50 protein-coding genes and 2 tRNA genes (2 of these 52 only partly in view) are annotated in these 57,671 nt (G+C 33.9%); 19 read left to right on the top strand and 33 right to left on the bottom strand.

Translation table 11 applies throughout. The annotated features are described in order from the left end of the window. The 10 genes from BWZ20_RS14620 to BWZ20_RS14665 form a co-directional block, all read right to left on the bottom strand. Nucleotides 1-98 carry the 5' end (the start) of a hypothetical protein gene (locus tag BWZ20_RS14620; protein ID WP_157358423.1) on the bottom strand. The gene continues 484 nt to the left of window position 1, outside the view, so only the first 98 of its 582 coding nucleotides appear in the window; its start codon is at nt 96-98; its stop codon lies off the left edge, out of view. 56 nt (nt 99-154) lie between these two features. Next, nucleotides 155-1,237 carry a magnesium/cobalt transporter CorA gene (corA, locus tag BWZ20_RS14625; RefSeq protein ID WP_076621048.1) on the bottom strand — a complete coding sequence of 361 codons (1,083 nt, stop codon included), beginning with the start codon at nt 1,235-1,237 and terminating at the stop codon, nt 155-157. A gap of 3 nt (nt 1,238-1,240) precedes the next feature. Further along, complete coding sequence (locus BWZ20_RS14630; protein ID WP_076621050.1) at nt 1,241-1,774, bottom strand: mechanosensitive ion channel domain-containing protein; 534 nt, start codon at nt 1,772-1,774, stop codon at nt 1,241-1,243. Between the two features lie 40 nt (nt 1,775-1,814). After that, nucleotides 1,815-2,738, bottom strand: a complete 924-nt coding sequence (locus BWZ20_RS14635) for a septum formation inhibitor Maf (protein WP_076621052.1) — start codon at nt 2,736-2,738, stop codon at nt 1,815-1,817. 115 nt (nt 2,739-2,853) lie between these two features. After that, nucleotides 2,854-3,444, bottom strand: a complete 591-nt coding sequence (locus BWZ20_RS14640) for a Maf-like protein (RefSeq protein WP_076621055.1) — start codon at nt 3,442-3,444, stop codon at nt 2,854-2,856. 1 nt (nt 3,445) lies between these two features. After that, the gene (locus BWZ20_RS14645; protein WP_076621057.1) at nt 3,446-4,372 is read right to left on the bottom strand and encodes a geranylgeranylglycerol-phosphate geranylgeranyltransferase; all 927 of its coding nucleotides are present in this window, start codon (nt 4,370-4,372) and stop codon (nt 3,446-3,448) included. Between the two features lie 9 nt (nt 4,373-4,381). Continuing rightward, nucleotides 4,382-4,696 (bottom strand): hypothetical protein, encoded by a 315-nt coding sequence (locus BWZ20_RS14650; protein WP_076621059.1) that lies wholly within the window; start codon nt 4,694-4,696, stop codon nt 4,382-4,384. 1 nt (nt 4,697) lies between these two features. Further along, on the bottom strand, nt 4,698-5,210 hold the full coding sequence (locus BWZ20_RS14655; RefSeq protein WP_076621061.1) for a hypothetical protein: 513 nt from the start codon (nt 5,208-5,210) through the stop codon (nt 4,698-4,700). 50 nt (nt 5,211-5,260) lie between these two features. Continuing rightward, nucleotides 5,261-5,794, bottom strand: a complete 534-nt coding sequence (locus tag BWZ20_RS14660) for a KdsC family phosphatase (RefSeq protein WP_076621063.1) — start codon at nt 5,792-5,794, stop codon at nt 5,261-5,263. Beyond that, nucleotides 5,781-6,542 (bottom strand): Rossmann-like and DUF2520 domain-containing protein, encoded by a 762-nt coding sequence (locus BWZ20_RS14665; RefSeq protein ID WP_076621065.1) that lies wholly within the window; start codon nt 6,540-6,542, stop codon nt 5,781-5,783. The genes BWZ20_RS14660 and BWZ20_RS14665 overlap by 14 nt, the downstream gene beginning before the upstream one ends. Before the next feature lie 46 nt (nt 6,543-6,588). Between BWZ20_RS14665 and BWZ20_RS14670 the strand changes: the two genes are divergently transcribed. The 5 genes from BWZ20_RS14670 (at nt 6,589) to BWZ20_RS14690 (ending at nt 12,713) form a co-directional block, all read left to right on the top strand. Further along, nucleotides 6,589-6,978 carry a group III truncated hemoglobin gene (locus tag BWZ20_RS14670; protein WP_076621067.1) on the top strand — a complete coding sequence of 130 codons (390 nt, stop codon included), beginning with the start codon at nt 6,589-6,591 and terminating at the stop codon, nt 6,976-6,978. Nucleotides 6,979-7,033: 55 nt separating this feature from the next. Continuing rightward, the gene (gene mscL / locus BWZ20_RS14675; protein ID WP_076621069.1) at nt 7,034-7,483 is read left to right on the top strand and encodes a large conductance mechanosensitive channel protein MscL; all 450 of its coding nucleotides are present in this window, start codon (nt 7,034-7,036) and stop codon (nt 7,481-7,483) included. A gap of 104 nt (nt 7,484-7,587) precedes the next feature. After that, nucleotides 7,588-10,782, top strand: coding sequence for a cytochrome c biogenesis protein CcsA (gene ccsA, locus BWZ20_RS14680; RefSeq protein ID WP_076621071.1), 3,195 nt, complete (start codon nt 7,588-7,590; stop codon nt 10,780-10,782). A gap of 77 nt (nt 10,783-10,859) precedes the next feature. Beyond that, nucleotides 10,860-11,048 carry a hypothetical protein gene (locus tag BWZ20_RS14685; RefSeq protein ID WP_076621073.1) on the top strand — a complete coding sequence of 63 codons (189 nt, stop codon included), beginning with the start codon at nt 10,860-10,862 and terminating at the stop codon, nt 11,046-11,048. A 258-nt stretch (nt 11,049-11,306) separates the two neighbouring features. After that, nucleotides 11,307-12,713 (top strand): MATE family efflux transporter, encoded by a 1,407-nt coding sequence (locus BWZ20_RS14690; RefSeq protein ID WP_076621076.1) that lies wholly within the window; start codon nt 11,307-11,309, stop codon nt 12,711-12,713. A 76-nt stretch (nt 12,714-12,789) separates the two neighbouring features. On the opposite strand, the gene BWZ20_RS14695 is transcribed toward BWZ20_RS14690, so the two are convergent. Beyond that, on the bottom strand, nt 12,790-13,539 hold the full coding sequence (locus BWZ20_RS14695; RefSeq protein WP_076621078.1) for a bacteriorhodopsin-like: 750 nt from the start codon (nt 13,537-13,539) through the stop codon (nt 12,790-12,792). A gap of 105 nt (nt 13,540-13,644) precedes the next feature. Here BWZ20_RS14695 and BWZ20_RS14700 point away from each other — a divergent pair, with 105 nt between their 5' ends. Both BWZ20_RS14700 and BWZ20_RS14705 read left to right on the top strand, forming a co-directional pair. Then, entirely contained in the window at nt 13,645-14,514 is an 870-nt protein-coding gene (locus BWZ20_RS14700; protein WP_076621384.1) for a Brp/Blh family beta-carotene 15,15'-dioxygenase, read from the top strand. Nucleotides 14,515-14,558: 44 nt separating this feature from the next. Beyond that, nucleotides 14,559-15,704, top strand: coding sequence for a trans-sulfuration enzyme family protein (locus BWZ20_RS14705; RefSeq protein ID WP_076621080.1), 1,146 nt, complete (start codon nt 14,559-14,561; stop codon nt 15,702-15,704). Here BWZ20_RS14705 and BWZ20_RS14710 read toward each other — a convergent pair. The 3 genes from BWZ20_RS14710 to BWZ20_RS14720 all read right to left on the bottom strand — a co-directional run bounded on the left by BWZ20_RS14710 (nt 15,685) and on the right by BWZ20_RS14720 (nt 20,009). Continuing rightward, nucleotides 15,685-16,377, bottom strand: a complete 693-nt coding sequence (locus BWZ20_RS14710; RefSeq protein WP_076621082.1) for a DUF2490 domain-containing protein — start codon at nt 16,375-16,377, stop codon at nt 15,685-15,687. The genes BWZ20_RS14705 and BWZ20_RS14710 overlap by 20 nt on opposite strands. Before the next feature lie 92 nt (nt 16,378-16,469). Then, nucleotides 16,470-18,107, bottom strand: coding sequence for a phosphoenolpyruvate carboxykinase (ATP) (gene pckA, locus BWZ20_RS14715; RefSeq protein ID WP_076621085.1), 1,638 nt, complete (start codon nt 18,105-18,107; stop codon nt 16,470-16,472). A 12-nt stretch (nt 18,108-18,119) separates the two neighbouring features. Next, entirely contained in the window at nt 18,120-20,009 is a 1,890-nt protein-coding gene (locus tag BWZ20_RS14720; protein WP_232217119.1) for an SLC13 family permease, read from the bottom strand. 170 nt (nt 20,010-20,179) lie between these two features. Here BWZ20_RS14720 and bshB1 point away from each other — a divergent pair, with 170 nt between their 5' ends. Beyond that, nucleotides 20,180-20,902, top strand: a complete 723-nt coding sequence (gene bshB1, locus BWZ20_RS14725) for a bacillithiol biosynthesis deacetylase BshB1 (protein ID WP_076621089.1) — start codon at nt 20,180-20,182, stop codon at nt 20,900-20,902. Nucleotides 20,903-20,962: 60 nt separating this feature from the next. After that, nucleotides 20,963-21,038 (top strand) — tRNA-His (locus BWZ20_RS14730). Nucleotides 21,039-21,217: 179 nt separating this feature from the next. On the opposite strand, the gene BWZ20_RS14735 is transcribed toward BWZ20_RS14730, so the two are convergent. The 5 genes from BWZ20_RS14735 to BWZ20_RS14755 form a co-directional block, all read right to left on the bottom strand. Next, entirely contained in the window at nt 21,218-22,849 is a 1,632-nt protein-coding gene (locus BWZ20_RS14735; protein WP_157358425.1) for a S41 family peptidase, read from the bottom strand. Nucleotides 22,850-22,874: 25 nt separating this feature from the next. Then, nucleotides 22,875-24,452 carry a M28 family metallopeptidase gene (locus tag BWZ20_RS14740; RefSeq protein ID WP_076621093.1) on the bottom strand — a complete coding sequence of 526 codons (1,578 nt, stop codon included), beginning with the start codon at nt 24,450-24,452 and terminating at the stop codon, nt 22,875-22,877. 94 nt (nt 24,453-24,546) lie between these two features. Then, nucleotides 24,547-25,578, bottom strand: coding sequence for a M28 family metallopeptidase (locus tag BWZ20_RS14745; protein ID WP_076621095.1), 1,032 nt, complete (start codon nt 25,576-25,578; stop codon nt 24,547-24,549). A 156-nt stretch (nt 25,579-25,734) separates the two neighbouring features. Then, nucleotides 25,735-26,073: an FUSC family protein gene (locus BWZ20_RS14750; protein WP_076621097.1), complete on the bottom strand. Its 339-nt coding sequence runs from the start codon at nt 26,071-26,073 to the stop codon at nt 25,735-25,737. A gap of 5 nt (nt 26,074-26,078) precedes the next feature. Next, entirely contained in the window at nt 26,079-26,858 is a 780-nt protein-coding gene (locus BWZ20_RS14755) for a DUF3108 domain-containing protein (protein ID WP_076621099.1), read from the bottom strand. 171 nt (nt 26,859-27,029) lie between these two features. On the opposite strand from BWZ20_RS14755, the gene BWZ20_RS14760 reads away from it, so the two are divergent. The 4 genes from BWZ20_RS14760 (at nt 27,030) to BWZ20_RS14775 (ending at nt 30,697) form a co-directional block, all read left to right on the top strand. Next, nucleotides 27,030-27,114 (top strand) — tRNA-Ser (locus tag BWZ20_RS14760). A gap of 67 nt (nt 27,115-27,181) precedes the next feature. Next, nucleotides 27,182-27,811, top strand: a complete 630-nt coding sequence (locus tag BWZ20_RS14765; protein WP_076621100.1) for an NAD(P)H-dependent oxidoreductase — start codon at nt 27,182-27,184, stop codon at nt 27,809-27,811. A 57-nt stretch (nt 27,812-27,868) separates the two neighbouring features. Continuing rightward, a complete protein-coding gene (locus tag BWZ20_RS14770; RefSeq protein WP_076621102.1) occupies nt 27,869-29,059 on the top strand; it encodes a DegT/DnrJ/EryC1/StrS family aminotransferase in 1,191 nt (396 codons plus the stop codon). 81 nt (nt 29,060-29,140) lie between these two features. Further along, the gene (locus BWZ20_RS14775) at nt 29,141-30,697 is read left to right on the top strand and encodes a family 16 glycosylhydrolase (protein ID WP_076621103.1); all 1,557 of its coding nucleotides are present in this window, start codon (nt 29,141-29,143) and stop codon (nt 30,695-30,697) included. On the opposite strand, the gene ribB is transcribed toward BWZ20_RS14775, so the two are convergent. The 8 genes from ribB to pheT all read right to left on the bottom strand — a co-directional run bounded on the left by ribB (nt 30,694) and on the right by pheT (nt 41,305). Then, a complete protein-coding gene (gene ribB, locus BWZ20_RS14780) occupies nt 30,694-31,839 on the bottom strand; it encodes a 3,4-dihydroxy-2-butanone-4-phosphate synthase (RefSeq protein WP_076621105.1) in 1,146 nt (381 codons plus the stop codon). The two genes, BWZ20_RS14775 and ribB, sit on opposite strands and share 4 nt — an antisense overlap. A 30-nt stretch (nt 31,840-31,869) precedes the next feature. Then, nucleotides 31,870-33,780, bottom strand: coding sequence for an LptF/LptG family permease (locus BWZ20_RS14785; RefSeq protein WP_232217120.1), 1,911 nt, complete (start codon nt 33,778-33,780; stop codon nt 31,870-31,872). Nucleotides 33,781-33,869: 89 nt separating this feature from the next. Continuing rightward, entirely contained in the window at nt 33,870-34,514 is a 645-nt protein-coding gene (locus BWZ20_RS14790; RefSeq protein WP_076621107.1) for a LolA family protein, read from the bottom strand. A 17-nt stretch (nt 34,515-34,531) separates the two neighbouring features. Then, nucleotides 34,532-36,949, bottom strand: coding sequence for an FtsK/SpoIIIE family DNA translocase (locus tag BWZ20_RS14795; protein WP_076621109.1), 2,418 nt, complete (start codon nt 36,947-36,949; stop codon nt 34,532-34,534). A 38-nt stretch (nt 36,950-36,987) separates the two neighbouring features. Then, the gene (locus BWZ20_RS14800; protein WP_076621111.1) at nt 36,988-37,833 is read right to left on the bottom strand and encodes a M15 family metallopeptidase; all 846 of its coding nucleotides are present in this window, start codon (nt 37,831-37,833) and stop codon (nt 36,988-36,990) included. Nucleotides 37,834-37,861: 28 nt separating this feature from the next. Next, entirely contained in the window at nt 37,862-38,233 is a 372-nt protein-coding gene (locus BWZ20_RS14805; RefSeq protein WP_076621113.1) for a diacylglycerol kinase family protein, read from the bottom strand. Nucleotides 38,234-38,241: 8 nt separating this feature from the next. Further along, a complete protein-coding gene (gene tpx, locus BWZ20_RS14810; RefSeq protein ID WP_076621115.1) occupies nt 38,242-38,742 on the bottom strand; it encodes a thiol peroxidase in 501 nt (166 codons plus the stop codon). A gap of 136 nt (nt 38,743-38,878) precedes the next feature. After that, nucleotides 38,879-41,305: a phenylalanine--tRNA ligase subunit beta gene (gene pheT / locus BWZ20_RS14815; protein WP_076621117.1), complete on the bottom strand. Its 2,427-nt coding sequence runs from the start codon at nt 41,303-41,305 to the stop codon at nt 38,879-38,881. Nucleotides 41,306-41,420: 115 nt separating this feature from the next. Between pheT and BWZ20_RS14820 the strand changes: the two genes are divergently transcribed. Both BWZ20_RS14820 and BWZ20_RS14825 read left to right on the top strand, forming a co-directional pair. Continuing rightward, nucleotides 41,421-42,653 (top strand): peroxiredoxin family protein, encoded by a 1,233-nt coding sequence (locus BWZ20_RS14820; protein WP_076621119.1) that lies wholly within the window; start codon nt 41,421-41,423, stop codon nt 42,651-42,653. 274 nt (nt 42,654-42,927) lie between these two features. Then, a complete protein-coding gene (locus tag BWZ20_RS14825) occupies nt 42,928-43,698 on the top strand; it encodes a DUF481 domain-containing protein (RefSeq protein ID WP_076621121.1) in 771 nt (256 codons plus the stop codon). A 200-nt stretch (nt 43,699-43,898) separates the two neighbouring features. Here BWZ20_RS14825 and BWZ20_RS14830 read toward each other — a convergent pair whose 3' ends face one another. The 3 genes from BWZ20_RS14830 to BWZ20_RS14840 all read right to left on the bottom strand — a co-directional run bounded on the left by BWZ20_RS14830 (nt 43,899) and on the right by BWZ20_RS14840 (nt 47,068). Beyond that, the gene (locus BWZ20_RS14830) at nt 43,899-44,318 is read right to left on the bottom strand and encodes a hypothetical protein (protein WP_076621123.1); all 420 of its coding nucleotides are present in this window, start codon (nt 44,316-44,318) and stop codon (nt 43,899-43,901) included. A 325-nt stretch (nt 44,319-44,643) separates the two neighbouring features. Then, nucleotides 44,644-45,486, bottom strand: a complete 843-nt coding sequence (locus BWZ20_RS14835; protein WP_076621125.1) for a metallophosphoesterase — start codon at nt 45,484-45,486, stop codon at nt 44,644-44,646. A 187-nt stretch (nt 45,487-45,673) separates the two neighbouring features. After that, complete coding sequence (locus tag BWZ20_RS14840) at nt 45,674-47,068, bottom strand: short-chain fatty acid transporter (RefSeq protein WP_076621127.1); 1,395 nt, start codon at nt 47,066-47,068, stop codon at nt 45,674-45,676. 260 nt (nt 47,069-47,328) lie between these two features. Between BWZ20_RS14840 and BWZ20_RS14845 the strand changes: the two genes are divergently transcribed. Continuing rightward, on the top strand, nt 47,329-47,964 hold the full coding sequence (locus BWZ20_RS14845; protein WP_076621129.1) for an SDR family oxidoreductase: 636 nt from the start codon (nt 47,329-47,331) through the stop codon (nt 47,962-47,964). 431 nt (nt 47,965-48,395) lie between these two features. Here BWZ20_RS14845 and BWZ20_RS14850 read toward each other — a convergent pair whose 3' ends face one another. After that, complete coding sequence (locus BWZ20_RS14850; RefSeq protein WP_076621131.1) at nt 48,396-50,933, bottom strand: DUF559 domain-containing protein; 2,538 nt, start codon at nt 50,931-50,933, stop codon at nt 48,396-48,398. Nucleotides 50,934-51,089: 156 nt separating this feature from the next. Here BWZ20_RS14850 and BWZ20_RS14855 point away from each other — a divergent pair, with 156 nt between their 5' ends. Together BWZ20_RS14855 and BWZ20_RS14860 are read left to right on the top strand one after the other, a co-directional pair. Beyond that, the gene (locus tag BWZ20_RS14855; protein WP_076621133.1) at nt 51,090-53,045 is read left to right on the top strand and encodes a M1 family metallopeptidase; all 1,956 of its coding nucleotides are present in this window, start codon (nt 51,090-51,092) and stop codon (nt 53,043-53,045) included. Then, the gene (locus BWZ20_RS14860) at nt 53,045-53,935 is read left to right on the top strand and encodes a patatin family protein (protein ID WP_076621136.1); all 891 of its coding nucleotides are present in this window, start codon (nt 53,045-53,047) and stop codon (nt 53,933-53,935) included. The genes BWZ20_RS14855 and BWZ20_RS14860 overlap by 1 nt, the downstream gene beginning before the upstream one ends. A gap of 80 nt (nt 53,936-54,015) precedes the next feature. Here BWZ20_RS14860 and BWZ20_RS14865 read toward each other — a convergent pair whose 3' ends face one another. Next, complete coding sequence (locus BWZ20_RS14865) at nt 54,016-54,534, bottom strand: hypothetical protein (protein WP_076621138.1); 519 nt, start codon at nt 54,532-54,534, stop codon at nt 54,016-54,018. A gap of 5 nt (nt 54,535-54,539) precedes the next feature. Beyond that, a complete protein-coding gene (locus BWZ20_RS14870) occupies nt 54,540-56,102 on the bottom strand; it encodes an FMN-binding glutamate synthase family protein (RefSeq protein WP_076621140.1) in 1,563 nt (520 codons plus the stop codon). 138 nt (nt 56,103-56,240) lie between these two features. Between BWZ20_RS14870 and BWZ20_RS14875 the strand changes: the two genes are divergently transcribed. Then, nucleotides 56,241-57,671, top strand: the 5' portion of a protein-coding gene (locus tag BWZ20_RS14875; protein WP_076621142.1) for an ATP-dependent helicase. The gene runs 897 nt beyond the window's last position; the window shows 1,431 of its 2,328 coding nt (coding positions 1-1,431); it begins with the start codon at nt 56,241-56,243; the stop codon falls past the right edge of the window.

Genomic DNA, 57,671 nt, shown 5'->3' on the forward strand with positions numbered 1-57,671 from the left:
TCATTAATACATTTCTGGTATTCAGATTCTAATTCATTCCGATTGTCATTGCACGATGAAAAAGTAAGAATCACTAATAATGAGATAAATAATTTCAAATTCCAGAGTTAATTTTTGGGTTTGTTGCTAACGTTTGGTTTTTAGTAAACAGTATCTACAACCACTTCTTTCTTTTAAAGTAAATGAGCAGCCCAACAAAAATAGTAAACATGACACCAAGAAGCACAAAATAACCATTGCGGTATTCGAGTTCTGGTATGTATTTAAAGTTCATACCATAGAGGCCAGCTAAAAACGATAATGGAATGAATATAGAAGACATAATGGTAAGCACTTTCATTACTTCGTTCATTCGGTTACTTATTGTGGTCATGTACATATCCATTAAACTCCATATCATTTCACGGTAAATATCTATGTTTTCTGATACTTGAATTAAATGGTCGTAAACATCTCTGTAAAAAGTGATTGTGCGTTTGTAGATAAATGGGTGATCCCCTTTTTCAATACGGTTTATAATTTCGCGAAGTGGAAAAATTGCCCTGCGTACTTTTAGAATTTCGCGTTTGAGTTGTTGTATGTCTATATTAACATTTTCTCTTGCGTTCCCTGAAAAGAGTTCGGTTTCTAAGTCTTCGATTTTATTGCCAAGGGTTTCAATGAGACTAAAGTAATTATCTACGATAGCATCAATTAATGCATACATTAGATAATCGGATTTTAATCCTCGTATTCTACCATTAGATAATCGCAAACGTTCTCTAATGGAACCAAAAACATCTCCTTCAGATTCTTGAAATGTTAACACATGATTTTTACCTAATACAATACTAACTTGCTCTATAACAATATTTTCGTCGTCATCGTAATACAGCATTTTTAGCACAACAAACAAATAATCTTCATACTCATCAATTTTAGGGCGTTGCGAAGTATTTACAATATCTTCTAAAACCAGCGGATGCAGATCGTATTGTTTACCAATATCTTCAATTTTGTCTGTATGTTTAAGTCCGTCGACATTTATCCAGGTTACCGAGTCTGTTTCTTTATAGTTAATAGCATCTTCAATATTGAGTAATATAGACTCTTCAATATAGTCTTTTGTATAATCGAAGCATTCTACATGAAAATCTTTATCAGACTTTTTTCCTGTATAGATTAGCGTACCAGGAACCTGACCAATATGTTTTTTAGATTCTTGGGTGCGCTTTTTTTTAGTTCGTCTTTTAATCATAATTTAAAGAATACTGCTATCGTCTAAAGCATCTTTCTTCATTAAAGTTACAGCTTTTTGAAGAATTAAGTTGTTAGGGTAAGTGACCAAATCGCCATTGTCTTCTCTAAGTATAAGTTGAAATGCTCTAATGTCTTCTATAATGGCTTCTACAGGGTAATCTTTATCGTGTATTTTTATTTTGTCACCAACTTTATATGGAAATGAAAAGAACATAATGACGCCTGAAGTAATATTGCTTAAAATGGACCAGATAGCAAATAATGCAATACCAATAACAGCAAAAACAGAAGAAAATACTAAGGTAATATCACTGGTTTTGGCACCGAGTATAAAAGCTTCTATCAACAATGCCAAAAGTACCAGGGTTACAGTAGCATAACGACCAATTAGTGCAGCTCTCGCTTCTGTTGTTCCACTTTTTTTGCCAATTTTGTTTACCGTGACAACAATTATTGCTCTTATAATGAGCAAAACTATGAGTACAATCGCAGAGTATATAATTTCGGATCGGTAAGTTTCAAAGAAATTAGACATAGCGTTTAATGGTTAATTACAAACAAAGGTAGCTAATAATCTATTGTAACTTTAATGTAGTTCTTAAACTTTCGTCTGCATTACTGTTTTTGTTCCAATAGGCTGATTTAATCGTTTCTAGTTTAGTAGCTTTGGTTGTTAAAGTCTTTGCTGATGCACCAAAACCGTTTGTTGATGTTTCTTCCCAACTTAAAATTTCGAAAGGGAATACTGTGTTAAAATTAATTTTCAAGCTTCGGTTTAACTTAGGGTAATTTAAGGTGTATGTGCCATCGTTTAAATTTGCAAAAGCTTTATAGGAAGTAATAGTTTTATGTTTTAATCTAGTAAACTCTAATGAAGGAATAATACTGATTTCACCAACTGGTAATGAATTTGGATTTATTCTCAGTTTGGTCCAAATCTCATTTTCTGTCCAGGTTTTTTCTAGTTTGAAATTTTGATCGGCTTCACCTTGAAAATAGGAATGTGAAGAAACTTCAAACTCATTACGATTATTAAGTTGTGTATATACATGTCCACACCATTCTTGTATAGAAGCTGAAACTTTTAATGCGTGTTGATTATTAGCTACAGGAAAAAATGTGCTCTGCATGATACTGTATGGATAAATACCTGTATTGAATTTTTTAGAGGCGTTAAGCTTTAATACTGGGATGTTGCTCTCGTTATAATTATCTGCTTTTACTTGTGTGTCTGGTAAAAAATCTTCAGTAACAAAAACTAAAACGGCTTTACCGTCTCTTATTTCTCCATAACGTACTTGTTCTAGTTTGTAAGATGTAATTTCGGCTTCGCCTGAATACCAATAGTCTTTAAATACTTGTGATAATTCTTCTTTAGGTTGTTTTTCTTCAATCTCTGGACGTAAATTTTCTGAGATTTCCGAAGTAGTTTCAACTGTTTCTTTACAACTTTGAAATGCAACTACTAAAACTGTGAGTATAAAAAGTAACTTTTTCATGTGCTAATATTTATTATTTTCAATAACCTGATAGTCAATAATAAGGATAGGGAAGGAAACTGTCTACTGACTGCCTAGTGCCTATTTTGGGCTTTCTTACAAAGTTACAATCTGCTTAAGTGTTGGCAATGGTATTTAACGTTTCATAAAGTAAATGTGTGGGTAAGCCAACGACGTTGTTATAAGACCCTTCAATTTTAGTTATTGCAATGGCACCAATCCATTCTTGTATGCCATAAGCACCAGCTTTGTCTAATGGTTCGTAGGTGTTTACATAGTACCAGATTTCGTCATCTGTTAATGCCTTAAACGTAACTTTGGTTATTGTGTTTACCAGCTTTTGTTGGTTGGTTTGTGTAAAGCAAATTGAGGTCATTACCTCATGGGATTTATTACTAAGCGATGTAATCATCCTAAAGGCATCGTCCTTATCTTTTGGTTTTTCAATAGGTTTGTTATTTAACCAAACAATAGTATCGCTGGTAATTAAAATATCGTTTTCTTTGAGTTCCGTTTTAAAGGCTTCAGCTTTTAATTTTGCCAAATAATCAGTGATTTCAATGCCTTTTAAAGTGTCAGGATATACTTCATCTACAGGATGAAGACGCACTTCAAAATCTATATTCATAGACTTCAAAAAGGCATGGCGTCTTGGTGATGCCGAAGCTAAGATGATATTATAATCCTTTAGATTGTCGTTTAGCATATTACTTCAAAATAAAAGGGTAAAGACTCATAGAAAGCATGCCTGTGAGCATAACTAGTTTTAACATAAAACTAATATGTTTGTAATGCGATTGCTGTTCTGCACTAAAAATCTTTATGGCAACATAAATTAATGGAGCAACAACAAATATTAAAAAGTAACCGACTAAAATTTGTTGTGTGTATAAACTTGTGATAATGTAATAAACTACAGCGAAAATAGGAATTAAAGATAGCGCAAATGCAATTTTAGTAGCTCTATCTCTTCCTAAAACTATGGGCATGGTTTGCATACCGACCTTATGATCTCCGTTAATATCTTCAATATCTTTTATAACTTCTCTAACAAGATTTATTAAAAAGGCGAAAATAGCATAGTCTCTTATAATTTCTAAAAAAGGCATATTGGCCACATTGTTGAAAGACATCATGGAAGGGATTAATTCAAAAATACCAACCACCAAAATACTTAGTGCCACAACAATAGAAACCACAATATTCCCTATTAAAAACATCTGTTTTAAGGCAGTAGAATAGATGTATAACAATGCAGAACTAATAAAAAAGACTACGAAAAGAGACGAATAATTAATGAGGTGCGAAAGGTAAAAACCCAATCCAACACCAATGACATTTAGAAGCATAAAGTAGGTGTAGCCATCCTTTTCTGAAATGTTTTTATTGATAATGACTTTGCTTGGTTTATTAACCGTATCTGTGTCAATATCATAAATATCGTTAATTATATAACCTCCAGCCGCTATACACAGAGTGGCTACTACCAAAATAGCAAAGGCAAAAGTACTGAGCGTCGTTGTAACACCTTGACTTTCATTAAAAGGAAGCAACAAAGCATATTTAATTAATATTTGCACAACAGCAATCATAATTAGGTTTTTCCAACGGATTAGATTAAGAAAATGAATCATTATTAGAGATTAATGAGAAAGAATTTGATTGATTAAATAATAGATAAGATATATCATAAAACAAAAAATAATGAGGCTTATAATTACAGTTCTCCAGAATAGTTTACGTTCTTGTTTGCGGATTTTATTTTTAATTTTTTCTTTATCAGCTTTACTAAGATCTTTATGCATAAACTCCATTTTGTAATGAAGATGTGCCTCTAAATCTAGTTTTTCTTTGTAAACAGAAAAGGGAGTACTTGTTTTTTGGTTAAACGTAGATTGGTTGTTACCAAATCCTATATAACCAAAGCCAGTACAATGTCTTCTGCTTCTACGAGCCATGTTATTTGTTAAATAAAAATTGAATGAGTAAAAATATCAAATATACAGTTACCCAAATTAATATGTGTTTTAAAGAAATAGATTTCTCATTCTTTTTTGTGACAGTTGTAAATTCAAAAGCATCATCAAAAAAAGTTTTTCCTTCAATTGCATCAGAATAGTTTTGTTTCAATTTTTCAGCAGTTTGTTCTAAATAATTTTGATTAACATTTTGGTTTATCAAAATGATATTAAACAGCAATTTTTCGCTCATCACACTATTTTGAATTTGACTAGTATCAAAAATAGTTAATTGAAATCCATAATCTTTTGGATGAAAAGAATTAGAAATTTTAATGATTCTATTTCTTTTTTCATTTGTGTAAATTAAAGTATCAACGATAATTGAGCCAGATTTAGTCCTATCACTTTCATGTTTTAATTTATAATTAAATTCTTCTATTAGATAATTAAAATAGGCTCTGGCTTTATCTCTAAAATTTTTACTTATTAATCGATATTCATTATCATCCATTATAATTTACTGAATACTGAATACTGAATACTGAATACTCATAACTATAATCAGTCGTATTTAGCATCAAAATTACCATTCCATTTGTTATGCACTTTAAGCACTTGTTCAATAACGTCTCTGGCAGCACCTTTTCCGCCATTTTTATGCGAAATATATTTTGAAATGACTTTAATTTCTGGCGCAGCATCTTGCGGACAACATGGTAAACCTACGAGCTTCATAACAGGGAAATCTGGAATGTCATCTCCCATATATAAAACTTCAGAGGCTTTTACATTTCGCTTTTCTAAATAATCGTTGAGTTGCTCAATTTTATTGTGTGCGCCTAGATAAATGTCTTTTACACCTAAGCCTTGTAAACGTTTACGAACACCTTCGTTAGAACCACCAGAAATTATACAAACATTAAAACCAGCATCAACAGCAGTTTTTAAGGCAAATCCATCCTTAATACTCATTCTGCGCAGCATTTCGCCAGATGTGGTAATGGTAACAGTACCATCGGTAAGTACACCATCTACGTCAAAAATAAAGGTGTTTATATTTATAAGGTATTCTTTATAGCTTTTATCGTTGTCCATGTGTTTTTTTTATTGAAGCCGTTAATAATTCATAAATGGCTTTATGCTCTTCGTTTTCTAACTGTTTTAAATGACGCTTTATGGTTTTTTTATCGTTGCGTTTTGCTGGTCCTGTTTGTGCCATGTAAGGAGACATATCCTGAACCTTTCTGGCTGTTTCCAAAATTAATGGCTTAAGAATATCAAAGTTAATGCTTTTGGCATCACTGATTTCGTGTGCTATTCTGTATAATTGATTGGTGAAATTATTAATAAAAACAGCAGATAAATGTAAAGTCTGTCTTTGTTCTGTATTGATTTTATAAGATTTACAACCCAAGGCTTCAGCCAAATCTTTCATAAACTGAAGATTTGTTTTTTCAGTCACTTCAATACAAATAGGAATTTCATTAAAATCTAATTCCGCATCCTTAGAAAAAGTTTGTAGAGGGTAAAATACAGCACGCTGATTTTTTTTATCTAAATCGTGGATAGAAACACTACCAGACGTATGTGCTACCAATCTGTTTTCAAAAGGTAGCGCTCTAGAAAGGGATGCAATACTATCATCGCTAACAGCCATAATGTAAATGTCAGCAACTTTAAGTTTAGACAAATCATCTGTAGTGTCAACTTCATTCGCGTAAGACGATATCTCGCTGTATGTACGGTTATACCATTGTTTAACAGTAATATCTTCAGCACTTATAAAAGCTTTATATAAATGAGATGCCACATTTCCTGCACCTAAAATTGTAACAGTTATCATGCTGTAAAAATAGTAAGATTTAGATTATAAAGCATAACTTTGAAGTATGAGTAAACCTGACATCAAAACCAGAGAGGATATATACCGCTTAGTCTCAAAATTTTATGCAAAAGTAAGAGAGGATAAAGATTTGGGCCCATTCTTTAACGAAACTATTAAAGATTGGGATGCGCATCTGGAACATCTTACCACGTTTTGGGAGTCGAGTTTGTTTTTAAAAACTAGATATTACGGTAATCCCTTAGAGGCTCATGTTAAGGTAGATGAAGCGCACAATAATAGCATTACAGATCTACATTTTGGACTTTGGTTAAATCTATGGTTTCAAACTATAGATGAATTATTTGAAGGCGACTTTGCGGAAAATGCTAAACGACGCGCTCGTAAAATGGGAACTTTTCTATACTTAAAAATTTTTGAAGCCAGAAATAAATAACCTTTTCTTCTTATTAAATTTGTGGGTTATAATTACAATAAAAATTTAATAAAGAATGAAATTAATAAAAGAGTTTAAAGAATTTGCCGTAAAAGGTAATATGATAGATATGGCCATAGGTATTATAATTGGTGCGGCTTTTAATAAAGTAATAGACGTCCTTGCAAAACAAGTGCTATTACCACCATTATCGTTATTATCGGATGGTACAAATTTTGAAGACAAGAGATTAGTCTTAAGAGATGCCATAAAAGACAACACTGGTGTAATAACAACAAGCGAAGTAGCTGTAGAATACGGCAAACTCTTCGAAGTCTTTTTAGATTTTTTAATTATTGGTTTTACAGTATTTATTGTTGTAAAAGCCATGAATAAATTAAGAAATAGGGCTCAAGACACAAAAGATAAAACCGTGGCAACACCAAAAGATATTGAGTTGTTGTCAGATCTAAAAGTTCTGATGGAAGAACAAAATAGACTTTTAAAAGCCAATGTTTCAAAATAATTGAAACTAAATTAGCTAAATTTAACGCTTTTTGCGTATCTAAAATCAAACCCAAAACAGTAAAAAGCACTATCTTTGCACGAGCTTAAAAAGCCCTTAAGATTATGCAAAAGAAAATCGCAAACTTCCTTTTTTCAACCAAACTTACTGCTGTTTTATTTATTGTATTTGCCGTAGCTATGGCTGTTGGTACCATTTTAGACCGTAACATGGATACTTCACCAACGCCCTACACCAGAACTTTGATTTATAATGCGTGGTGGTTTGAGACGATTATGGTCTTTTTTGTCATCAATTTTGTTGGTAATATTTCGCGCTACAAACTCCTTAGAAAAGAAAAATGGTCCATACTTGTTTTGCACATATCATGGATACTAATTATTGTTGGTGCTGCAGTAACGAGATATATTGGTTATGAAGGTATGATGGCAATTAGAGAGGGTGAGACAGAAAGCCAATTTAGATCTCAAAAAACATACATTAGCGGAAGAGTTGTTGGTGATTACAAAATTAACGGACAGTTACAACAGCGCAACATTATGGAGGAGGTAGATTTTTCGCCTCGTTTAGATAATGACTTTGAGAAAACTTACAAATATGGAAACCACGAGATTACTTTTAAACTCCAAAAATTCATTAAAGGTGCTGAAAAGGACATTATACCTAACGACACTGGCGAAAGCTACTTAAAAGTTGTTGAAGCTGGTGATGGTAGCCCTCACAATCACTTTTTGCAAGATGGGAAGGTGTCTAATTTGCACAATGTTCTAATATCTTTAAACAAAGAACAAGAAGGTGCCATTAATATTTACAACACAGATAAGGGCTTATTTATTAAATCACCTTACGAAGGTGAATATATGACTATGGCCACAGGGCAAACAGGTCAATTGGTAAAAGATAGCTTGCAACCATTAGCATTACGGTCGCGATATATTATTGGAAATATGCAATTGGTATTTCCAAAACCAGTGGTAAAAGGTGTTTTTGGGATTGTAAAAAAACCTACGATTTTAAAGGGTGATGATGATGGAGTAGTACTAGATGTTACAGCCAACGGAGAGACTAAAAGTATTAATCTATTGGGTGGCCAAGGAATTTATAATAGACTTGAAGAAATTAACGTTGGTGGCTTAGATATTGCCTTGCGTTATGGCTCGCGTTTAGAACAGCTGCCTTTTGAAGTAAAGTTAAATGATTTCATAGCTGAAAAATATCCTGGCACGGAGAAAGCGTACTCATCTTACGAAAGTAAAGTAACTATATTAGATAAAGAGAAAGGAGATTTTGATTATCATATTTACATGAATCATATTTTAGACCACAGAGGCTATCGTTTTTTTCAGGCAAGTTTCGATCCTGATGAAAAAGGTACCATACTTTCTGTAAACCACGATCGCTGGGGGACCTACATAACCTATGCTGGTTACATGTTATTATACTTTGGGCTGATGGCCATTTTGTTTGCAAAAAACACAAGGTTTGATGATATAAGAAAACGTCTCGATAAATTGAGTAAAAAGAAAGCAAAACTAATGACAATGATAGCTTTGCTATTGAGTTTGTGCGGTTTTGCCCAAGGACATGCTGAAGGTGACAACCATAATCATTCAAAAGATATACCCACTAAAGCAAGTTTAGATTCTATTTTAAAGGCTAATGTTGCACCTATAAAACATACTGACAAGTTTTCTGAAATGGTGATTCAAGATTATGACGGACGTATGAAGCCAATTCATACTTATGCTTCAGAAATGCTCAGAAAGTTAAGTAAACATGATACTTATGAAGGGCTAAACGCAACACAAGTGTTTTTATCCATACAAGAAAGTCCTGTATTGTGGTACAACATTCCAGTAATTTATTTAACACCAAGAAAGGCTGATTCTATTAGAACTATAATAGGCGTAGATAAAGATCAGAAATACGTAAGTCTATTAGATTTTTTTACTGAAGATGGACGAAATAAATTAGGCCCATACATAGAAGAGGCTTTTAAGGCTCAGGTTCCAAACGGATTTCAGAAAGAGGTAAAAAATACATACGGAAGATTAACGCTTCTATCTGATGCTATTGAGGGCAGGAACATAAGAATATTCCCCTTGCCAGAAGATGAAAATAACAAATGGATATCTTCATTTGACTTTAAGCAAGGTGGTTACGATGAGGTTATAGAAGATGAATCATACAAAGCATTTATAAAAAATGGCTTTAGCTATTATTTAATGACGCTCAATAATGCCAAGCAGTCAGGTAATTTTGAAAATGCAGACAAGCTATTAGGAGATTTTAAAAAGACACAGCAAAAATTTGGAAGTGAAGTCATGTTGTCTGATGATAAAATTAAAGCCGAAATATTATACAATAAATATGATATTTTTAAGAAACTATTTAGTTGGTATCTCTATGCAGCTACATTGCTTTTTATTTTTATTATTGTTCATATTTTCGATTATAAGAGTACGTGGTTAAAAACAGTGATAAAGCTACTTATAGCTAGTATTATATTGCTTTTTGTACTACATACTGGCGGTTTGATTTGGCGATGGTATCTCTCTGGTCATGCACCTTGGAGCGATGCCTATGAGTCTCTTATTTATGTAGCCTGGTCGGTATCACTTTTTGGATTACTTTTAGGTAGAAAAAGCAATCTTACTATAGCTGCCTCTGCCTTTGTAAGTGCTATAATTTTAATGGTAGCACATTGGGCTTGGATGGATCCGGCAATAGCAAATCTTCAGCCTGTATTACAAGGATATTGGTTAATGATTCATGTATCGGTTATTGTAGCAAGTTATGGTCCTTTTGCCATTGGGATGATACTGGGTGCTATAGCACTATTACTTATGATATTAACAAATAAAGAAAACAAAGATCGTATTGACATTAATATTAAAGAGATTACTATAATAAACGAAATGGCCCTAACAGTTGGTCTAATAATGCTAACTATAGGTAATTTCTTAGGAGGTATGTGGGCAAACGAAAGTTGGGGACGATATTGGGGCTGGGATCCAAAAGAAACATGGGCTTTAATTAGTATTATGATTTACGCCTTTGTTATTCATATGCGTTTAGTGCCAGGCTTACGTGGTCGTTGGATTTACAATTTGATGTCTATTTTAGCTTTTGGAAGTATTCTAATGACCTATTTCGGTGTTAACTTTTATTTGTCTGGTCTTCATGCCTATGCTAGTGGTGATCAGATATTAAGCTTTAAGTTTATTGCCATTACCTTAGTAATTATTGCAGTTTTAGCTTATTTGGCACATAGAAAAAATAAGATTTACTATAAGTAAGTTAAATTTTATTTTTCATTAAAAATCTTTTCATAGTTATTTTTCTTAAATTGAGGTATTAAAACTAACCCTCAAAAATGGACTACTTCAAAAAATTGGGAACAGCAAATGTACTAATGTTAATTCTGTGCGCTGTTATAATCCTTGTTGCCGAATATTTGTTTTTAACTGGAGATCAGATGCATGGCTTATTTATAGGCCTTTGGGCACCTACCTTGTTAGGTGTTATGATTTATTTAAAACTTGTTGATAATGGTAGCAAATGATATCGTTTTATGGTTTTCAGTTGTAGTTATTGCTTTGGTAGCCTTATGGGCTATTCTTATGATTAGGGCTTATAATAGAGCAAGTAAAAACGATTGATTTTATTCATCCTTAGTTGTTTTTTAAAAATTAACATGACTATTTGTACCATTATGATTGCTTAATTTACCCAATAGGAAAAAATCGTTACTATTTCTTGTAATGTAAAATGTTAAACATCTCAGTATGTTTAGCCATTACTAATCGAATATTTTTTAGATATGCAATCAAGTAAGTTCTCTATACGTCAATTTCTTAAGTATTTAAAAATTGCAATTTCTGGAAAGGAACAAGAGTTTACTTCAGGTAGTATTCGTAAAGCTGTTTTTATGCTATCGGTTCCCATGATTTTAGAAATGCTAATGGAATCTATCTTCGCAATTGTCGATATTTTTTATGTTTCTCAAGTCAGTGTAAATGCCGTTGCAACAATAGGCCTAACCGAGTCTGTTATTACATTAGTATATGCTGTTGCTATAGGTTTAAGTATGGCCGCAACCGCAGTTGTTGCCAGACGAATTGGAGAAAAGGATAGGGAAGGAGCTTCACAGGCAGCTGTGCAAGTCATAGGCTTAGGTATTATAGTAGCTGCTGTAATAAGTGTTATAGGTATACTTTTTCCAAAGGAAATTTTGCAATTAATGGGAGGCGAACCCGATTTAATTGCTGAGGGTTATGGATACACGCAAGTGCTATTGGGAGGAAATATTACCATAATGCTTTTGTTTTTAATCAATGCTATTTTTAGAGGAGCAGGCGATGCATCTATTGCTATGTGGGCATTAGTGCTATCTAATGGTTTAAATATTATTCTAGACCCAATTTTTATTTTCGGTTTCGGTGCAATACCAGCATTTGGTGTTGAAGGGGCTGCAATTGCTACAACAATTGGTAGAGGTACAGCGGTCATTTTTCAACTCTTAGTATTGTTTTATGGCTGGAGTAAAATCAAAGTTGGTTTTAAAGACTTAGTGCTCAGAGTAGCAGTTATGCTTAACTTAATTAAAGTGTCGCTAGGTGGTATAGGTCAGTTTTTAATAGGTACATCTTCGTGGGTATTTTTAATGCGCATTATGAGTGAGTTTGGTAGCGAGGTATTAGCCGGATATACAATAGCTATACGCGTTATGATGTTTACGCTTATGCCTGCTTGGGGAATGAGTAATGCTGCTGCAACACTAGTTGGTCAGAATTTAGGTGCTCAAAAACCTAATAGAGCAGAGGCTTCTGTTTGGAAAACAGGAAAGTATAGTGCAATTTTTATGGGATTTGTTTCTATTGTTTATCTCATTTTTGCACCACAAATTATATCTTGGTTTACTCAAGAACCAGAGGTAATTAAAAATGGTGCACTTTGCCTAAGGATTATAGCCGCTGGTTATGTATTCTATGGCTATGGTATGGTAATCATAAATGCATTTAATGGTGCTGGAGATACCAAGACACCAACTTGGATTAATTTCATTTGTTTTTGGTTGTTTCAATTACCCTTCGCGTATCTTATGGCATTAACATTTAATTTTGGGCCTATTGGTGTATTTGCTGCAATAACTTCAGCAGAAGTGTTAATAACAATTATAGGGATTGTCTGGTTTAAAAAAGGTTATTGGAAATCTGTGAATATTTAAAAAATTGAAATAAAAAACGTCCTTAGCAGTTTGTAGCTAAGGACGTTTAACCTAACTAATAAATATATTTAGAGTATTAAGAATTTTCAGGTGCAGTTTTTAATGCTGATGAAGCTACCGCTAAACTGTATATAACAAGACCGAATCCTATTTTATTAACGGCATCACCGATGTTATAAATTACATCCATATTAAGACCTAATCCTGCTAATCCATCATACCATCCTGGTGTACCTGCCATGTATCCTAGAGGGTAAATAGCCCAGCCAACAAGCACAAACCAACATAAAGCTTTATGAGCGCTTAATACTGCTCCACCTGCTTGTTCTGCCAGCTTTTTTGCCTCGCCAAGCCAAATCATATAAACAATTACAAAATAAGCAACACCAGATACTAAGCCCCAAAACCATGCTTGGTCTCTGTAAACAGCCTCACCAAAATAACCTGTGACAAGCATTATTACAGAAAGCCCAATTAATTTCCACATCAATGCTTTTTTGGCACCAGCAACTTTAAGGATAAGATAAAATTCAACGCACATTAATGGTACTGTTAATACCCAATCTACATACCTGAAAAAGGTTGGTGATTCTGCGTAAGTTCCCCAATAATCTCGCATATACCAATAATGCACAGCAGCAATAAAGGTAATAAGACCAGAAACGAGGATAGAAGTTCGCCATTTTTTATCAAAACTATTCATTGATAAAAAGAAAAAGGCCGAAGCGGCCATCATTGCCATACATCCTACAAAGAATGTAAAGCCTACGTAGTCATCTGTTGCAATTTTTTGCACTCCATCGATGAGAATGGTTAGTAATGTCATAACAATTTATTTTATGTTTAATCAAATTTAAATAATGTTAAACAAAAAATGTTTAAAATTTTCATAAAAAAATTAAACAAAATAAAATATTACTACCTTTATGTTATGAAATTTCCAGTATTTAACTTAATTATTACGGTTTTTTTATTTTGGTTAACTATACAGGTAGATAGTCAATTTGAGAAGTATCTATCGTATATTTTGGTCTGTTCTGTTGGTATTTTACATGGTGCAAACGACATTTCTATATTGAGCATTCTTGTAAAAGGCTATAAAGGAAATAAGTTTTTTTTAGCGTTGTATATAATTCTTATACTCTCAAATATCTTTATTTTCTTTACTTCGCCTTTATTCGCATTAATCGTATTTATTGCAATTAGTTGTTATCATTTTGGCGAACAGCATTACAGTCATTTTATTAAACAACGTGGTTTAAAGTCATCACTTTTCTTTTTTAGTTATGGGTTTCTAATTTTTGGACTACTGTTTTATACTAATTTAAATGAAACCAATAAAATTGTTTTTGAATTAGCAGGTGTGTCAATTCGTAAAGATATATTTCTATATTTTTTATGGTTTGGCATTATTTCAACTATACTGTCAACTATCATAAATTCTAAGAACTTTACCGCTGAGTTTAATTATTTGCAAGAATTGTTTCTAATCCTATTATTTGCACTTTTATTTAATCTAGCAACTTTACTGTGGGCTTTTGCCATATATTTTGTCGTATGGCATTCTGTACCAAGTCTCATAGATCAAATAAAAGTTTTGTATGGCGATACAAATAAAATCCATTGGATTAATTATATAAAAACATCATTCATATATTGGTTAATATCTATTGTTGGTTTAGTTCTGCTTTACTTTGGAAGTATTTATTTACAATTTAATTTCATCACTTCATTTTTCGCTTTTTTAGCAGCTATTACTGTTCCTCACGTTATTGTTATGTACTTTTTTAATAAGAATTAAAAATTTATTAGTCTTAAAAAATTGCTTTTCTTTATTTTTAGTGAATGAAAACATTAGGACTAAATACCATTTGCACGCACGTTGGCGAGGTTGAAGACAAACAGTTTAAAGGTGCTGTATCTCCCATATATTTAAGCTCATCATACGAATTTTTAGATGTTGATGTAAAGCGCTATCCACGCTATTTTAACACTCCAAACCAAGAATATTTAGCGAAGAAGATTGCTGCTTTAGAGCATACCGAAGCAGCTCTGATTTTTGGATCTGGTATGGCAGCAATTAGCCATATGTTTTTAGCCTTCTTACAGAAAGGCGATCATTTGGTGGTGCAAAATACATTGTATGGTGGAACGGTTAATTTTATAAAAGAAGAATTTCCAAAATATGGTATTGAATATACCTTCACTAAAGGTTATAAAGTTGAAGATTTTGAAGCGGCTATTCAACCTAATACTAAGTTGATTCATATTGAAACTCCTTCAAATCCATTATTAACTATTACAGATATTAAGGCTATCGCCAAACTTGGTAAAGCCAAAAATATAATAACATCTATTGATAACACGTTTGCTTCACCAGTAAATCAAAATCCGATTGATTTTGGCATTGATATGGTGATGCATTCCGCTACAAAATATTTTGGTGGTCATAGTGATATTTGTGCAGGTGCAGTAGCAAGTTCTCAAGATTATATTGATAGAATTTGGAATGTAAGCAAGAATTTAGGTGGAAGCCTTAGCGACATGACGGTTTGGATGTTAGAGCGCAGTATGAAAACTTTGGGCTTACGCGTAAAAGCACAAACCAAGAATGCTATGAAAATGGCGAAATGGCTAAGCAAACACCCAAAAATTGCCAAAGTCTATTATCCTGGTTTAAAATCGCATCCTGAGCACAAATTAGCAAAATCTCAAATGAAAGGATTTGGTGCTATGCTATCTTTTGAATTAATAGATGGTCTAGATGCCTATCACTTTCAGAAATCATTAAAACTCATTAAATCTTCTATGAGTTTAGCAGGTGTAGAAAGTACAGTAATTTCTCCACACCTAACATCACATGCACTTCTAACACAAGACGAGCGAGATAAAGTTGGGATAAGCGACCAACTAATTAGATTTTCAGTAGGTATTGAAGATGTAAAAGATTTAAAACGTGATATCGAAAAGGCTATAGCTGCACTAAAGTAGTGCTAGGTTTGCGTCTGTCAGTTTTAAAGCTAATACCAATTTGTATTCTGTTGAGATTGTGTTTTCGAATATGCTGTTTTAAATAGCCTATTTGTAATTGCGAATGTTTGGTGACTTTAAAACCAAAACCTGTGTAAAAACGGTTTTCATGAAATGCCTGATCTTGAAAGTTTACAAAAGGTTCTTCTAAAACGTTTATGAAAATAGTATTACTTAAATTATATTTTAAACTTAATCGATATCTAAATCGATTTTGAAGTTCATTTCTGTTTGAAAAGTCTAAAAAGCGTTGTTCAAATCTAGCTCTGTGTTGAATGTTTAATTTTGATATATTATGATTGATGGCATATTGTTCGTATACGCGATGCTCATGTACGTTTGGTTGATGGTCAAACTCAAAAACAGTATCGATATCTAAGTAAGCATAACCCAAACCAATGGTTTCATTATTACTTATGTGATAGTTGCCACGTATAGAAACAAATGCTAGGTTATAATTTGAAGATGTTTCATAAAATCGTAACTCAGCGCAGGGATTTATGCTAAAACGCTCACTTAATCTATGATGACTACCATAAGTATACCAAGTACCTAAATGACTTTCTGATGGATTTTGGGCTATGAGATTGGTTGTAACTAAAACTAAAAATACAACGGTTAGTAGAATTCTCATATAATTTACAATCTATGAGCTTTAGAATTAATATTCAGTTAAAATAAAGAAAAAGAGGAGCTCCATGAGAGCTCCTCCTTGTCATGGAATTATTAAACATGGTCTGTTAAATGATGGTGTTCATCAATTAATGGACCTCCTTCTATAATTTGATCAGAAGCTTCACTTGCAAATTTTTCAAAGTTTAAGTGGAAAGAGTGCGCTAACTGAATAGCTTTACTAATGTAAGCTCCTTTTTGTAACCACGTATTCATTGGGTCTAACATTTCTGTAGGAACGTTAGGAATATATTTTGGCATATTTAATCCAAAAATTGGATGTTGTTCATAGTCAACATTATCTAACTCTCCATTGAGAATTGCAGTAATCATAGCTCTTGTATATTTTAATTTAATACGCGAACCAACTCCGTAAGGTCCGCCACTCCAGCCAGTATTAAGTAACCAAACATTAACACCAGCTTCTTGCATTTTGCTACTTAGCATTTCGGCATACTTAGTTGGGTGTAATGGCATAAATGGCTCACCAAAACAGGCAGAGAATGAAGGTACAGGCTCTGTAATACCAGCTTCTGTACCAGCTACTTTTGCTGTATAACCAGAGATAAAGTGGTATGCGGCTTGTCCTGGAGTTAACTTAGATACAGGAGGTAGTACACCAAATGCATCACAAGTTAAAAAGAATATATTCTTAGGATTATCTGCGTATGAAGGTTGCTGAATATTATCTATATGGTCAATAGGGTAACTCACGCGTGTATTTTGTGTAATACTGCTATCCATATAATCTACTTCGCCATTATCTTTAAAGATTACATTTTCTAAAATAGCACCAGGCTTAATAGCTCTATAGATGTCTGGTTCTTTTTCTTCCGTTAAATCAATCACTTTAGCGTAGCAGCCACCTTCAAAATTAAATATTCTGTTGTCAGCTGTCCAGCCATGCTCATCATCACCAATTAATTTTCTGTTAGGATCAGCAGATAGTGTGGTTTTACCAGTACCAGATAAACCAAAAAAGATAGCGGTTTCTCCATCTTCGCCAACATTGGCAGAGCAGTGCATTGGTAACACGTTTTTGTCTACAGGTAGTATCATGTTTAGAGCAGAGAAAATTCCTTTTTTCATTTCACCTGTATAGGCAGAACCACCTACTAATGCTATTTTTTTAGTGAAATTAAGAATTGAGAAGTTGCCTTGTCTTAAACCATGTTTTTTAGGTTCTGTACATTCGTAGCCAGGTGCACAAAGCACTAACCAGTCTTCTTCAAAATTTTCTAATTCTTCTGCAGTTGGTCTTAAAAACATATTGTATATAAACATGTTAGACCATGGATATTCTGTTACAGTTCTAACTCCCATTCTATATTTTGGGTCTGAGCATACAAAACCATCACGAACATAAATTTCTTTTCCACTTAAATACTTTTCTATTTCACCTTGTAGATAATCGAAATTTTCTGGTGATATGGCTTTGTTTGTTTTTCCCCACCAAACTCTATCTTTAGTATAATCGTCTTTAACTAAAAATCTATCTTGAGGTGAGCGTCCTGTAAATTTTCCGGTATTAATGGCTAAGGTGCCATTAGTAGTTTCTTTGCCCATTCCTTTTTTAATGGTAATGGCCTGTAGTTTTTCTGGCGCAAGATTCCAGTGTGCTTTGGTGTCTTTTAGTCCATACTTTGTAAGGTCTCTAGTTTTCATAATCGGATCTTTTAATACTATTTCCATGAGTTAAAAATTTTAAAATGGCCAAATCAATGGCACTAAGGTTAATGTTGTTATTAAGAAGAGTAGAAGCAGTGGTGCACCTACTTTTATATAATCAATAAATTTATATCCACCTGCCGTCATTACCATGGCATTTGTGGTGGTGCCTACAGGAGTTAAAAATGCTGTTGATGCACTTATGGCAACTGCAATCATAAATGGCGCAGCAGAGAGATTTAGAGTATTAGCAGCAATAATTACAATAGGTGCCATTAAAACTGCTGTTGCAGAGTTGTTAATTACCTGACTAAACATTGTGGTTAGTAAAAATACCCCTGCTAGTAACACTACAGGATGCATATTGCCCAATGTATTTACTAAACCATCGGCAATAAGTTTAGCGGTACCTGTCTTTTGAAGTGCTAATCCCATAGGAATCATGGCGGCAATCATAACGACACTTACCCAACTTATTCCTTTGTATGCTTTTGGGATTGGCACACATCCTGTTAGTAATATAATACCTGCAGATATCAGTGCGGCAATTGCTCCTGGTACAATGTTAAATACCAATAATCCAATCATTAACACTAATGCAAAAAGTGCTATATAAGATTTGTAGGTAATATTAGTAACCGTTTTTGCTATACCTTCTGGACTACCAATAATGACTAAGTTTTCGTGATATGTTTTAAGTTGTTCTATATCGTTCCAAATACCTCTAATTAAGAAGGCATCACCAGCTTTAACCACAATTTCTCTATCTGTAAAAGGGGTATTGTTTCTAGAAGCAGCCATAAGTTGAATACCAAACCGTTTAAAGTAGCTGCCAATTTTTAAGCGTTTGCCAACCAATGTTGAATTGGGAGTTACAATAATTTCGGTCATACCTACCTCTTGGTTAATTAAATTATTGCGGAGCTCCTCTGCTATGGGTTCCAACGGAAGTAAGCCTAATCTAAATTTTATCATTAAAGCATTTATCGCTTCGGTAGTACCCTTAACAGTTATAATGTCATGATATTTAAATTCAGTTTCATTTGAAGGAAATTCAATAAAAGCCTCATTTCCCTTAAGAAGATTTGGGTGACGACGCTTAATTCTTAGTACTGAAACTTGGTGATTATTTTCAAAATTCCATTCACCAATATGAGTGCCAAGCAGAGGCGATACAGATCGAACTCTTAAACGGTAATAATCGCCTTCAACTTTATAAGCTTCAATCCACTTATGCAGTGTGGTACTAATATTAACAGGTTTGTTGTTAGTTTTATTACTAGGTAATAATTTGTAGCCAATATATCTAAAGTATAGCAGTGCAATCAATAAAAGCGGAAGACCAATTAATCCGAATTCAAAAAAAGAAAATCCTTCTAGACCACTTTCTAACATGGTATTATTTACAATAATGTTTGGTGGTGTACCAGTTAAGGTTAACAAACCACCAGTGTTAGACCCAAAAGCTACTGGCATTAATAATTTAGATGGTAAAGTGCCAATGCTCCAAGCAGAAGAAATAGTTACTGGTAATAAGGTTGCAACAGTACCTGTATTACTTACAACACCAGATAGTAGACCAGAACCAAGGGTTGTAATTAATAAGAGTTTTGTAATGCTCTTGCCAGCCATTTTAATAAACTTTTGCCCAGCCAAAGCCGTCCAACCAGTTTGAGATAAGCCTTCGCCTATGATAAATAGCGCAGCAATCATAATCACTGTTGGGTTGCTAAAGCCGCTCAGAGTTTCTTTAAGATCTAAAATTCCAAAAACAAATAGGCTAAGCATAGAAAGTAGCGCAATAATATCTGGTGTAAATTTTCCCCAAATGAAAAGCACAATTGTTATAATTAAGATTACCAGCATTAAATTCATATTAATATGTGCTTTAAAAACTACCGTAAAGTTAAAGGCAATGCAAGCCAATATTTATGATTAAAGTCATGCTTTAAAGGATTTATGAATTATTCAATTATCGGTAGAATATATAGTGACAAATGAAAGAAAGCTTAAGCGAAACCGTTTGCGAAATAGAAATAAGATGAATTTCTATATCCTTTTTAATATTTTTGACATTAAAGAAAAAAAAAAAACACATGAAATTAGATATTTTAGCTATTGGCGCTCATCCCGACGATGTAGAATTAGGTTGCGGTGCTACAATTGCCAAAGAGGTAGCAAATGGCAAAAAAGTAGGTATTATAGATTTAACAAGAGGAGAACTTGGAACTAGAGGGACTGCAGACACTAGAGACGTAGAAGCTTTTAACGCAGCAAAAATTCTAAATGTAGCCATGCGAACCAATATGGAATTTGCCGATGGCTTTTTTGTTAATGATAAGGCGCACCAAATAGAACTTATAAAAGAAATACGAAAGTACAGGCCAGAAATAATTTTGTGTAACGCTATTGAAGACAGGCATATAGACCATGCTAAAGGTAGCAAGCTTGTTAGTGATGCTTGTTTTTTGAGCGGACTAAGAAAAATTAACACAAAACATGTAGATGAAGATGATTGGCAAGCCCCTTGGAGACCTAAAGCTGTATATCATTACATGCAATGGAAAGACTTAGAACCAGATATTGTGGTTGATATTACAGGTTTTATTGAAAAAAAGATGGAAGCCGTTTTAGCCTACAAAACGCAGTTTTATGATCCTGATAGTAAGGAGCCCGAAACTCCTATTTCTAGTAAAAACTTTACTGATAGTATTATTTATAGGGCAAGAAACGCTGGGAGACTCGTTGGTATTGAATACGGTGAAGGGTTTAATGTAGAACGCTATCCTGCGGTTGATTCTTTATTTGATTTAAAATAAGTAAAGAAAACGTTTTGTAGAAATAGGTAAATAATTTACATTTGCAATCCAATTTTAAATGGTGGTTGTAGCTCAGTTGGTTAGAGCGCCTGATTGTGGTTCAGGAGGTCGTCGGTTCGAGACCGATCTTCCACCCAAAAAGACAAAGCCTTTCAGTAATGAAAGGCTTTTTTTGTATATCGGGTAAAGTTTATGATTTCGTTGCGTGTTTCAGCAACTAATTTAGCAAATACAGACCAAATATAAAATCCGCGAGGACTTTCGTGATTAGGCTATTATTAGCAATGAATTATACACAGTGTTTACAACAGTATTTTATTGATTCCCAATCTCAATTGCTTTTTCCAAAATTTCATCACGTCCTTGCCTCAATCCGTTTATTGTTGGTTTTATTTCAACGTCGATTTTAACTCCTTTTCTTTGGGATTCAGTTCCGTCAGGATACATTATCCCATAACCTGAGAATCTCGTTGTATAACCGCCTAAATATTCAATAGCAATATTCCTACCATCAGCACCAGCAGTTTGATTTCCAATTGTGATGATATTGTCTGCTGTCTGAAAAGCCATAGCCGTAAATTCTGATAAGCTTAAAGAATTGTTATCCACAAGAAGAATGAATTTTCCTTTGAAAGCTTTCCGGCTGCTGCCTGTTTTTATGCTTTTATCAAAGACAAATCTTCCAGGATAAGAAATATCAGGATTGTATTTCAAAGCAAAAACCTTATCTTTTGTATTAAAATATCGAGTAAACATTTTATACTTTAACTCTGGATATGCTCGAAGGTCAATAATAATTGACTTTTTTGTACTAAACATTTCAAATATTTCTTCAAACTCTTTTAGTGTAAACTTAGAGGCCATATTAATATAGCCTATAGATTTAGTAATAGATTTTGATTTTAAACTGCTTTTACTTTTTAAATATCCAAAATCATTAAAGTTGTACAGTTTCGTAGAAATATTTCGGATTTCACCATCTCGCATTATAGTTAGAAGCATAGTATCTGATGTATCTCTAAAAATTGTTTGATAAGACCTGTTAATTTTGAAGTTCAGATTTGAACCTGAAACATATTTCAATGTATTTTTCAATTCCGATTCAATGTTGCTATCGTTAATTTTTACAACAATATCACCTCTTTTTAAGTCATTAATTTTTGCAAGAGAATCATTAAAGATTTCAGAGACTACAGCTTGGTTTTCTACATTAGATATATTTACTGGAAGAAATCTATATTTTGTTGTATCGTTAAAACTTATCCAAGCGTGGGAATCGTCTAACTTTGCAACAAGTTCTCTAATAGAATTTTGATATTCATATTTAGTTGATACATCCCGAACTTTTGAAATCATTTCTATTAAAACATCATCCCAATCTTGGTCGGTAAGATATTTATATGGATAAAAATATTCTATTATGTTCCAATATTTAAAAAGTCCCAATAATCGATATTTTTCATTTGGGAATTCTAAATCTTTGTAAGCAGGTTCGTTTGTTATTTTTATATTTCCTATTTGTTCGGTTGTGACATAAAAATTTTCTTTTTGATTTCTGTTTTTCTCAATAAATTTAAGTTTTAATGAAAGTTCATTGCTAAAAAGCGTTGTGTTTTGTGTCCAAGACAAATCAAAATTTTTATCAAAATATTCTTCATCAGAATCACATTTTTTACATTTTTCAATTTTTCCCAGACTCTCAATCCAATTGATATAAACTTGTGATAGCGATTCTTTATCTGTTGCCTTTAAAACTGCTGGAAGTATCTTAATAAACTCATTATCCCAATCAAATTTTCCTTTTCCAACTTCCGGATGATAATATTTTAAAAAACCATAGATTTTCCCAAGTGAAGTTAATTTTTCAGTTTCAGAAATAACTTGTTGAGCAGTCAGAAAATTAAAACTGAAGAAGATTAAAATTATAATTAGGAATGTTTTTTTCATATTGTTGCCAACTATTTTAAAGTTGTTATTCTGTAGCTTTATCAACAACTGGTTTGTTCGCTCTGTTTGCAATTTCCCATGCAGTGTAAAACACCAATCGAGCTCTGTTTTCTAATAAATCGTATTCAATCTTATCTGGTGTATCAGTCGGTTGATGATAATCATCATGTGTACCATTAAAATAAAAGATTACTGGAATATTGTTTTTAGCAAAGTTATAATGATCAGATCTGTAATAAAAACGATTTGGGTCATTATCATCATTAAAGGTATAATCTAATTCTATGTTACAGTATTTTTTATTTACCGCTTCTGAAATGTTATGTAGATCTGTACTTAATTTATCACTACCTATAAGGTAGATATAGTTTCTATCGCCTTCTTTACGGTTAGGGTCTGTTCTACCAATCATATCTATGTTTAGATTTGCAACCGTATTTTCTAGCGGAAAAATAGGGTCGTTGTCAGTGTAGTGCCTAGAGCCTAGAAGTCCCTTTTCTTCACCTGTAACATGAAGAAACAAAATAGAACGCTTTGGTCCATGTCCTGCTATTTCTGCATTTTTAAAGGCTTCTGCTATTTCTAATATTGCTACGGTACCAGAGCCATCGTCATCAGCGCCATTATAAATTTTACCGTTTTTAATACCTTCGTGATCTAAGTGTGCAGAAATTACGAGAATTTCATCTGGTTTTGTAGAGCCTTTAATGTAGGCAACAACATTCTCAGAAGATATCTCTTCAGATTTATTTTCTATTGTTAAGGTTAAATTTGTTTTAATAACTTTTGGTTTTTCGTCTTCTAAAATTGTTGGGTGTATTGCCTTGGCAAGAGTTTCATTTATCATTAACATCAACTCAGATTCATTACTCTTTAGAGATAGACGACCAGAGGATCCGTTTTCTGCCTGTCTTTTATAATAAGGTGCATATCTGGTAAACATATACGAATCTAACAGAATTAAACCTTTAGCACCATTTATTAAAGCAGCCTCTCTTTTACTAGATAAAGATTGGCGGCCATTGGTCCATTTAGTGTCTTCTACATTTCCTGTAGTTATGTAATTACCGTTGGCATCCTTTGGCTCTCCGGCTTTAGCCAAAACAATTTTGTCTTTAACATCTATGTCTTTATAATCGGAGTAGTTTTCAGAATGAATTCCGTAACCAACATAAACAATATCTTGTGTGGTAATCGCAGTATTGCCAGAAGCTCTTAGTACAATGTGGTCTTCAAAACTCTTAAATTCCTTACCATTTACTGATATTTTTGCTTCTGATACACTTTGTTTTTCTAAAGGTACTTTTTGAAAGTAATTATCACCTCCTAATGGTGAAGGGATTTCTAAAGATTGGTATTGCGTTTTTAGGTATTCAACAGCTAATTTTTGCCCTTTTTCACCTGTTTCTCTACCTTCAAATGCATCTGATGCATATTTGTATAGCATGTCTTTAAGTTCTTCTTTAGTGATTGTAGAAGCATATTGCGAAGGATCTACAACTTTGGCTTCATTTATTTGTATGGAAGAAATATTATCTTTTGAGGTTGTTGCACAATTAGTTGTTAAAAGTACTCCAATAAGCGGTAATATTATTTTTTTCATTTTTATTGTTTATTTGAAATAATCGCTACTAAAAGTACAAAAAATGATAGCGTCTATTTATTTTCGCCGTTTTTCTTTAGGTAAAAAAACAGCATTAGATAATTTCTGGTTTTAAGCGCCTAGGTGAGTTAGCTAAATACCATGCGGTGGCAAAGATAAGTTTTGTGCGTTTTGCGAGTAAAGGGTAATTTATTTTATCTGCTGTATCTGTCGGTTTTGTATAGTCTTCATGTTCGCCATTAAAGAAGAAAACTACAGGAATACCCTTTAGTGCAAAGTTGTAATGGTCTGATCTAAAGTAGTAGCGGTTATGGTCGTTTTTTTTGTTATATTCATAATCTAAATCTAGGTTTACAAAACTGTAATTAGCTTCTTGTATAATAAAATTAAGCTCTGTACTCACACGGTCTGCACCAATAACATATATGTAATCTTGGTTATTTTTATGTTTATTGTCTACACGCCCTATCATGTCTATATTTAGCGTGCTAATGGTGTTTTCTATCGGAAATATAGGGTTGTTAGTGTAGTACCTAGAGCCATATAGGCCTATTTCTTCACCAGTAACATGTAAAAACACAATGCTCCGTTTAGGGCGGTAGCCATCTTGTGCAGCTTTTTTAAAAGCTTCGGCCATTTCAAATACAGCAGCTGTGCCAGAACCATTATCATCTGCGCCAGGATATATTTCACCTTCTATAATACCTTCGTGGTCAGAATGTGCAGTTATGTATATGTACTCGTCCGGAAATTCTGATCCTTCGATATATGCAATAACGTTTTGTGATTCGTTTATATTTTCGGGTAAGACTTCTTTAGGAACTTTTTGATAATAGTCTGGGTGGGTTATAGGTGGTTTTATACCTAACGAATCGTAATAATTTCTTATATAGTTGCAGACTTTATTGTGACCTTCTTCCCCAGTAAGACGTCCATTATATTTTTTAGAAGATACTTCTGTTACATAAGTTTTTAGTTCATCAGTAGTAATTGTATTTAAGTATTTTTCTACAACAGTTTTATCGTCATAAGAGATGCTGTCTTTGAGTTGTTTAATTTTTTCACTGTGTCTCAATGTAGCGCAAGAACCCACAAGAATGAGTGCTGAGGCAACTAATACTTTCATTTAATTAATGCTTGATATGAAACTTAAATTTTAGTTCTCGATCTTTTCTATTCTTTTTTTTTAAGAAAGGATGAAAATTAATTAATTTGTAACTAATTGATCTTGTCAAAAATAAGTTAAAAGTCTGAAATAATTTCCTACATAGAGCACGAAATTTTACAAATCTTCATCAATATCAATGTCTTCTAATAATTCTTTTGAATCTTCAAGATTTTCTTCATCGCGCTGTTCTAATTGCTCAATGTCACCGACTTCTGATGTATAATAAACACTTTTGTAAATAGTTAGGGCTAAAGCAATGATAACCATTAAAAAAATATATTGGATGGATTTTGTTTTGGTTTTATCTTTCTTAGACATAAAAACAATTAATAAACCGCACACAAAGGCTACTATAATTGGTATTACAGCAAGATTTGAGAGTGGTGTAACGGCTAAAACGACTGCCAAAACAGCAGCTGTAAATCCTAAAATTATAAAAAGTTTCTTTCCCATAAGATTTAGTGTTTAAGTCCTGTTGCAGATTGTATTTTTAATTCTCCGTTGCCCACAGGAATTTTAAATTTTGCATAGACAGGTATTTTATTTTTATCAGCTGTTAGCCATAGCAAGTTAGAATTTGTTCCTTTAAGAACATCGCTACCTTTTACCGATATTGCTAATTTGTAACATTCTTTATTTCCAATATTGGTTGAAATAGTTTCTTTACTAACATACTTTAGGGTAATTGTAGTTTCTTTATTATCAAATAATACTTTAAAATCTTGTTGGTCACCAGGATTGGCTTTGTTAATATCTAAACTTCTTATATAATATAATGTGCTTACAATATCTTTTGTAGAAGGGTTAATTTTTACATTTTTATTTTCATCCCAAGTAGAGCCGTCCTTTCTCTTCTTACGCTTAAGGCTTTTTACTAATTTGGTCTTATGATTGTATTTATACTGCATAAATTTGTAATAACCACCTTCACTAATATCTCTCTTATACAAATAAGGTGTTAATGTTTTTGGATTTACATAGCTTTCATATAAGTCTCTTATTTTAAAGAAGTTGTCCCATTTTTTGTAAGTTGCGGCAGTACACTTTAAACGCATAAGTGTACTTTTTGATGTTGTTACTTCACTGGTTTCCATTTTAACTTCGGCAATATCTGTTAATATACCAGACATATTATATGATGCTGAAAAGACCAATTTTTCACCGAAAGCAATTGAATTGTTTTGGGCTGTTATAGACAATACACATAAAAGCGTAAGAACAAAAAAGTATTTTTTCATAAAGATTGATTTGTGATAATAACGATATATGTAGCATATATTGTGCCGAAAATACAATGCATTATTCAATGTTGCTAATTTTATTTAAATATCACTGACAAACATTTTTAAAAAAACTAGATAAAAATCTTTGGCTACATCAAAAAGGGTTTTATATTTGCATCCGCAATTGGAGAAATGGCAGAGTGGTCGAATGCACTGGTCTTGAAAACCAGCGAGGGTCACACCTCCGGGGGTTCGAATCCCTCTTTCTCCGCTAAAGAGTTCCTAGAAATAGGAGCTCTTTTTTTTGTTTATAGCGTATCTTTGCAATAAAAAAGAATATGTCTATACTCAAAAAATTGCAATGGCGTTACGCAACAAAAAAGTTTAATACTACAAAAACACTATCTAAAAATCAGATTAATACTTTAAAAGAAGCATTTAATCTTACCGCATTATCTTATGGTTTACAAACTCTAAAATTGGTCATTGTTGAGGATAAAATTTTGAGGGAGCAGCTGGTGAAACATTCTTATGGTCAACGTCAAGTAGTTGATGCATCACATTTGTTAGTGATTTGTATTCAAAATGAAATTAACGAAGATGACGTTGATACTCATTTTGATACTATAAAAAATATTAGACAAACACCAGAGGAAATTTTAAATCCATTTAAAGATAGTCTTAAATCTACTATACAAAATATGACTGTTGACAAAAAAAACGATTGGGCTACTAGACAAGCTTATATTACATTGGGTAATTTAATGACAGTTTGTGCGGTAGAGCAAATAGATAGCTGTCCTATGGAAGGTTTTATTCCAGAGAAGATTGATAATATTTTAGGGCTAGATAAATATGGACTTACTTCAGTGCTTTTATTTCCGGTTGGATACAGAGCAGATGATGATATGTTTGCTAGTCTCAAAAAAGTGCGATTACCATTGTCAAAAACCATTATTGAGTTATAATTACGCTTTTTAAAGTGCTTCAAAAGTTTATATTTGTTTAAATTAAAATCAAAATTTATGCCTGGATTTGAGTTATTTGGTAACTTAGAACGTAAAGAAGTTAATGATGTTTTAGATAATGGAGTCTTAATGCGCTATGGATTTGACGGTATGCGAAATGGTCATTGGAAAGCCAAAGAACTTGAGCAAGAGCTTGCCAAAACCTTTGATTCTAATTATGTTCAGTTGGTATCGAGTGGAACAGCAGCTGTTTCGGTAGCCTTGGCTTCTGCTGGAGTAGGTGCTGGTGATGAAGTGATTATGCCAACGTTTACCTTTGTGGCAAGTTTTGAAGCGATAATGATGCTCGGTGCAATTCCTGTATTAGTAGATATTGACGATACCTTAACTCTTGACCCAAAAGCAGTAGAAGATGCTATTACTCCTAAAACAAAAGCAGTTATGCTGGTGCAAATGTGTGGAAGTATGGGTAATATGGATGCACTGAAAGTAATTTGTAACAAGCATAATCTAATATTTGTAGAAGATGCGTGTCAAGCCATTGGCGGAAGTTATAAAGGTAAGCCACTTGGAAGTGTAGCTGATTTAGGCTGTTTCTCGTTCGATTTTGTAAAAACTATTACATGTGGTGAAGGTGGAGCTGTAGTAACTAATAATAAAGACTATTACACTAATGCAGATCATTATTCAGATCATGGTCATGACCATGTAGGAAATGATAGAGGTGCAGAAACACATCCTTTTTTAGGCTATAATTTTAGAATATCAGAACTAAATGCAGCTGTTGGCCTAGCACAAGTAAGACGATTACCAGAGTTTATTGCTATTCAAAAACGAAACTATTCGATAATAAGAGAAGTATTATCTCATATTCCAGAAGTTACCTTTAGAACAGTCCCTGAAGGAGGTGAGGAGAGCTATGCCTTTTTAAATTTCTTTTTACCAGATTTAGAATCTGCACGAAAAGTGTCTCAAGGTTTCAAAGAGAATGGTATAGATGCTTGTTTTCATTATTACGATAACAATTGGCATTATATTAGAAAATGGGATCATCTTAAGGAACTTAAATCATTATATCCAATTTCAAAGGAAGTTAAAGACGGACTTCAGTATTTAAAAACTAAGACTTTTGAGCAGTCTGATGCTTACATTGCAAGAAACATCTCTTGTTTAATAAAACTGTCTTGGACAGCGGAAGAGGTTAGACAACGCGCCGAAAAGATGATGCAAATTATTAAAACCATTTAATTTATTGCTTGTATAGTTAGTGTATAGGTAGATTTTAAAGTTAGCTGTAAACTGTTTCATATTTTTAGAAAAATTAAAAGTATGAAGAAGTTTTATATTATAACACTATTTATATTAATTGGTTCTAAGCAATCGTTTTCTCAACAAACACCTATTGATTTTTCTCAACAGGTTCATCAGTTTACTGCTTTTGCAAATAGTGGCTTTGCATTTAATGTAGACCCAACAAATCCTAGCAATGATGTTGGTCAATTTTTTAATGATGGCTCACAGGATTGGCAAGGTTTTTATTTGGACTTGTCGAATCCAATGGACTTGGCTTCAGAACAGGTCATAACCTTGTCCTTTTATCAGTTCGATCCTAATATGCATACCATTATGGTGAAATTAGAGAATGGTACAGAGCCAGATGTAGAAGTGGTTCAAACTAATTCAGGATCTGGTTGGTCTTACGATTTATCTTTCGATTTTTCAAATGCTATCTTAAGCGGCAATGGATCTTCTATAAATGCTATGGGAACATACTCTAGACTTGTAATTTTTATTGATGGTGGAACTATGACACCAGGCACATATCTTATAGATGATATAAATAATGGTTCAGAGGCTACAGATCCTCATGAGTTAGATGTCATTTATGAAGATTTAGTATGGGCTGATGAGTTTGACAACAATGGAGCAGTAGACACTAGCAAATGGTTTCATCAAACACAGTTACCAGCTGGTGGTAGTTGGTTTAATGGTGAGCAACAACATTACACCAACCGTATTGAGAATTCGTATGTAGAAAATGGATTTTTAAATATTGTGGCTATAAAAGAAAACTTTACAGACCAAGGTGAAACTAAGCAATATACATCAGCACGTTTAAATTCTAAATTCGCATTTACTTATGGTAGAGTAGATGTAAGGGCTAAGTTGCCAGAGGGTAATGGTACATGGCCAGCAATTTGGACTTTGGGCAAAAATATTAATGAAGCAGGTGCATATTGGCAAACCCAAGGTTTTGGTACGACAGCCTGGCCAGCTTGTGGCGAAATAGACATTATGGAACATGGATTAGGACCAGTAAACCATGTAAGTAGTGCCATACATACACCATCTAGCTTTGGAAGTACTATTAATTACCAGTCCTTTATTTTAAATGATGTTGCCAACGATTTTCATGTATATTCCATGAACTGGTCACCAAATCAGATTACGTTTTTAATTGATGGAGTAGGTTTTTATACGTACAATCCTGCTCTTAAAGATGCAAGCACATGGCCTTTTGATGAAGATCAGTATCTACTTCTTAATATAGCAATGGGTGGAGCAGCAGGTAGTATAGATCCATCATTTTTACAAAGCGAAATGGTAATAGATTATGTAAGGGTCTATCAGAATACATCTCTTGGTCTAGAAGAAATTGCTCAAGAGGAATTTTCTGTTTATCCAAACCCTGTTTCGAGTACAGTTAACATTGGTAGCAATGTTGAAATAAGTAGTATAGCACTTTATAATACCTATGGTCAATGCATTGTTGAGAAAAAATCAAATACTGATGTATTAGATGTAAGTCAATTAAACCATGGAATTTACATTCTTAAGATAACATCTGGCAATCGTATAGTTACAAAGCGAATAATGGTTAATTAGTAGTTAACGTAGTCTACTATCTCCAGTCCATAACCAATCATACCAACACGCTTGGTCTGTAAGCTGTTAGATAAAAGATTTATTTTGCTAATTTTTAAATCGTGAAGAATTTGAGCTCCAATACCAAAGTCTTTGGAGTCCATAGAAATTCTAGGTGCTTTTACCAATTGACCTTCTTGTTGATTCTCTTTTAATATTGATAATCGAGATAATAAATTCATAGATTCGGCTTGCTGATTAATAAATATTATAGCACCCTTTCCTTCTTTATTGATGGCGTTAAACATATCATCTAACTTTTGGTCTGCATTATTTGTTAGCGTACCAAGAATGTCATTATTAACAAGAGTAGAGTTAACACGCGTTAATACTGTTTCGTCAGATTTCCAAGTGCCTTTAGTTAATGCAATATGAACCTGATTGTTGGTTGTTTGTAGATATGCTCTCAGCCTAAATTTACCAAAACGTGTCTCTATATTAAAGTCTTCTCTCTTTTCTATTAAAGAATCATACTCCATGCGGTAAGCAACTAAATCTTCAATAGATACAATTTTTAGGTCAAATTTTTTAGCGACTTCCATGAGCTGAGGTAATCTTGCCATGGTGCCATCTTCATTCATTATTTCTACAATAACACCAGCAGGATTAAAACCAGCTAAACGTGCAAAATCTATGGCAGCTTCAGTATGTCCTGTACGTCTTAAAACACCACCTTCTTTAGCAACTAAAGGGAATATATGACCAGGTCTAGCTAGCTCAAAAGGCTTTGTGTCCTTGTTTACCAAGGCCTTAATGGTCTTTGCTCTATCACTTGCAGAGATGCCAGTGCTAACACCATTGCCTCTTAGATCTACAGAAACTGTAAAAGCCGTTTCCATTGGATCTGTGTTGTTTCTCACCATCATGTTAAGCTCTAGTTCTTCACAACGATGTTCTGTAAGAGGTGCACAAATTAAACCTCTACCATGAGTAGCCATAAAATTGATCATTTCTGGAGTTACCATTTCAGCAGCAGCTAAAAAATCTCCTTCATTCTCACGATTTTCATCATCCACAACAATTATTACTTTGCCCTGACGAATATCTTCAATGGCTTCTTCTATGGTGTTTAACTTGGTTTTTGTATTCATGGCAGTCTTCATAACTAAGCATTTAGATGTGCAAAGATACGGTTATTTAATGTTAAGGATGCAACTTTGATAGAAGTCGTATGTAATCTTATTTCTGAGGATTAAATATTTTAAGGGATAGAGCGGAAGAGAAAGCACAAGAACAAAAGGGTTAATTCTTTTGTTTTTTTGTCCAATAGTTTTATAAAATTTTGAATACACGTAGGCATCGACGACAACATAAATCGCAAAAAATATAAATGCAATAATACTTAAGCTCAGTGCAGCATCAGCTATCTCTGGTAATTTATTGTTTTTACAAATAAAGTGTAGTCCAAGCAAGGATCCACCTATGAGAAAACTGACCAAGCTTGTTTTTGAATAGTCTTTGTAGTCTTTAAGCAGTTCTCTTCCTTTAATAAGTTTATCATCTACTTTTAGCCCTTCTTTTTTTAGATGTTCTAAAGGTATATTTCTATTAAGAAGGTTGTGGAGAGCAATTTCCTTTGGTTTTTTATTAAAATCGAATTCACCTTGTTCTCTAATTACGTTGACGAGTTCTTCTAGAGAGTACTTCTTGTAATAATTGTAAGATTTGGTTTCACTCTCCGAAAGTTGTAGCTTGTTTTTTGGGGTAAATAATCGTTTGAGTGGTACTATGATAGCATCAAATTGAAAAACACCTTTGTCATTAGTAGCTCTAGATGTTAAATAAATACTTAAAGGAAGCATTACGGCAGTAGATAGCCATGAACCAATTATTGGGCTGAAACTTCCTTTTTCTGCACTGTTTTTAGCAAATATGCCAAAGAAATGATAGGTTAAGAATAGGACAACAGCAATGACTATTGGCAAACCTAAACCACCTTTTCTAATGAGAGCTCCAAGAGGTGCACCTACAAAAAATAAGATGATACAGGCAATTGCCAAAACAAATTTCTCGTGAAAAGCAATAACATGCTTATTTAAGTGAATAGATTTACCTTCAAAATTCTTTTTGTTAGAATCTATAATTTGGTTAGTGCTATTTGCAGAGTTTAGTGCAAGGTTTATGATTTGAGCTTTTTTACTTAACGGAAAAAGCTCTAAGACATTACCAGTAAAAGACGAGTCTTTCTCAGTATTAATGTTTAGGTTAAGAGCTGCATAGGTGGTACGATTATATAATGTACGCGATAAGTTTTTGTAATCTTCTTGCCGTTGGTCTATTAGACTATCTATGGTATATTCTAGTTGGTCTATGCTAAGCATGTTGTGACGACCCTTGTAGTTCTTTTCATCAAGATCTTCGTCATTAAGAATTTCTAAATCTACATTAATGGTGTAGCTATCAAAATAACTTTTTGCATGAGGTCTATTAATATTTTTACGAATGTCTTTATCTATAATCTCTTCGTAATAGTTGCCGTTAATGAGTTCTAGTTGTAGAATATTAGAGTCCTCGCTGCTTTTTAATTCGCCTTTTTCAGAAATAATGACAATATAATTTCCTAATCTTGAAGATCCCTTTTTGTGAATAACCACATCCTCTAGAAACTGACCGCGATCACCAGTTTTTTTATCGACTTTAATATTAATATTACCAATTTCGTTGAACTGACCCTCAGCAATGGCAAGGGCAGGTTTTACCTTGGCTATATTTCTTCTTAGGTTGTAAAAGTTGTATTCTCCCCAAGGGATAACATTGTTGGCAAAAAAGAAGCAGGCAATACCTAAGGTTACAATAAAGACGCTAAGACTGCGCATGGCGCGTTGTAGTGAGATGCCTGTAGATTTCATAGCAGCAAACTCATAGTTTTCAGCAAAGTTTCCAAAAACCATAATTGACGACAACAAAATGGTTAATGGCACAACCAAAGGAATTAGCTTTGGCATGTAGTAGAGTATAAACTTTGCAGTTACCGAGATATCTAAATCTTTACCTGCAAGCTCTGATATATAAAGCCAAACACCTTGGAGCACAAAGATGAACATGAATATAATAAAGACGCTAAAAAACGTCCTTAGGAATGTGATAAGTATGTACCTATCTAGTATTTTCACACATTAAGTATTATATAATCTTAGTCTATTCTGTTGATGTAATAATCAGCATATTTACTCTCGTCAAATGTAAACAAGGTTTTTGAGATAGGTTGGTCGGTTTGAAAAGAATTAACAGTTAATGCTGTTTTTGTTCCGTTTTTACCAACCTCTATTAGATTATATATGTGTTTTGTAGTAGCGTCTATGCCCAATAAAACATGCTTTATTTCAGAATTGGTGTCCATAGGAGTTAATTTTACATACTGAATTTTTCTGCCTTTTACATTTTGCACAATATCCATTTTATAGGTATAGCCATCTTCGTAAAACGATAGCATATCACTAGGTGCAATTGTGCCTTCTTCTTCCGAATTTTCTGATGATATGGTTACTTCTTCATCTTCTGGGCTAATGGTATAAAGTGTTTTGCCATCAAATATTCTTGTTACTCCCAATATATTAAGTTTATATTTTTCGCCTTCAATAACAACATCTCCACGGGTTTCTTGGCTCATATTCTCCTCATTAACATTGTTCAGTTCGTATTTAAAGTCTATAGATATATTTTTATAGCTTTTTATTTTATTACTTACTTCTGTTAATAGTGTTTCTGCTTTTGCATCATGTTGAGCAAAACCTGTAAAACCTAAACTTACAAATGCTAAAAATAATATTCGTTTCATTTTATCTATATGTAATTTTATTGTTGTTCACTTTCTAATAATTGATCTAGAGCTACTAAATCTGGGACTAAAACCTGCCTTGCTTTGCTGCCTTCAAAAGGACCTACAATACCTGCAGCTTCTAACTGGTCTATAATTCTACCAGCTCTGTTATAACCTAACTTTAGTTTTCGTTGTAATAGTGAAGCTGATCCTTGCTGTGCGGTTACAATAATTTCGGCAGCTTCTCTAAACAATTTATCTCTGTCCGAAATATCTATATCAAGATTTGTGCCACCTTCTTCACCAACATATTCTGGTAGCATATGCGCGTCTGGATATGCTTTTTGCGAGCCAATAAATTCTGTGATTTTTTCAACTTCTGGAGTGTCAACAAAAGCACATTGCAAACGAATAAGATCGTTACCTTGTGTATAAAGCATATCTCCTCGACCAATAAGCTGGTCTGCGCCAGAACCGTCTAAAATAGTACGCGAATCTATTTTACTCGTTACTCTAAATGCAATACGAGCTGGGAAGTTGGCCTTAATAATACCAGTAATAACATTTACAGATGGTCGCTGCGTTGCTATTATAAGATGGATACCAATAGCACGTGCCAACTGTGCTAACCTAGCAATAGGTGTTTCTACTTCTTTTCCAGCTGTCATAATTAAATCTGCAAACTCATCAACTACTAATACAATGTATGGTAAGAATTGGTGACCGTCATTAGGATTTAATTTTCTAGCTTTAAATTTAGCGTTATATTCAGCAATGTTTCTACAAAATGCATTTTTAAGCATTTCGTAACGGTTATCCATTTCTATACAGAGTGAGTTTAAGGTATTAATCACTTTGGTATTATCGGTTATTATGGCATCTTCACTATCTGGAAGTTTTGCTAAATAATGACGCTCTATTTTATTAAAAAGCGTTAATTCTACTTTTTTAGGATCGACCAAGACAAACTTTACTTCCGCTGGGTGTTTTTTGTACAATAACGATGTTAATACCGCATTTAACCCAACCGATTTACCTTGTCCTGTGGCACCTGCCATGAGTAAGTGTGGCATTTTGGCTAAATCTACCACAAAGGTTTCGTTGCTAATGGTTTTTCCGAACGCAATTGGTAATTGCATTTTGGACTGCTGAAATTTTTGAGACGCAATTACCGAACGCATAGAAACGATTGTCGAATTTTTGTTTGGTACCTCAATACCAATAGTTCCTTTACCTGGAATTGGAGCAATAATTCTAATGCCTAAAGCTGCAAGTGACAACGCGATGTCATCTTCGAGATTTTTAATTTTTGAAATTCTGATACCTGCATCTGGCACAATTTCGTAAAGTGTTACTGTTGGGCCAATGGTTGCTTTTATGCTCGTAATACCAATTTTGTAGTTACTTAATGTTTCTACAATTCGGTTTTTGTTTTCTTCGAGTTCTTCTTGGTCTATAGAAATACCTTCGTTTTCATATTTCTTTAGCAGATCTAAATGTGGAAATTGATAATTGCTCAATTCTAAAGTTGGGTCAAATTGCCCAAAATCCTCAACAAGCTTGTCAGCCAGATTATCTGTTTCAGATTGTTCTTCTTCTACAGCTTCGACCTCAACCTTTAATTCTGATTCTAGTTCTAGTTCTGGTATTTTTTTAGAAGTAACTTCATTATGTGCGTGCGCTATGTTCTCTTTGGGCTTAGAATGATTACTTATAGTAGGCTCTGGTTTATCAAGAGAAATTTCAAAAGCAGATTTAATGGCTTCGGCTTCTTCGGTAAGGCTATTGTCTACAATGGCTGTTTTAGAATCCTCTTGTGTATCTGGATTTATATCGTTTTTAAAGCTTTTCTTGGCGCTGCTAAAAAGTTTTACAAACGTATCACCAGTAACTTTAAATCTTAGGGCTAGGTAGGCGATAAGCCCAAAAAGTAATAATAGGATAGTGCCTATTTTTCCTATGTAATCTTGAAAGAAATGATTCATTTCAAAACCTATGGTACCACCAAGAATATCATATTTGTGTGTAAAGAAACCGAAGAAAATAGATAACCAAATGACGATTAATGTTCCCCAAATCCAATGCTTTCTAAGTTTTGTTTTTTTGAGGTTTAAAGTCACATATATGCCAGACAGAAAAATTAAGCCAGAAAAAATAAAGGATGAAATTCCAAACCCCTTATTAATGAAAAATTCACTTACCCAGGCACCTAATTGACTTGCCCAATTTTTATAGGCTTCAGAACGCTCAGGAAAATTGCTTAACACACTTTGGTCTTCTTTACCCGTAAATATGAAAGACAAAAAGGAAATAAACAAAAGCACTCCCAAAATAATCAGTAAGCTTCCAAAAATGAGCTTTTGCTGATTAGATAATGTTAATGATGGCTTTTTAAAAGTCGTTTTAGACTTTGCTTTGGTTGTATTTTTCTTTTTAGTTGTTTTTTTTGCCATGTTGTGCCGAATACTGTTTTCGGTATAGACCTCGATACTTAAGGTGTATGTTGTTTATATTCTTTTGCCTTATTAGCAATCCCATTGACATAATCTTCAATAACATGAAGATTTTTAGCCAGTTGCGATCCTTCAAACTCAGAAATATCTTCTATTTTAATATGAGCATTGTAAAATTCTAAATAATTACTCGCCAAAGGTACAAAAGACCAATGCCATTTTTCTTCATTATAACCTGTTCTTCCATTATTTTTATTGGTATAAACCTGGTAGAATCCAAAACTATGGGCATGCTCTAATAACCATTGGTAGGTTTTTAATCCTTTTCCGCTGTTAAAATACGAATTATTTAAACTATTTAAATCCATGTCTGTTCCCCAATGATGCCGAGATGTAGAAGGCATAGAACTATATTCTAAAATTCTCTTGGCACGCTCTAAAGGTTCGAGGTCTTTAAAGGTGTTCCATTTACGTTGCCAAATGGCTTTTTGTTCATAAAAGTTTCGCGTGCCAGATAGGATCTTTAGATCAATACTATCTTTTTTAGCAGCTTTAGCCATTTTTAAAAAAGCTTGATACACTAAGTGGTTAAGATAAATTTCTTTTGTTGCATACTTGGGCTCTACTTTGACAAAGGTAGAATCTGTTTTGTAATTAAACTTACCCAGCACAAACTCTTTTGTAATGTTAAGCGTGTCTTTTGAGGATTTATTTTTTTGTAGCTTAGGTAGAGTTTCAATATCTGTTTTAGTTTTAAGTGCCGTTGAAGTTTTTTCAGGCTTATCTATACAACTTGTTACTAGTGCAATAAAAGAAAGTAAAATAGCAAGCTGTTTCATTTGATTGTGCAGAATAGGTTTAAGATTGATAAAGTATTCAATCATGTAACGTAATTAAACCTTAATTTGGTATTTAAAAAATCTTAGGTAGATAGATGATGCCTGCAACAATAACCGCAACGATAGCAGCGATAAAAACAGCTCCTGCAGAAATGTCCTTTATGAGACCGATTTTAGGATGATGATCTGGATGAATAAAATCTGCAATATATTCTACGGCAGTATTCACACCTTCAATACTCATAACCAAGCCAATCATGGCAATTTGAACCATCCATTCCGTTGCAGAAATACCGAAATAAAAACCAGCAATAGTGACGACTAAAGCAATGAAAATCTGAATTTTAATGCTGGCTTCGGTTTTAATAAGAATGAGCATTCCTTTAAAAGCAAAGCCAACACTTTTTAGTCTATTGATAATAAACGGCTCTTTATTTTGTTGCATTGCAATAGTTAAGATAAGCTGCTTAAAGCACTTGCATAATCTGGCTCGTCCGCAATTTCAGAAACTTGCTCGGTATGCAAAATAGTGCCGTCAGTATCTATAACAACAACACATCGAGACAGTAAGGTTTCAAATGCTCCATTTGCAAAAGCTAGACCATAATCCTTACCAAACCCACCTGTTTTATAATCCGATAAGCTTACAACGTTATCCAAACCTTCAGCACCACAAAAGCGAGCCATGGCAAAGGGTAAGTCTTTAGAGATACAAAGTACCTTGGTGTTTTCTAGTTGACTGGCTTTTTCGTTAAAGGTTCTTACAGATTGCGCACAAGTGCCAGTATCTACACTTGGAAAAATGTTCAATACCAACCTGTGGCCATTAAAATCTGATAAGCTTTTATCTTTTAACTCTGTGTCAGTGAGTTTAAAATCTGGTGCTTTGCTACCAACTTTTGGTAAATTTCCTAAAGTTTCTACTGGAGTGCCTCCTAGTGTTATGTTTGCCATGATTTTAGTGTTTTAAATTTTGATAAAAATAAAAAAAGCAATACTGAAAAGTGTAAATAAAATGATAATGTTTTAAAGAAAAAGCCATATTAATTCAAAGATTAATATGGCTTTCATTTTTATTATATTTTAATGTCTATCTCAACTCAGCACCAAGTTTAGATTCAAAGTTAGATTGAAGCTTGGACATAATTTTATCGATTTGTTTATCAGTAAGTGTTTTGTTTTCGTCTTGCAACGTAAAGCTTACTGCATAACTCTTTTTGCCAGCTGGTAGATTCTTTCCTTCATAGACATCAAAAAGATTTATATCTTTAAGCAATTGCTTTTCGGTTTGTTTGGCAATGGTGTAGATTTCTTCAAAGGTGACTTTGTTGTCCAACAATAAAGCAAAATCTCTTCGTACTTCTGGGTATTTTGGTATGGCTTTAAATGTTATGGAGTTGTGTTTGGCCATATCCAGAACATTATCCCAGTTAAAGTCAGCATATAAAACATGCTGTGAAATGCCAAAATGTTTCAATACCGATTTCTTAACCAACCCGAATTCAACCAAAGTTTTCTTGCCAATAGAAAGGCTCATACCTTCACTAAGAATATCGGTTTTATGAGGTGAAGATTTAAATCTATTTAATCCTAAGCGCTCTAAAACAGCTTCAGTGGTTCCTTTTAAGTAAAAGAAGTCGCTAGGTGTGGTTTTAGTATTCCAACGTTCTAGGGTCTTATTACCTGTTATAAAAATTGATAAGTGTTTATGTTCTTCGCGATTGTCTGAATACTGGTGGTAGGTTTTACCAAATTCAAACAATTTTAAATCGTAACGCTTTCTATTGATATTATGAGATACAGCTTCCAAACCAGAAAACAGTAAAGACTGACGCATAACCTCTAAGTCTGCACTTAATGGATTTAGCATTTTTACGTTATGGTCTGCATTAAGTTGCTCACTTAATTCAACATATTTAGTTGAGGTTAATGAGTTAGCCATAATCTCGAAGAATCCTTGAGATGCTAATTGATTACCAATAATGTTTTGTAATTTATAATCTTCAAAACGTGAAGAATTAGAGATGGAAGCGTTTAACTTCTCGGTTGTGCCAATGGTATTGTAGCCATAGACTCTAAGTATTTCTTCAATGACATCCGCTTCACGTTGCACGTCATTTCTATAAGCTGGTATTGTTAACCCTAAACCAGCTTCAGTGACATTATTAACCTTAATTTCTAAAGAGGTTAAAATACTTTTAATGGTTTCTCTAGGAATTTCTTCACCAATTAGTTTCTTTGTGTTTTCAAAACTCAATCGTACTTCGTAATCCTTGATTTTGTTGGGATAGGCGTCAGAAATATCACTTGTAATTTCACCTCCAGCAACTTCAGTAATTAATAAAGCTGCACGTTTTAAAGCATATTCTGTAATATTTGGGTCAATACCTCTTTCAAATCTAAAGGAGGCATCTGTATTGAGTCCGTGACGTTTTGCTGTTTTTCTAATGCTAACAGGGTCAAAGTATGCACTTTCTAAGAAAATGTTAGTAGTAGCTTCTGTTACACCAGAATCCATTCCGCCAAAAACGCCTGCAATACAAATTGGTTTTTCGGCATCACAAATCATCAGATCTTCTTCGTGCAATTCTCTTACGATCTCGTCTAATGTTGTAAATTTTGTTCCGGCTTTACAAGTTTTAACCTCAATCTTATTTCCTGAAATTTTACCAGCATCAAAAGCGTGCAATGGTTGGCCTAACTCGTGCAAAACGTAATTAGTGATATCTACAATATTATTTATGGGTGATAAACCAATTGCCTTTAAACGGTTTTGTAACCAGCTAGGCGAAGTTTTAACCTTAACACCAGAAATGGTAACTCCACAATATCTAGGACATTTCTCCTTATCCTTAACATCAACATCGATCTTCAGCGATCTGGTATCTACATGATAAGACATTACCGAAGGAGTAATTAACTCTAAGGGTACATCGTTTTGAAGTAAACCGGCTTTTAAGTCTCTGGCAACTCCATAATGACTCATAGCATCGGCACGATTTGGTGTTAGGCCAATTTCAAAAACCTCGTCATTTTCAACCTCAAAAATCTCTGCGACTGGTGTACCAACCTTTAGATCGGCATCGAGTACCATAATGCCATCGTGAGATTCGCCAAGACCAAGTTCGTCCTCAGCACAAATCATTCCGTGGCTTTCTTCGCCTCTAATTTTCCCTTTTTTTATTTTCCAGGCTTCGCCTTCTGCCGTGTAAAGCGTTGTGCCGATTGTAGCCACAGGTACTTTTTGGCCTGCAGCAACATTTGGTGCACCACATACAATTTGTACAGGTTCTGCTTCACCGATATTTACGGTTGTTACTTTTAGTCGGTCTGCATTTGGGTGTTGTACACAAGTCAATACTTCGCCAACAACAATACCTTTTAGTCCGCCTTTAATAGATTCGTATGTTTCTATACCTTCTATTTCAAGTCCAAGATCTGTAAGTAATTCGCCTGTTTTCTCGGCATTCCAATCTATATTGATAAACTGTTTTAACCAGTTATAAGATATCTTCATGAGCTGTTTTATTCAAGCTACAAAGATAATAATACTTGTATGTTAATGAAATGAATATGCTTTTTTATGTAAGGGATTTGTTGTTATTTCGAACTCTAAATAAACTCAATTTGTAATGCGATATATTTTTGGACTTTTAGTATTCACATCTTTATTTTCATGTAAAAACGAAACTAAATCTAATACTAATGCAGTTATTCCATTAGACGAAGGAATGTACAGAGCTTGGTTACCAATTCAAGATAACCAAGAAATTCCTTTCGTCTTTAAAGTCGAATCAAAAAACAAATTGAAGATATTTAATGCTGAGGAAACGATATTGGTAGATGAAATTGAATACAAAAACGACTCGGTTTACATTAATTTACCAGTTTTTAAGGATTATTTGGTGGCTAAAATTAGCAATGATGAAAGTCTGAATGGTTTTTATGTGAGCCCAGATAGAGATCGTAAAGTTTCTTTTAGAGCAGAAGGCCATGAAAATATAAGATTTCCGGTAAAGGAAAAACCAAGTGCTAATATTGGAGGTGTTTGGGAAACCGTATTTAGTAAAGGTATTGAAGGAGATGAATACATAGCAAAAGGCATTTTTAAGCAAAAAGGACAGAAGGTTACAGGTACTTTTAGAACTACCACAGGCGATTACCGTTATTTGGAAGGTGTTATGGATGGCGATACTATGAAGCTGTCAACTTTTGATGGTGCGCACGCCTTTTTGTTTACAGCTACAGTAAAAGATTCAACCATGAATGGTTATTTTTATTCGGGAAACCACTGGAAGGAACCTTTTGAAGCCAAGCGCAACGAGGACTATGAACTGCCAAACGCTAATGAATTGACCTATCTAAAAGAAGGTTACGAAAGTTTAGATTTTGTGTTTCCCAATACTTCTGATGAGTTGGTAGGTCTTAAGGATGACCGATATAAAGATAAAGTTGTGGTGGTACAAATTATGGGAACCTGGTGCCCTAACTGTTTGGATGAAAGCAAATACTATGCAGACTTTTATAAAGCAAATAAGGATAAGGATATAGAATTTATTGCCTTAGCTTTTGAGTATGCAAAAGACAAAGAAACTGCCTTTAGTCGTATTGATAGATTGCAAAGTAAAATAGGTGTAGACTATCCTGTTCTTTTAGCACAATATGATGGTGCAGACAAAGCTAAAGCGCAAGAAAAATTACCAATGCTAAACCATGTATTATCCTATCCAACCTCTATTTTTATTGATAAAAAAGGAAAAGTTAGAAAGATACATACAGGTTTTAATGGACCTGCAACCGGTGAGAAGTATACTGAGTTTAAAGCTGAATTTGAAGCGTTTATAACAACATTACTAGAAGAGTAAGTAAGAAAACGTTATCGTAGATTTTTAAAGCGCTCTGCACTTAAAAGTTGATAAATAAATATCTTCGCAATGTGATTGAATTCGTCACTTCGAGTGGCTTTTTCGACTGAAATGAGAAAAATTTGTATCGAGAAGTTGGTCTTTGAAAATGAATCTGTTCTCGATACAATTTTTGGTTTTGCCTCACCAAACTGAGTACGCACCAAAAACCACTCGAACTGACGAGCAAATCAAATTGAGATTGACATGTAAACTTAAATAAGCGTATAAACTTATGCAGCTACTATTTAATAAGACATTATACCTTTTATTTCTGTTTCCAATACTGCTTTTTGGGCAAATTAACGAGAGCGATTCGTTAAAAATTAAAGCTAACCTATCGCTCACAGGCTTCTGGCAAGGTGGTAATGTAGAAACACTAATCTTTAGAGCAAAATCTGGTATTACTTACAAACCATGGAAAAAATGGGTGGTTAAAACCCAGAATTCTTATGTATATCAAGAATTCGGAAAAGAAAAAGCAGATGCCGATTTTTTAAGTCTTAACTTCCTTTACTTTAATCCAGAAAAAAAGATTTATCCTCAGTTATTAGGCTTTTTGAGCACCAATTACAGACGCGAAATAAGTTCGCGTTCCTTATTGGGAGGTGGTGTAACCTTTCAGGTGTATAAAAAGGATAAGAATTGGTTGAAGTTTTCAGTAACAAGCGAGTATGAGCAAACCAATTTTAACAACACCAATTTTAATCTTAATGCGTACGATGGTAGTGATGACATTGACACATGGCGCGGAACAATTTGGGTTAATGGCAAGTACTACCTTTTTAAAGGCAAAATAATTGTAAGCCATGAAAGCTATATACAACCTTCTTTAGAGGAAAGTGATAATTACCGTTGGCAAGCCGATTTTGGGCTGGAATTCCCAATATGGAAATTCCTCAGCTTTAAGATTAACTACTTACGCACCTTTGAAAGTATTGTTATAGAAGGCCAAAAACGCGAAGACAAGTTTTTAACCTTTGGGTTTACGTTGAAAAGTTATTGAGAATAGAAATTTTAGAAGTAGGAGAGAACGAGCAGTAACTTATAGCCAGTGTTAGTAAAAGTTTTTATTGCATTCAACAATTCTTTCCAATAGGTATATTCTCCTTTTTCGTTGTAAATAGTGGACTTGCTTTGTAGGGTTTTCCGTTTTCTTAACCAGAGATGCCTTAATTGCGTTTATGTATTGTTATAAGTAGTCCTTTATTTTTCATTCAGTTTGTCGAAATATTTTTCTCTGTAAAATTTATTTACATCTCTTATTATAGTGTCCATTTTTAATTTTTGAATATAATATTCAAAGTCAGAGTCAGTTTTCTTAAATAAAGAGTCACCAACATTCAGTTTTTCATGTATGAAAAAAGGAATTTCTTTTTCCCATTTATTGTCAATTAAAATCGATCTTGTTCGTCCGTTATCTTTTTCAGATAATAAGCTTGTAATTTTTCCAGAGTAAGAGTTGTTTCGGATGTTTTTATATTTTCTTTCAATATAGCTTTCTGAATTGTTTTGAATTAATGAGATAGATATTATTACAATAAAAATTGGAATAAATACGAATGCAAGACTTTTTAGGATTGTTTTTTCTTGCTTCTTTAATTTATTTTTATTTTCAGTACTCACTTGGTTAAATTAGATACAAGAGTTTTGGCCATGGTTTCATTTTCTGTTTAAGCACTAAAGTTAGTAAATTGCGATAAATTCGATTAGGAATTTAATAGCAATGAGTTATAGATGTTGCCGTGCACCATATTTAAATTAGCTATAGCTTTCAATTTCAATTTCAATTTCTCGTTTGTTAATTTGTGTAGAACGGTTACGTGTAAGCGTAGTGGGAGATGAGAGTCACTTCACTTTCGATTTACCAATGTCTCTAAAAATATTAATTTTGTTTAATTTGAGCTATTTCACCTCCTATTACGTTTATAAAATGTTGTAGCCAGCTATTTTATGATTGTTCGAGTTCAAAAATGGTTATTTCGGGTCTTACGTTAAATCTCATTTGCCATAAATGACCAATGGCTCGATTAATATATAAAGTTCTACCGTCATTCAAGTCAATTTCGCCTTGTGAATACTTTTTGTTTTTGACCGGTAACATAGGTGCATTTAAAAAAGGTGGCTTGCATTGTCCACCATGTGTATGACCAGATAAAATCCAACCTTTATATCCGTTCCAAACATCTAAATCGCATACGTCTGGGTTATGGCATAACAACAAATTGGCTTTATTTTGGTCGTAGTTATTCATCACTTTTTCAGGTTCAAAATTTAAAGCCCAAAAATCATCAAACCCGATTATATTCAAACCCGAAATATCTGCTTGGTCGTTTTTTAGCATTTGGATTCCTGCATTTGTCAATTGTTCTGAAATTTTATCGGCTACATTTTGTTCAGCCCAGTTTTTCCCATAATCGTGATTTCCTAGTATTCCAACGGTTCCTATTTTTCCCTTAACAGTATGTTTTAATACTTCATCTAATTGTTCAAATTGCTTTTCGTTCTCGTAACTTACATAGTCACCTGTGTAAACAACAAAATCAGGATTAAAATTTTGTGCTTTTTTAAACGAGTCAATTATATAACTATAGTCAAATCTATCTCCTATATGAATATCACTAATTTGCATTAAAGTTTTTCCAACGAGCTTATCAGGAAGATTAGAAATTGGCATTTTACGTTTCACAAATTCTAACCAAAAAGGCTCAATTTGCCAAGTGTAAAGTCCAGTTAAAAAACCAACTCCAATTGTTCCCAAAAATGTTCGTTTTATAAATTTTCGTCTGTTCATTTTAATTTACTACAAACCTGTAACTAAAGCCATCTTAAGCTTATCCTCTACTAATATAAAAATAATTACAAAAGGCTTGCATATGCTAGTATTATTAGTCTTTTTTCATAGACCTTTTTATGCTTTTAAGTAATGTCATACAAAACAAGTGTATATGGTTACAAGTAATTATGGTGTGTAAAATAGTTTAATAAGGCATATAAGTTACCAAAAGCGCCTGTATCACAAATAACACCACAAAAGGAATAAATAAATACCCAACCACATCTCTCGCTTGTATTTTAATGCCTTTACCCATTACAGGGAAAACGACGAGCAAAAAGAAGGGTTGTAGTAAATTGCTTAAGCTTTCTCCATAAGCTACAGACATAGAAGCCCTGGCTGTCATAGCTGTAACTTCAGTCGGTGAGAGGTTGGTGCCAAGTTCTTGCACCATATTTAAAATACTTGGGCCAATAACCGCAAACTCACCACCTGCAGATGGTATTGCAAAATTGATAATACCACCTGATAAATAGGCTATAAAAGCATAATTTTCGGTAGTGGCAATGGTTATTAGAGTGTTTGTGATTTTTTCACCCAAACCAGAAGCCATCATTATACCCATAATACCTGCATAAAACGGATATTGAAACAATATGCCAGAAATATTACTGCTGGCACGTTTCATCGCAATGCTAAAACGCATTGGTGTAATGTGTAAGAGCATCCCAACAATAAGAAAAATGAAAATCATAATGTTAAAGTTGAGATCAAAGCTTTTGGTTGCAAAGTGGTAAATAATATAGGCTAATCCAAGTACAGCAACAGTAAGCTGCAACCAACCAGCATTGTTTAACGCATCAGATAATGCTTTATATGGTAGTTTGTAAGAGAGGGCTTCGTCTTTAACCGAATTAGTTTCATCATCTAACGACGTTTGTAAATCCTTGAGTTCTTTGCCTTCGTGAGATTTAGGAATAAGTAACCAAATCAATAATGGAGAAACGACCACAAACAAAACAATCATCGCAATATTTAGCGTCGCGCCTAAACTATAACTTGTAGAAATAGTATTGTTTAAAATACCTTCTTGTATCAAAAAGTTATTTTCGGTATTAAGCAACAATGCAATGGAGCTCGATAAACCGCAAACCCAGCCATTAAAAGAAAAATACACGCAAGCTACCAAAAAAGGATAGTGAATGCCTTTAATGCGTAGCGCCAATTCGCGTCCTAAAATGGCTGTAACCACAACCATTCCAAAACTTATTAAGGATAATAAAGCACCAAGCGCAATAATAACCAGATAAACCTGTGTTGGTGTTTTAATATATTTGGTAATATAATCAATCCCTTTTTTTACAGGTGAGGATTGCGCAATACAGTAAGCTGTGATGATAATAAGCACAATCTGCATACCAAATGATAAAAGACTCCAAAAGCCATTATACCAGCCTTGTAAAATATTAATGGGTTGGTGGTCTGTAAATACCAAGGCCAAAACAAAAGTGAGTAGTGTAAGCAACAGCGCAAACACATAAGCACTTGGCATGTATTTGGTAAAACCATCTGTAAATTTCTGACCGAGTTTGGTAATCATGGTTGGTGATGTTTTGCTAAAAATCGGGATTTACATTGAATTTTAAAAACCTACAGAACAAAGTTTTCTGTGATTTATACTCTGATTTAAGACTGTTTTAGCGTTTTCTAGATATTAATTAGGGCAACCTTAACACAATTTGTAATTAGATATGTTATTTTAATTAAATGAAACTGAATAGTAACTACGTACAAATCGTAGTTATACTTAAAGCTGAAAAATGGAGCTTTAAGAAACATGATAAAAGAACAAAATAATTTATGGAAAATGTATTAGTAGCTGGTGCTAATGGTACCACAGGAAAACAAGTTGTTAACCTTTTAAAGAATTCGCAATATTTTAATCCGATTGCTATGGTGCGAAAAGAATCACAGTTAGAGCCATTTAAAAATGAAAATATAGATACCGTTTTAGGTGATTTAACCAAAGATTTAGCGCACGTTGTAAAAGACGTGGATAAAGTGGTGTTTGCGGCAGGATCTGGTGGGAAGAATGTTGTAGAGGTCGATCAGGAAGGTGCAAAACGCCTAATAGATGTGTCCAAGATGGCTAATGTCAATAAATTTGTAATGTTAAGTTCAATGGGTGCTAATAATCCTGAAATGATGCCAGATCTTAAAGATTATTTACAGGCTAAGCAAAATGCAGATGAACACTTAAGAGAAAGTAACTTGAAATATGCAATTATAAGGCCTGGAACATTAAAAAATGAAGAAGGAAAAGGTAAAATTGAAATTGCCGAAAACGAATTAAACAAACAAGGAGAAATCAGTAGGGCAGATGTTGCACAAACGTTGGTACGAGCTTTACATGATGATGCTCCTAAAAACAAAACTTTTGAAATATTAGAAGGTGAAACCTTGATAGGTGAAGCCTTTGAAGTTGCTATGAATTAATAAAAAAGTTTAAGACTTAACATTAAAGTTTAAATTTTTAAGAGGTGTCATTTGGTCATGCCTCTTTTCTTTTGTCTTAATAATACGTTAATTAACAATTGGTTACTGTTCTTTAACAAGTCGCTAACAGCCTTGCTTTCAAAATCGGTCTACATTGAAAACATATTCATCAGCAAAACACGTTTGGTTATGTTTTGAAGGTCTGGTTGTTGTTGGTGCCAGGCCTTTTTTTTTATTCCTGCAAAAGCAGGAATCTCATTACAATAGGTTTTATATCTATATAAACCACATATGGTCATCCTAAACTTGCTTGTGCTGAATTTATTTCAGTATTTCTGAGTCCCTTATTAATGAGTAAGTCGTCAGTTCGAGTGATTTTGAGTTACGCGAAATCGTATCGAGAATTTTTTGCTGTGAGCAATTTCAAAATCTTAACTAATATAATTCCAGATATTACGGTACTTACTCATTTGTCTGTAAGTATTCAAAATCATTTTATGTTCAGGTAAAGCTAAGCTAGGATCAAGCTTTAAAACCGACTTCGCATGATATCTCGCGCGCTCTAGGATGTCTTTGTCCTTTACAATATCTGCAATTCTAAGATTTAAAACACCACTTTGTTGTGTACCCATAATATCGCCAGGACCTCTAAGTTTCAGATCTACTTCAGCAATTTCAAAGCCATCTGTGGAGCGTACCATAGTTTCTAAGCGCGTTTTACTGTCATTACTCAGTTTATGCCCAGTCATTAAAATACAATAACTCTGTTCGGCACCACGACCAACACGTCCACGAAGCTGGTGTAATTGCGATAAACCAAAACGTTCAGCACTTTCAATAATCATAACCGAAGCATTTGGTACGTTAACACCAACTTCAATAACAGTGGTGGCAACCATAATGTTGGTTTTGCCTTCAGCGAAGCGTTGCATCTCGTAATCTTTGTCTTCGGCTTTCATTTTTCCATGAACAATAGAAATTTGATAGTCTGGTGTTGGAAACTCTCTTGAGATGCTTTCGTAGCCGTCCATCAAGTCTTTATAATCCATTTTTTCACTTTCTTGAATGAGAGGATACACAACATAGATTTGTCTGCCTTTGGCAATTTCGTCTTTCATAAATCGAAAAACTTTCAGTCGATTATTATCGTATCGATGCACTGTTTTTATCGGTTTTCTGCCAGCTGGTAATTCGTCAATAATTGAAATATCCAAGTCGCCATAAACAGACATTGCTAAAGTTCTCGGAATTGGAGTAGCGGTCATCACTAAAATATGTGGTGGAATAACTGCCCCACCAACCTCCCCAGAAGGGAGGCTTTTTAAGTGTTGCTCAATAGTTTTGATTACGGAGTCGATATCTCCAATGATTTGCTCATTTGAAAATCGAACAACTTTAAATCCGAGATCATTTAAAATTAAAGTTCGTATTTCGTCTATTTCCTGTTGCTCAATTTTATTATGATAACCACCATCAACTTCAATAACTAAATTCTTCTCTAGATTTACAAAGTCGACAATAAATTCGTCTATGATATGTTGACGTCTGAATTTGAATCCTATGTTTTTGCCTCGTAAACTTTCCCATAAAATCCGCTCAGCTTCGGTGCTGTTTTTTTTGTTTTCTTGCTGTAATTCTTTCATCAATTTGTAGGTCGAAGGTCGAGCAGTTTGGTATCTGTTTAGAACCGCTTTTGCGTCTTCCCTCTGGGAAGATTGAGATGGGCCTTTTTCCCACAATTTTGATCTTTGTTTTACGCCAAAACGATGTTGCTCGTCGATAATAGCAAGTCCTAAATTTTTAAATCTCACCTTATCTTCGAGCAGTGCGTGAGTGCCAATTAAGATCTGTAAATTGCCGTTTTCGAGATTTTCATGAATAATTCGTCTATCTGAAGTTTTAGTTGACCCAGTTAATAATGAAATACTGATATTCAATTTATTACACCATTCTAATAATCCATTGTAGTGCTGAACTGACAAAATTTCAGTTGGTGCCATTAGACAGCATTGAAAACCGTTGTCAAGTCCCATGAGCATTGACATAAAGCCAACTATGGTTTTACCAGAACCTACATCACCTTGTAAAAGACGGTTCATTTGTGCATTGCTTCCTAAATCTGCCCTAATGTCTTTAAGAACGCGTTTCTGTGCATTGGTTAAATCGAAGGGTAAATGGTTTTTAAAAAAGGTGTTGAAATAGTCTCCTACTTTTTCAAAAGTGAAGCCTTTTATTTTTGATTTGTGGATTAAATTTTTCAGAATTAATTGCAATTGAATGTAGAATAATTCTTCAAATTTTAGTCGAAATTGAGCTCTCGAAAGTAGCTCTGGAGACTTTGGAAAATGTATATTAAAGAGCGCTTCAGATTTCGATAATAATTTTAATTCTCCTCTAATGGTATTTGGTATAGTTTCCGCATAACGTCCTTTGGTTTCCAAAAATAATTGCTGCATTATTTTGGTTACAACACGATTTGTTATCCCTTTGTTTGAAAGTTTTTCGGTAGATGGGTAAATGGCTTGCATGGCAGAGCGCAGATTTTTTTCGTGTTCCGATAGTAATTCTATTTCAGGATGTGGCATGCTAAACTTACCATTAAACCAGTTGGTTTTACCAAAAATGACGTAAGGTTGTCCTGTTTTTAGGCTTTCTCTTATCCATTTTTGCCCTCTAAACCATACGAGTTCCATAACACCAGTATCGTCTCTAAATTCAGCGACCAAACGTTTTCCACGTTTTTGCGCTACTTCTCTAAAACTGGTTATTTGTCCAATAACTTGTACTTCAGCATTATTACGTTGTAGTTGGTTGATTTTGTAATATTTGGTGCGATCGATGTAACGGTTTGGAAAGAGGTTAATCAAATCCTGATAGGTGTGAATACCCAATTCTGAGCGCAATAAATCAGCTCGGTTTGGTCCAACGCCTTTAAGGTAATCTATAGGTGTTTGTAAGTTCACACTCATAGTTGCGAATTTACTAATTCCTTTGAAAAAAGGAATCTCTTTGTTTATAGTTCTGAGTATGGTGAAGGATTTGTAAATGTAGAGATTTCTTAATCGTTCTTCTTTCGAAATAACAGAAAATTGTATTTTGGTCTAATCCTTGTTTTAATTGATTTTATGAAAAGAGTATTAATTGCATGCTTTCTGATTGTTTCTGTGTTTTCCTACGCTCAGCAAACGGACTATGTGGATTTTATGAAAATTAATTCAGATATAATTTTAAATACTGATTCTTTAAAAATATGGGGAAATAGTACAGTTGAATTCAAAATTTTAAAATCTGTAGATTCAATTTTTATGGATGCAAAAAAAATGAACTTTCATTTTGAATTGCATAATCATGACAGTATTTATTATGAATATGATGGTGAAAAATTGTGGTTTTTGAGTCGTTTTGAAGCAGGTGAAAAACATAAACTATCTTTTAAGTATAAAGTTAAACCCAAAAAAGCTTTATACTTTGTGAATAAAAATGGTGAGCCACAAATCTGGACGCAAGGTCAGGGAAAATATACCAGTAATTGGTTGCCTAGTATTGATGATGTTAATGATAAGATAGAGTTTGATTTATCTGTAACCTTCGATAAGGATTATGAAATTGTTTCAAATGGTAAACTAATAAATAAACAAACCAACGACTCAACAGCTACTTGGTATTACAATATGCAAGAACCCATGTCCAGCTACTTAGTTGCTCTAGCAATTGGTAAGTACAACAAAAAAACAGAGACTTCAAAAAGTGGCGTTCCTTTAGAGTATTACTACTATCCTGAAGATTCTTTAAAGGTTGAGCCTACTTACCGTTACTCCAAGCAGATGTTCGATTTTTTAGAAGAAGAAATTGGATTTGCCTATCCTTGGCAAAACTACAAACAAGTGCCAGTACACGATTTTTTGTATGCTGGTATGGAAAACACAAGCTGCACTATTTTTTCGGATGCTTTTATGGTAGATGATATAGGTTTTAATGATAAAAGCTATGTTAATGTTAATGCGCACGAATTGGCCCATCAATGGTTTGGTAATTTGGTTACGGCAACGTCTGGTGAGCATCATTGGTTGCAAGAAGGTTTTGCAACCTATTATGCTTTGTTAGCAGAGCGTGATATTTTTGGTGATAACCATTATTATTTCAAACTCTATGAATCTGCTGTAGATCTAGGACGACAAGATTTAGCTGGTGATGGTACATCGCTTTTAAATGCAAAATCAAGTAGTTTAACCTTTTATCAACGTGGTGCTTGGGTGCTTCATGCGTTGAGAAGTTTAGTTGGTGATGATGTGTTTAAAAAGGCGGTGAAAGCTTATTTGGAAAAACATCAGTTTAAAAACGTTGAAACTTCAGATTTTATAAATGAAGTAGAACGTTTCTATGGTAAATCACTAAATACATTTGTTGATGTGTGGATTAAACAAAAGGATTTTCCTGTTGATGCCGCTTTTGGATTGCTTCAAAATGAATCTACTTTTATCAACGAATATCTTATGGTAGATTGTCAGGCAAAAACCTCTAAATGCAAAGAGTATATAAGATATTATGTTTCAGATGAAGCAAAGGTAAAAGTGATTTCTCAAATGCCAGAATTGGTAACGAACGATACCTTTAAGCATGGTTTTAAGGTTAGGCAAGCGATTTCGCAATACGTAAGGCAAATTCCCAAAGCGCTAAAGGACAATTATGAAACCTTGTTAGATGATAAGTCTTACGTAACTATAGAAAATGCCTTATATAATCTTTGGACATCATTTCCGGAAGAACGCGCAAAATACCTATCTAAAACCAGAAATGTGGAAGGCTTCAATGACAAGAATGTGCGCTTATTGTGGATTGCTTTAAATCTTAACACACCTTTTTATCAGGCAGATAATAAACAGAGTTTGTTTGAAGAATTGGTAAGCTATACAGATGAGCGTTACAATGCGGACTTGCGTATAAATGCCTTTAACTATCTTAATCTTATGAATGCATGTAACGATACCTGTAAATCTAATCTTGAAAAAGCAAAGTCGCATCATAACTGGAGAATGGTTAAGTTTGCAAAAGATATGTCTGAAAAATTAGAGAAAAAATAATGCGAGCATTAGTGATTTCTGGTGGTGGAAGTAAAGGTGCTTTTGCAGGTGGAGTAGCGCAATATCTTATGGAGCGCGAAAATCGTAAGTATGATATGTTTTTAGGAACATCTACAGGTAGTTTGCTGGTGCCGCATCTGGCCGTAGGCGATATTTCTAAACTTTATGATATTTTTACTAATGTTCAACAACAAGATATCTTTAGCGTTAGTCCTTTTGTACAGCGCAAAAAAGGGGAAAGAGAATATGTATCCATTGATTTTGTGAATTCGTTATGGCAATTTATACGTATGAAACGCACTTTTGGCGAGAGTAAAGCACTTAGAAAACATATAAAGAAGCACTTTACCATTGAAGAATACCAGCAAATAAAACGCGAAAAACATGATGTCGTTGTTACGGTTTCTAATTTATCAATGAATCGCGTGGAGTATAAATCTATTAATGACTGTTCTTATGAAGAATTTTGTAATTGGATATGGATTTCATGTAATTACATTCCATTTATGTCCTTAGCAAAAGTAGATGGTTATGAGTATGCAGATGGTGGTTTGGGCTGTGTAATTCCCATAAGAGAGGCTATTTTGAGAGGCGCTACAGAGGTGGACGCCGTTGTTCTTGAAGCAGAAAATCTTGGTAAACAGCGCGTGTTAGGTAAAAACCCATTTTCTTTAATGATGAATTTATTCGGTCATTTGCTCGATCAAGTAGAACGAAGCGATATTGTTATAGGGAAACTTGCAGCAAAAAATAGAGATGTAAAACTCAATTTGTATTACACGCCAACAAGCTTAACAGAAAATTCTTTGATTTTTAGTAAGCGTTTAATGGAAAAATGGTGGCAGCAAGGTTATGAATATGCTGAGAAAAAGCATTTAACTAGTAGCTAGTACTGAGTATGAAGTGTTGCTGTAAAAAAGAAAAATAAATTGCACCAGACACTAGACACTAGATATTAGATACGAGATATCTACCACATCTCACCAACCTCTTCTTTTATAAAAGAAAGCGCAGCATTGCTTGGTGCAGATTTGTCCATAAGTTCTGTTAAAATTACTTCACGCAGTTTATCGGCACTATCCGTTTTTTCATTCATGTTGGCTTTTCTAATCAATTGAATGGTTGCGTTTTTTGCTGCCAAAATGATGCTCCAACATTGGTCGCTAACATAGATTTGTTGGGTTAGGTTATGTTCAAATTCCTGCTCAATGGTTGCTACAAGTAAGTTTTCGTAATCTTCTTTATTTGAAGATGTTGGACTTACCCTTGGTAATAATTTTTGAGGTTTTATGCGTTCTAGAAAAAGGGCCATGCGTTCGTAGGCTTGCAACCTAAGAGGAAATGACTCTTTTTGTATGTCTTTCTTCATTAAAAAATTACGCCTATTGTTGTCATTATCTACATGCTCTCTAAAGAATAAGAAGGCAATGGCTCCTGTAACAAGGGCAGGTATAGTGTACATTAAAAGGTTAAGAAGTTGTTGTTCCATAAAAATTAATTCTCCTTTTTGCCGCCAAGATAAACACAATCTTTTAATTCTTGCATACTTTTAAAATTTACTGCTGTCTTTTGGTATTTAAAAGTATATTTAAATTCTTTATTGAGGTTGTGGTCATCTACATTCATCTCAATATCACGCATGTTAAATTGACAAGGGTGCTCGTAACCTGCGGCATGCGTAATTTCCATAAGTTCTTTTCTAAACGTTTTAAAATACTGTGCTAAACGCTCAGATTTTAGAGGTACATTAATACCAGTTTGCAACCATTTTTTTTGAGTAGCCACACCTGCAGGACAGCGGTTGGTATGGCAAATTTGTGCTTGTATACATCCAATACTCATCATGGCTTCACGCGCTACATTAATACAATCTACTCCCATCGCAAATGCCATAGCTGCTTTTGCGGGAAATCCAAGTTTTCCACTGCCAATAAAAACAATACGTTCAGTAAGATTATGTTTTTGAAAAAGTTTGTATACATCACTAAATCCATAAACCCACGGTAAAGAAACGTGGTCAGCAAAGCTTGGAGGTGCTGCGCCTGTACCACCTTCGCCACCATCAATAGTAATGAAGTCTGGTCCACGGTTGTCGCGTTCCATAATTTGTGCTAATTCTTCCCATTGTTCTAGCTTGCCAATAGCAGCTTTTATGCCAACAGGTAATCCTGTGGCTTCAGCAATACTTTCAATAAAATCCACTAGTTCTGGTACGGTAGAAAAGGCTTTGTGATTTGGTGGTGATAATACAGTTTTACCAACTTCAACGCCTCTGATTTCTGCTATTTCTTTAGTAATTTTCTTTCCAGGAAGTACTCCGCCTTTTCCTGGTTTTGCTCCTTGAGATAATTTTATTTCAATGGCTCTGATAAAAGGATTGTCCTCAACCAGTTTCACCATTTTTTCCATTGAAAAGCCTCCATCTTCAGCACGTACACCGAAATAACCAGTACCAAAATGGAATACGACGTCACCACCATTGCTATGGTAAGGAGATAAACCACCTTCTCCTGTATTGTGGTAAGCATTAGCAAGTTTTACACCTTTATTTAAAGACTCTATGGCTTTTGCGGACAAAGAACCAAAACTCATTGCAGATACATTGATAATAGATGCTGGTCTGTAAGGTCGTTTACGCTTGTTATAGGCGCCCATTACTTTTGCACAAGGTATAAAGGTTTTGTCGAGTGCGCTTGGGTGATGTTTTTCAACCTTATAAGGCATCATCGCATTGTTTATAAAAATATGCTGATGTGCGTATATATCTCTATCTGTACCAAAACCTTCGTAGTTGTTTTCTTGTTTTGCAGATGCATAAATCCATCCACGTTCTATGCGGTTAAATGGTAGTTCTTCACGATTGTTTGCGACAAAATATTGACGCATTTCAGGTCCGATGCTTTCTAATAAATAGCGTAAATGGCCAACTATAGGAAAGTTGTGGCTGATGGTATGTTTACGCTGAAAGAATATGTCTCTAATCGCAACGAGTACTAAAAAAATGATAAGCCAAAGCCACCAAGGTATATTGCCTAAGAATTCTAAGACTGAATCCATAATGTGAAATAAAAATTTGGACTAATATATTGAAAAATGATGATATGAAATTCTTGATATTTTGTTTATAATTATTGAATTAGAAACATGGAAAAGCCTGAGACAATGTGTATTTTCACGGTTTGAAAAAATGAAGTCTTGGAAAAGTATCTCAGTCAACTTAACGACGCACAATTAGCACCAACATTACAGAAAGACGGACCAATGATTGTTATCGCTGGTGCAGGTTCTGGTAAAACACGCGTACTCACATATCGTATCGCTTATTTAATGAGTCAAGGAGTAGATGCCTTTAATATTTTGGCGCTAACCTTTACAAATAAGGCAGCTCGCGAGATGAAAGGTAGAATTGCAGATATTGTTGGTGATAGCGAAGCTAAAAATCTTTGGATGGGTACGTTTCACTCTGTGTTTGCTAAAATTCTTAGGTTTGAAGGTCATCATTTAGGTTTTCCAAGTAACTTTACCATTTACGATACTCAAGATGCACAAAAGCTTATTGGTTCCATTATAAAAGAAATGGGACTCGATAAGGATATCTACAAAACCAAACAGGTTTATGGTCGTATATCTTCCTATAAAAATAGCCTCATTACAGTTAAGGCTTATTTTAGGAATCCAGAGCTCATGGAAGCAGATGCCATGTCACGCAGGCCAAAAATGGGAGAAATATACGCAGCATATGTAGACCGTTGTTTTAAAGCTGGTGCTATGGATTTTGATGATTTGTTATTAAGAACTAACGAGTTATTGACGCGTTTTCCTGCGGTACTGGCGCAGTATCAAGATCGTTTTAGATACATTTTGGTAGATGAGTATCAGGATACAAACCATTCGCAGTATCTTATCGTAAGAGCTTTGTCCGACCGGTTTCAGAATATCTGTGTGGTAGGTGACGATGCACAAAGTATCTATGCCTTTCGTGGCGCAAATATTAATAACATCCTCAATTTCCAGAAGGATTATGACGATGTAAAAGTCTATAGATTAGAGCAAAACTACCGTTCTACAAAGATGATTGTTGGAGCTGCCAATTCTGTTATAGAACACAATAAAACCAAGCTCGATAAAATTGTCTGGACAGCTAATGATATTGGAGAACAAGTCATTGTGCATAGGACTATGACAGATGCAGACGAAGGCCGCTATGTGGCTAGTACTATTTGGGAAACCAAAATGAACAAGCAATTACAAAATAGCGATTTTGCAGTGCTTTACCGAACAAATGCGCAGTCTCGTGCTATAGAAGATGCTTTAAGAAAGCGTGATATTCCCTATAGAATTTATGGTGGATTATCTTTTTATCAACGTAAAGAGATTAAAGATGTAACAGCTTATTTGCGTTTAATTCTAAACACTTCAGATGAAGAAGCTTTAAAGCGCGTTATTAATTATCCTGCGCGAGGCATTGGTCAGACTACGGTAGATCGTTTGGTTGTGGCAGCCAATGCAACAGGAAAGACCATTTATGAGATTATGAAAGATATTGATAGTGTATCTATCAATATTAATAATGGGACGAAGAATAAGTTAAAGGATTTTGTAACGTTGATAGAAAGTTACAAGGTT

It is taken from the genome of Winogradskyella sp. J14-2, assembly GCF_001971725.1.
Lineage (GTDB): Bacteria > Bacteroidota > Bacteroidia > Flavobacteriales > Flavobacteriaceae > Winogradskyella.

Coding starts and splice junctions, on each gene's coding strand:
- BWZ20_RS14640 (WP_076621055.1), bottom strand. CDS start 3,444: ATGCTAAACGACAATCTAAAGGATTATAATATCATCTTAGCTTCGGCA.
- BWZ20_RS14710 (WP_076621082.1), bottom strand. CDS start 16,377: ATGAGAATTCTACTAACCGTTGTATTTTTAGTTTTAGTTACAACCAAT.
- BWZ20_RS14825 (WP_076621121.1), top strand. CDS start 42,928: ATGCAGCTACTATTTAATAAGACATTATACCTTTTATTTCTGTTTCCA.
- BWZ20_RS14775 (WP_076621103.1), top strand. CDS start 29,141: ATGAAGAAGTTTTATATTATAACACTATTTATATTAATTGGTTCTAAG.
- BWZ20_RS14700 (WP_076621384.1), top strand. CDS start 13,645: ATGAAATTTCCAGTATTTAACTTAATTATTACGGTTTTTTTATTTTGG.
- BWZ20_RS14740 (WP_076621093.1), bottom strand. CDS start 24,452: ATGAAAAAAATAATATTACCGCTTATTGGAGTACTTTTAACAACTAAT.
- BWZ20_RS14860 (WP_076621136.1), top strand. CDS start 53,045: ATGCGAGCATTAGTGATTTCTGGTGGTGGAAGTAAAGGTGCTTTTGCA.
- ribB (WP_076621105.1), bottom strand. CDS start 31,839: ATGAAGACTGCCATGAATACAAAAACCAAGTTAAACACCATAGAAGAA.
- tpx (WP_076621115.1), bottom strand. CDS start 38,742: ATGGCAAACATAACACTAGGAGGCACTCCAGTAGAAACTTTAGGAAAT.
- BWZ20_RS14790 (WP_076621107.1), bottom strand. CDS start 34,514: ATGAAACGAATATTATTTTTAGCATTTGTAAGTTTAGGTTTTACAGGT.
- BWZ20_RS14840 (WP_076621127.1), bottom strand. CDS start 47,068: ATGATTACCAAACTCGGTCAGAAATTTACAGATGGTTTTACCAAATAC.
- BWZ20_RS14665 (WP_076621065.1), bottom strand. CDS start 6,542: ATGATAACTGTTACAATTTTAGGTGCAGGAAATGTGGCATCTCATTTA.
- BWZ20_RS14855 (WP_076621133.1), top strand. CDS start 51,090: ATGAAAAGAGTATTAATTGCATGCTTTCTGATTGTTTCTGTGTTTTCC.
- BWZ20_RS14705 (WP_076621080.1), top strand. CDS start 14,559: ATGAAAACATTAGGACTAAATACCATTTGCACGCACGTTGGCGAGGTT.
- corA (WP_076621048.1), bottom strand. CDS start 1,237: ATGATTAAAAGACGAACTAAAAAAAAGCGCACCCAAGAATCTAAAAAA.
- BWZ20_RS14820 (WP_076621119.1), top strand. CDS start 41,421: ATGCGATATATTTTTGGACTTTTAGTATTCACATCTTTATTTTCATGT.
- BWZ20_RS14745 (WP_076621095.1), bottom strand. CDS start 25,578: ATGAAAGTATTAGTTGCCTCAGCACTCATTCTTGTGGGTTCTTGCGCT.
- BWZ20_RS14690 (WP_076621076.1), top strand. CDS start 11,307: ATGCAATCAAGTAAGTTCTCTATACGTCAATTTCTTAAGTATTTAAAA.
- BWZ20_RS14765 (WP_076621100.1), top strand. CDS start 27,182: ATGTCTATACTCAAAAAATTGCAATGGCGTTACGCAACAAAAAAGTTT.
- pheT (WP_076621117.1), bottom strand. CDS start 41,305: ATGAAGATATCTTATAACTGGTTAAAACAGTTTATCAATATAGATTGG.
- BWZ20_RS14695 (WP_076621078.1), bottom strand. CDS start 13,539: ATGACATTACTAACCATTCTCATCGATGGAGTGCAAAAAATTGCAACA.
- BWZ20_RS14645 (WP_076621057.1), bottom strand. CDS start 4,372: ATGATTCATTTTCTTAATCTAATCCGTTGGAAAAACCTAATTATGATT.
- ccsA (WP_076621071.1), top strand. CDS start 7,588: ATGCAAAAGAAAATCGCAAACTTCCTTTTTTCAACCAAACTTACTGCT.
- BWZ20_RS14635 (WP_076621052.1), bottom strand. CDS start 2,738: ATGAAAAAGTTACTTTTTATACTCACAGTTTTAGTAGTTGCATTTCAA.
- BWZ20_RS14785 (WP_232217120.1), bottom strand. CDS start 33,780: ATGTTCATCTTTGTGCTCCAAGGTGTTTGGCTTTATATATCAGAGCTT.
- BWZ20_RS14865 (WP_076621138.1), bottom strand. CDS start 54,534: ATGGAACAACAACTTCTTAACCTTTTAATGTACACTATACCTGCCCTT.
- BWZ20_RS14670 (WP_076621067.1), top strand. CDS start 6,589: ATGAGTAAACCTGACATCAAAACCAGAGAGGATATATACCGCTTAGTC.
- BWZ20_RS14845 (WP_076621129.1), top strand. CDS start 47,329: ATGGAAAATGTATTAGTAGCTGGTGCTAATGGTACCACAGGAAAACAA.
- BWZ20_RS14805 (WP_076621113.1), bottom strand. CDS start 38,233: ATGCAACAAAATAAAGAGCCGTTTATTATCAATAGACTAAAAAGTGTT.
- mscL (WP_076621069.1), top strand. CDS start 7,034: ATGAAATTAATAAAAGAGTTTAAAGAATTTGCCGTAAAAGGTAATATG.
- BWZ20_RS14650 (WP_076621059.1), bottom strand. CDS start 4,696: ATGGCTCGTAGAAGCAGAAGACATTGTACTGGCTTTGGTTATATAGGA.
- BWZ20_RS14800 (WP_076621111.1), bottom strand. CDS start 37,833: ATGATTGAATACTTTATCAATCTTAAACCTATTCTGCACAATCAAATG.
- BWZ20_RS14850 (WP_076621131.1), bottom strand. CDS start 50,933: ATGAGTGTGAACTTACAAACACCTATAGATTACCTTAAAGGCGTTGGA.
- pckA (WP_076621085.1), bottom strand. CDS start 18,107: ATGGAAATAGTATTAAAAGATCCGATTATGAAAACTAGAGACCTTACA.
- BWZ20_RS14770 (WP_076621102.1), top strand. CDS start 27,869: ATGCCTGGATTTGAGTTATTTGGTAACTTAGAACGTAAAGAAGTTAAT.
- BWZ20_RS14750 (WP_076621097.1), bottom strand. CDS start 26,073: ATGGGAAAGAAACTTTTTATAATTTTAGGATTTACAGCTGCTGTTTTG.
- BWZ20_RS14755 (WP_076621099.1), bottom strand. CDS start 26,858: ATGAAAAAATACTTTTTTGTTCTTACGCTTTTATGTGTATTGTCTATA.
- BWZ20_RS14735 (WP_157358425.1), bottom strand. CDS start 22,849: ATGAAAAAAACATTCCTAATTATAATTTTAATCTTCTTCAGTTTTAAT.
- BWZ20_RS14870 (WP_076621140.1), bottom strand. CDS start 56,102: ATGGATTCAGTCTTAGAATTCTTAGGCAATATACCTTGGTGGCTTTGG.
- BWZ20_RS14795 (WP_076621109.1), bottom strand. CDS start 36,949: ATGGCAAAAAAAACAACTAAAAAGAAAAATACAACCAAAGCAAAGTCT.
- BWZ20_RS14630 (WP_076621050.1), bottom strand. CDS start 1,774: ATGTCTAATTTCTTTGAAACTTACCGATCCGAAATTATATACTCTGCG.
- BWZ20_RS14660 (WP_076621063.1), bottom strand. CDS start 5,794: ATGGACAACGATAAAAGCTATAAAGAATACCTTATAAATATAAACACC.
- BWZ20_RS14685 (WP_076621073.1), top strand. CDS start 10,860: ATGGACTACTTCAAAAAATTGGGAACAGCAAATGTACTAATGTTAATT.
- BWZ20_RS14655 (WP_076621061.1), bottom strand. CDS start 5,210: ATGGATGATAATGAATATCGATTAATAAGTAAAAATTTTAGAGATAAA.
- bshB1 (WP_076621089.1), top strand. CDS start 20,180: ATGAAATTAGATATTTTAGCTATTGGCGCTCATCCCGACGATGTAGAA.
- BWZ20_RS14835 (WP_076621125.1), bottom strand. CDS start 45,486: ATGAACAGACGAAAATTTATAAAACGAACATTTTTGGGAACAATTGGA.